We start from the raw sequence: 55,629 nt of genomic DNA on the forward strand, positions 1-55,629 counted from the left end.
AGCCGACCAGATACTGCTTGGCGATGGCCTCGCCCACCCTGTTGTTCTCGGCGATGAACGCCTCGACGAACTCGTGCAGGCCGGAGGCGAAGACCCGGTCGATATCCTCGGCCTCGAGCTTGGCCAGCATGTTGCCGGCGAACCGCTGGCTCGGTCCGCGCCGGCCATAGGCGTCGGCGATCAGGTCGAGATACTCGACGATCACCCCGTAGCAATTCGCGAATGACCGGGGCATCTGCTTGTTGAGGATCAGCAGATCGGCCACCAGGAGTGGCTTCACGCTCTCCCGGTACACCCAGTGGTAGGCGTTGAAGGCTGAGACTTCGCGCAGGATCGTGGTCCACTGGAAGTAGTCGAGGCTGCCGCCCACCGTCTCGTCGTGGGGCAGAAGGATCTGGTACTTCACGTCGAGGATGCGGGCCGTGTTGTCAGCCCGCTCGATCGCGGTGCCGAGCCGGGTGAACCAGAAGGAGTCGTTGCGCAGCATCGTGCGGAAGGCCGAACCGTCGAAGGTGAGCGAGACGGTCTTCACCCAGTCGAGGAAGCGGCCGAACTCGTCGCGGTTGAGGTCCTTGCCGGCATAGTTGCGCAGTTCGAGCCAGGCGCCGTTGATCGCGTCCCACATCTCGGTGGTGAGCGCCGTGCGCACGGAGCGGGCGTTCTCCCGGGCCGCCTCGATGCAGGAGCGGATCGAGGAGGGGTTGTGCGGGCTGAAGGCCAGGAAGTCGCAGACCGTGTCGGCGTTGACCGCGCTGTAATGCGTCTTGAACGCGTCCGGGTCTCCGGCCGAGGCGAGGGCGGAGTCCCACTCGTTGCCCTCGCCGCCGCCGTAGCTCGTCGGCAGCGACGCGAAGCGGTGCGCCGCGTCGAGGATGCGCGCGACGAAGTCGGCGCGCTCGACGTAGCGCGAGAGCCAGAAAAGGTTGTCGGCAGTCCTGGAAAGCATTCTTTTTCAGCCACGTCGAGCGGACCGGGGAGCCCGCGCCTCGGGATGTCCGACCCCATGAAATCAGGCGTCCAGCACCCAGGTATCCTTCGTACCACCACCCTGGCTCGAATTGACCACCAGCGAGCCCTCTTTCAGCGCGACCCGGGTCAGGCCGCCCGGGACGATGCGGATCTGGTCGGCGCCGTTGAGCACGAAGGGCCGCAGGTCGACATGGCGCGGCGCGACCCCGGAGGCCACGAAGGTCGGGCAGGTGGAGAGCGACAGGGTCGGCTGCGCGATGAACCCGTCGGGGGCATGCTTGAGCTTCTTGGCGAAGTCGTCGATCTCGCGCTTGCTCGCGTGCGGCCCGACCAGCATGCCGTAGCCGCCCGAGCCGTTGACCTCCTTCACCACCAGCTCCGACAGGTTGTCCATCACGTAGGCGAACGAGTCCTTCTCGCGGCAGCGATAGGTCGGCACGTTGTGCAGGATCGGCTCCTCGCCGGTGAAGAACTTCACGATCTCCGGCATGTAGCTGTAGACCGCCTTGTCGTCGGAGATGCCGGTCCCGACCGCGTTGGCCAATGTTACCGATCCCCGCTCGTAGGCATTCATCAGGCCCGGCACGCCGAGGACTGAGTCGGGGCGGAAGACGAGCGGATCCAGAAAATCGTCGTCGAGGCGGCGGTAGATCACGTCGACCCGGCGCGGACCCTCGGTGGTGCGCATGTAGACCACGTCGTCCTTGGTGAAGAGGTCTGAGGCCTCCACCAGCTCGACGCCGAGCTTGTCGGCCAGGAACGAATGCTCGTAGAAGGCCGAGTTGTAGCGGCCGGGGGTCAGCAGGACGACCGTGGGGTCGCGGGTCGCCGAGACCGGGGCGAGGCTGCGCAGGGTGGCGAGCAGCGCGTCGGGATAGTTCTCCACCGGGGCGACCCGGTGCTTGGAGAACAGGTCCGGGAACAGACGCAGCATCACCTCCCGGTTCTCCAGCATGTAGGACACGCCGGACGGGATCCGGGCGTTGTCCTCCAGGACGAAGAAATCGTTCTCGCCCGTGCGCACGATGTCGATGCCGGCGACGTGGACGTAGAGGTCGTGCGGCACCCGGAACGAGCGCATCTCCATCCGGTAATGGGCGTTGCGATAGACGAGATCGGCCGGGATGATGCCCGCCTTGATGCATTCCTGGGCGCCGTACACGTCCTTCAGGAACAGGTTGATGGCGGTGACCCGCTGCTTCAGCCCGCGCTCCAGGAACGTCCATTCCGGCTTCGTGATCACCCGCGGGATGATGTCGAACGGAATCAGGCGTTCGGTCGATTCGTTGTCGCCGTACACCGCGAAGGTGATGCCGATCCGGCGGAACAGCAGCTCGGCCTGACTGCGGCGGGTGTTGAAATGCTCCGGGGGGGTCGTTTCGAGCCACGTCTTGAGCGTGCCGTAGGCGTCTCGAATCGCGGCCGGATCGGCCGTGCCGGTGCCGAGCCCGGTCATCTCGTCGAAGGCCGTCACCGCCATCTCGTTCCTCCCTAACGCTCCCGCTCTGAGGCAAGAGGCGCGCCATCTGCTCGTGGCTATATCTGCCCTCGATAACGCTCAAGGCGGCGAGAGGATCAGATCAGCTTGAGGCCTTTCAGGCTCGCGTGACCGTTTCGCCCGAGGATCACGTGATCGTGGACGACGATCTTCAGCGGCGCGAGCACGGCCACAATCTCGCGGGTCATCGCCACGTCGGCGGCGGACGGGGTCGGATCGCCGGATGGGTGGTTATGGGCGAGGATGATGGCGGTGGCCGAGAGTTCCAGCGCCCGCCGGGCGACCTCCCGGGGATAGACCGGCGTGTGGTCGACGGTGCCCCGCCCCTGCACCTCGTCGGCGATCAGGTGGTTGCGCTTGTCGAGGAACAGGATCCGAAACTCCTCGCGCGGCGCGAAGGCCATCGTGGCGCGCAGGTAATCCTGCAATGCGCCCCATGAATCCAAGAGCGCCCGCCCGCGGATCGCCCCCCGGGCGAGGCGCCGCCCGGCGGCCTCGATCACCTTGAGGTCGGCGGCGACGCCGGCGCTGACGCCCTGGACCTCCATCAGCCGGGCCGGCTCGGCGCTCAACACTTCGGCGAAGCTGCCGAACCGGGCGACCAGGGCCTTGGCCAGGGGCTTCACGTCGCGCCGCGGGATCGCGCGGAACAGGACCAACTCCAGCAATTCGTAATCCGGCAGCGCGTCGCCGCCCGCCGCGGCGAACTTCTCGCGGAGCCGGTCGCGATGGCCGTGATAATGCGGCGCGTCCTTGGCCAGCGACGACGCGCCGCCGGCGTCGGCGAAGAGCCCCGCCTCGGCATCGTCCGGCCGCGGCGCCATGGTCGGTCAGGATGCGGGATTGACGGGCTGGTGCAGCCCCTTCGGCGAGATCGTGAAGATCTCCACCCCCGTCTCCGTCACCGCCACGGTGTGCTCGAACTGGGCGGAGAGCGAGCGGTCGCGGGTCACCGCGGTCCAGCCGTCGCCCAGCACCTTCACGGCCGGCCGCCCGAGATTGATCATCGGCTCGACGGTGAAGAACTGGCCGGGCTTGAACGGCACGTCGTAGCTCGCCTCGACGTAGTGCAGGATCGTCGGCGCGTCGTGATAGGTGCGCCCGAGCCCGTGGCCGCAGAAATCCCGCACCACCGAGCAGCGCTCGCCCTCCGCGTAGGACTGGATCGCCCGGCCGATATCGTTGGTCGAGCCGCCCGGCTTCACCGCCGCGACGCCGCGCATCAGCGCCTCGTAGGTGATCTCGCACAGGCGCTGGGCCCGGCGCGAGACCTCGCCGACATAGGCCATCCGGCTCGAATCGCCGTGCCAGCCGTCGAGGATCAGGCAGATGTCCAGGTTGACGATGTCGCCCTCGCGCAGGGGCTTGTCGTTGGGGATGCCGTGGCAGACCACGTGATTGATCGAGGTGCAGATCGACTTCGGATAGCCGCGATAGAGCAGCGAGGCCGGATAGGCGCCGTGATCCATGGCGAACTCGTAGGCGAGCCGGTCGAGCGCCTCCGTGGTGACGCCGGGCAGGGTCGCCTCCATCAGCAGGTCCAGGGCCTCGGCGGTGAGCCGGCCGGCGCGGCGCATGCCTTCGAAGCCCTCGGGACCGTGGATCGGCGGCTCCGGGGCGCGGCGCGATCCCTGCGCGGTGGCCTGTTCCTGCTGCATGTCGGGACTTTTCGCGGCGTCATCAATCGGGCGTCCGACCTATGTACGGTGCGCGGCGCGGGAGGCCAAGCCGTGTCCGGCACGCGGACGGGCGTGGCTTGCGCCGGAAGCGGGGCTGGCGGCATAAGCGGCCGCATGGCGCCCGGTGCGCGCGGGTGGATTCGCCGCGCGATCGGTACGGGTCAGGCGAGGGCCGGATGGCAGGCAAGGCGGTACCCCACTTTCACAACGAGCCGGGTGTGCCGGTGGTCGCTGTCGGGGTGAAGGAGTTCATGTGCATCGGCGCGCTGCCGCCGTTCGACCACCCGCACGTCTTCCTCGACATGGGCGCCGACACCGAGATCATCTGCCAGTACTGCTCGACCCTGTACCGTTACCGCGCCGGCCTGAAGGCCGACGAGGCGGATCCGCAGGCCTGCGTCTGGCACGACGACGCCAAGCTCGCGGCGGAGTAGGCGCGCCGTCGCGGTGTCCACCGACCATCGACCATTGCGGATCGGGATCGTGGGGGCCGGGATCGGCGGCCTCACGGCGGCGCTGGCGCTGTCGGATGCCGGCCATGCCGTCACGGTGATCGAGCGCCGCACCGGCTTCAGCGAGGTCGGAGCCGGGATCCAGATCTCCCCCAACGCGAGCCGCGTGCTCGCGGGGCTCGGCCTTTCGCCCGCCCTGCGCCGGGCCGCGAGCGAGCCCCCGGGCGTCGAGGTGCGCGCCCTCGATAGCGGCCGCCGTCTCGGCGGCGTCGCCCTCGGGGCGGCGGCGCAGGCGGTGTTCGGCGCGCCCTACTACGTGATCCACCGGGCCGATCTGCAGACCCTCCTGCTCGATGCCCTGCGCGGACGGCCGGCGATCCGGCTGATGATGGGCCGCACCGTAACGCGCCTGGCCGAGACGGAGTCGGAAGTCCTCCTCGCCGCGGAGGGCGCCAGCGGCGTGCAGGATCTGGCCTTCGATCTGGCGATCGGGGCCGATGGGCTGCGCTCGCGCCTGCGCGGACATCTCGATGCGGCGCCGCACCGGCCCGGCCATGCGGCGGCGTGGCGGGCGCTCATCCCGATCGAGGCCGTGCCGGAACCCCTGCGCGGTGCGGCGACGGGGCTCTGGCTCGGCCGGAACCGGCACGTGGTGCATTACCCGGTCCGGGACAGCCAGTTCCTCAACGTCGTGGCGGTCGTCCCCGAGGCGGTGGGCGACGAGGGCTGGGGCCGGCTCGGGGAGCCGGCGGTGCTGCGCGCCTGCTTTCGCGGCTGTGCCGAGCCCCTGCGCGGATTGCTCGGCCTGCCGGATTCCTGGCTGGTCTGGTCGCTGGCCGACCGGGCCGTGGCGCGCCCGCTCGCCCGCGGCCGGATCGCGCTGATCGGCGACGCCGCCCATCCGGTGCTGCCCTATCTCGCGCAGGGCGCCGCCCTCGCTATCGAGGACGCCGCGGTACTGACGCGCGCGCTCTCCGACCAAGCCCAGGTGCCGGCCGCGCTCGCCTCCTTCGCGGCGGACCGGTCGACCCGCGTCCGGCGCGTCCAGAGGGCTGCCCGCGCCAACGGCCGGACCTATCACGCCAGGGGATTGGTGGCGTTCGCCCGCAACGCCGTGATGGCGCGGCTCGGCCCCGACGGCATGCGCGACCGCTACGCGTGGCTGTACGGCTGGACGCCCCCGGCTTGATCGCGGGGCCGGCCGCGGCTACCGAAGGCCCGATGCGGACGTGGCGGAACCGGTAGACGCACGAGACTTAAAATCTTGCGGCCGCAAGGCCGTGCGGGTTCGAGTCCCGCCGTCCGCACCACCCCGTTCCCGCGCGCGCAGGATAGCCTTCGGATAAGGCAGTGATCCCTCAAATGCGCGCGATCTCCGCAACGGTCCCGCAGCGTTCGCCTGGCAGGATCGGCGCAGGGAGATTGCGCATGATCGACGCCCTTCAGACCGCCACGACCGGCATGACCCGGGCCTCCGACCGTTTCGGGAATGTGGCCCAGACCATCGCGTCCGCCGGGGCGCCCGTCGCCGAGACGGCCTTGCAACCCGCCGCGCAGGTGGACCTGTCCAGCGCCGCCGCCGAACTCGTCGGCTCCAAGTCTGCCTTCGCGCTGAACGCCGCCGTGGCGCGGACCGCCGACCGGATGACCGGTCGGCTCCTCGACATCAACGCCTGAGCGCCGGCAGCGCCAGCGACGCCAGGATCGCGGCCACCGCGAACAGCAGGGCCACGCCGACGGCGCGATAGGCGACGACGCCCACGAGCCCGCCCGCGAGGAACGCCCCGACCGTCAGCACGTGAAGGCGCAGCCGCGTGGGGTCGTGGCGCTTCAGCGGGACCCGATCGGGCGCGGCGCGATCCAGCCAGCGCGCCAGCTCGATGCCGATATCGGTGATCGTGCCGGTGACATGCGTCGTCCGCACGCGCGCTTCGGAGATTTTCGTCGCCGCGGCGTTCTGCACACCCAGGGCGAAGCTCAGGCCGAGCACCAGGGCATGGCCCCGCGCCGGCTCCGCGAGGGGAAGCGCCACGAGGCCGATGGCGACGAGGAGCACCGCTTCCGCACAGACGCTGTAGGCGTAGGCCCCGTGCTCGGCGCTCCGGCGGCGGTAGCGGATCAGCAGCGTCGACACCGCCGCACCGAGCACGAATAGGAGGACGAGGAGCAGCGCCTCCGCCGCCAGGACGAGGTCGCCGGTTCCCGTGCGGTCGGAGATGGCCGAGACGTTCCCGGTCATGTTCGAGGCGTAGAGGCCGACCGCGTAGAACCCCGCGGTGTTCAGCGCCCCGGCCACCGCCGCGAGCGACAGGCCGAGCTTGCGGTCGGCTTCAGGGGTGCGCGTCGCGCCTTCGTGGACCAGCATCGAATCGTCTTACCGCCGCGACCTGAACACCCGGTTCACGCCACGTGCGAGTGGGCTGAATGGGGCGCTGCCGGAGCGGCGCCGCGCCATGTCGCTAGCGTATCGCCCCGGACACCGAAACCACGATGGAGGGCGGCCGCCGTCCGGGCCCAGGGTCGTCAGACCCAGGGAGCCATCTCACCAGCCGTAATGGCCGCGGTCGCCGTAGCCGCCGTAGCCGTCATCCCAGTCCCGGTGCCAGCGGCGGGCGGGACCGTAGCCGACCGGCACCCGTTCGTAGGTGACCGTCCGGCGGGTGGCGTAGACCGGTCCGTCCTCTTCGTACACCCGGTAGGCGGGGGCGGGCCGCACCACCACGGGCGTGTATCCGTAGGACTCACCGTACCCGTAAGCGGGCACCGCGTGGGCCTGGGTCGCGGCGCCGATCAGCGCGCCCGCCGCGAGGCCGCCGATGATGCCGGCCGCGATGGCCCCGCCGCCGCGGGCTTCCGCGGTCGAAGAGGCCAGGCTGCCCGCGCCGATCAGCGCGGCGGCCGAGAGCAGAGCGATGCGTGTCATGACCTGTCTCCATGGATGCCCGGATGCACGAGACGTCCGGGATCATGGGGCGGAGGATTCCACAGCCACGCTGCAGCCAGCCTGAATCGCGCGTGCAGCGTGCGTTCAGCTGGCGCGGCCGGCCGCCGGATCGAAGGCTTCCCGCACATAGCCCCGGGAGATCAGGCGGCTGCGTTCGCGGGTGCGCCGCTCGGCCTCCATCAGGTCGGACAGGGCATCGGCGATCGCGCAGCGCAGGGCGATCCCGGCATCGCCGCCGGCGAAGCCGAGATAGGCGGCGCTGATCGCCTCGACGGGACAGGCATGCGCGTCGCGCGCGGGACTGGCAGCGGTCAGCATCGTGTTCTCCTCGTTCGCGTTCGGGAACGAAAAGAGAACAGGCCATAAAGGTTAACGAATGGTCAACGCCGGCCCCGCGGCCCGATCTTCGGCCGCGGAACCCTGTGGACAACGGGGATGCAGATGCCCGGACCCTGCGGATAAGCGGGCTCACTCGGGCATGCGCGGCAGGGGTTTGCCATCCTCGGGAATCGGGTAGCGCGCGGCGTTCAGCTCCATGGCGAGCAGCGTGTAGTAGCCGGAGATCGCCGCAAGATCGACGATCGCCGGCTTACCGAACCGGGCCTCGGCGCGGGCGTAGGTCGTGTCTGACACGCGCTTGGTGTCCTGCAGTTCCGCGGTGAACTCGTAGACGATGGTCTCGTCATCGCTCATCCGCGCCGGCCGGCGCCCGTCGCGGATCGCCGCGACGATCTCCGGGGCGATCCCCGCCTTCTCGGCGATCGGCGCATGGACGTACCACTCGTAGTCCTGCGTCCAGCGCCGCGCCGTCATCAGGATCACCAGTTCCGACAGGGTTGTGCCGATCTTGGGCTTGAACCGCAGGTAGTCGCCCATCGACCGGGCGAGGGTCATGACCTCGGGCGAATACATCAGCGGCTCGAAGGGCCCGAAGGGCGGCTTGCCCCGGGCCTGCGCGAAGGCTTCGGCCGCCTGCTTCTGCTCGGACGTGTAATCCTGCGGCGGTATCGTCGGCAGCCGGTCCTGCGCAAACGCGGGCGCGAGCGCGAGCGGCAGCGCGGCCAGGGCCAGCGCCATTGGGCGGAATTTCATTGTTTCACTCCCAGGTCTTTTGAATGCGCCGCACGTTCGCGGCTCGGCGTGCCGGAGGCCAGGGCCGCAGAGTCGGATCGGTATCGAACGCCGCCCGGCGTCACCGGTCGGCCGCCGCGGTTGCGCCCGTCGCCGGTCCGCGCCATCAGCGGCATCGATGCCCGGTCTTCCCACCCCATTGCCGATCGAGGCGGCCCTGCCCGACCTGCGCGCCGCGCTCGGCGCGCGGAACGCCGCCGTGCTGGTGGCGCCGCCGGGCGCGGGCAAGACCACGCGCGTGCCCCTCGACCTGCTGGGGGCACCCTGGCTCGACGGGCGCAAGATCGTCCTGCTGGAGCCGCGCCGCCTCGCGGCCCGGGCGGCGGCGGCCCGGATGGCGCAGACGCTCGGCGAGCCGGTCGGCGGGACGGTCGGCCTGCGCGTCCGGCTCGGATCGAAGATCTCGGCCCGCACCCGGATCGAGGTGGTGACCGAGGGCGTGTTCACGCGGATGATCCTCGACGACCCGGAACTCGCCGGCATCGGCGCGGTGCTGTTCGACGAGTTCCACGAACGCTCCCTAGATGCCGATCTGGGCCTCGCGCTCGCCCTCGACGCCCAGGGCGGCCTGCGCGAGGATCTGCGGATCCTGGTGATGTCGGCGACCCTCGACGGCGCCCGGGTCGCGCGGCTGATGGGCGATGCCCCGGTGGTCGCCTCGGAGGGTCGCGCCTTCCCGGTGGAGACACGCTATGTCGAGCGGGACCCGCACCGGCGGATCGAGGAGGCGGTGGCCGAGGTCACCCTCCGGGCCCTGCGCTCCGATCCGGGTTCGGTGCTGGTGTTCCTGCCCGGACAGGCGGAGATCCGCAGGACCGTCGCCCTCCTGGCGGATCGCATCGGGCCGGACGTGCAGCTCGCGCCGCTCTACGGCGCCCTCCCGCCGGCCGAGCAGGACCGCGCCGTCGCCCCGGCGCCCCCCGGAACCCGCAAGGTGGTGCTCGCCACCAGCATCGCCGAGACCTCGCTGACCATCGAGGGGGTCCGGATCGTGGTCGATTCCGGGCTCTCGCGGGTCCCCGTCTACGAGCCTGGGCTCGGCCTCACGCGGCTCGTGACCGCGCGCGCCTCCCGCGCCTCCGTGGATCAGCGGCGGGGCCGCGCCGGCCGGACCGAGCCCGGCCTGTGCTGGCGGCTCTGGTCGGAGGCCGGCACCAGCGCCCTTGAACCCTTCTCGCGGCCCGAAATCCTGTCGGCGGATCTGGCGAGCCTGCTCCTCGACTGCGCCGCCTGGGGGGTGGCCGATCCGTGCACGCTCGCCTTCCTCGATCCGCCCCCGGCGCCCGCCTTGACCGAGGCCCGGACCATGCTGTCGGACCTCGGGGCGCTCGACCCGAATGGACGGCTCACGGAGGCCGGCGCGTGGCTGCGCGCCCTGCCGCTTCCGCCGCGTCTCGCCCGTATGGTCACGGTCGCGGCCGGGTCCGGGCGGGCGCGTGCCGCCGCGGAACTCGCCGCGGTCCTGGTGGAACGCGGCCTCGGGGGGGACGAGGTCGATCTCGACGCGCGGGTCGAACGGTTCCGCCGCGACCGGGCCGGGCGGTCGGCGGACATGCGCCGGCTCGCCGAGGGCTGGGCGCGGATCGCCGGCGGCGGCCCGGATGCCGGACCGGCGCCGGCCGGCCCGCTCCTGGCCCTGGCCTATCCCGACCGCGTCGCGCGGGCGCGGGGCCGCGAGGGCGAGTTCGTCATGGCGAGCGGCCGCGCCGGCCGCCTCGATCCGGCCCATGCGCTCGCCCGGGAGACCCATCTGGTCGTCGCCGACCTCGTCGGCGCGGCGGGTAATGCCCGCATCCTGGCGGCGGCGGCGATCGACGCCGGGGCCATCGAGCAGCTCTTCGCCGACAGGATCGAGTCCCGCACCGAGACCACCTTCGATGCGGAAACGGCGTCCCTCCGGGCCCGGGCGGTCCGGCGGCTGGGGACGGTCAGCCTCGGCGCCCGGCCGCTGCCAGTCCCGGCCGATCTGGAAAGCGCCATGATCCTGGCCCGGGGCATCGCCGCGCTGGGGATCGAGCGGCTGCCCTGGACGCCGGCCCTGTCGCAATGGCGCGCCCGGGTGTGCTTCCTGCACGCGGCGGAAGGCGATGCCTGGCCAGACCTGTCGGACGATGCGCTCGCCGCGACCGTGGATGCGTGGCTCGCGCCGTCCCTCGTCGGGCGCACCGCCCTGGCCTCGATCACGGCCGACGACCTCGGCGGTGCCGTGCAGGGCCTGCTGCCCTGGACGTTGCGCACCCGCCTCGACGCCGAGGCGCCGACCCATGTGGAGGTGCCCACCGGCTCACGCATCGCGGTGGATTACGCTGCCGACGAGCCCGCCCTATCCGTGCGGGTGCAGGAGCTGTTCGGCCTCGACCGGCACCCGCGGGCCGGCGGACGGCCCCTGGTCCTGCACCTGCTGTCGCCCGCCCACCGCCCCATCCAGATCACCCGCGACCTCCCGGGTTTCTGGCGGGGATCCTGGGCGGCGGTGCGGGCCGAGATGCGTGGTCGCTATCCCCGCCATCCCTGGCCGGAGGACCCGCTCACCGAGGCTCCGACCCGGCGGGCCAAGCCACGGGGAACCTGACGGACGGTGCCGGTTTCCACCGCCGCGACAGCTACGGACGATGCACGATGACCGACAATACCGATCCCTTCGACCCATCCGACCCGGGCTGGACACCCATCGAGGATGCCGGCTTCATCGCCCATGTCGGGCCGGTGCATCGGCGCGAATCGGACGGCGCCTACGCGTTCCGGGCGGAGCAGAAGCACGCCAACCTCATCGGCGTGGTCCATGGCGGCATGCTGATGAGCTTCGCTGACCGGGCGCTCGGCGAGACGGCCATGCGGGCGGCCGACGGCGCCAATTGCGTGACGATCCAGCTCGAGATGAAGTTCATCGATGTGGGACGTCTCGGGAACTGGATCGGCATCCGCCCGCAGGTGGTGAAACGGACCGGCTCGCTCGTCTTCATGCGCGGCGACGTGCGGGACGGGAGCCGCCTGTTGGCCTCGGCGGATGGGGTGTGGAAGATCCTGCGGCGCAGGCCCGGTTGACGCGAACAGGATTTTGGTCCCAGTCTTCGGACGCAGCGCGCCACCGATGCGCGCAGACGCGAACCGGGGGGATCGCATGCGGAACGGGGAGACAGGCCGATCCGGAGGTGGGGCGCATCGCGGGCCCGTTCCGCCCTCGCGCCGTTCGGTCCTAGCAGGGTTGGGCGCCGTCCTGGCCTCGGCCGATCCGGCGTCCGCCGAGCCGGCGCCGCCCAGCACGGTGACGAACCCGCCGCGCGACTTCCGCCCCGGCGCAGCCCCCACCACCTATTTCACCGATCCCGACGTGCTCGCAGTGGATCCCGCTTTCGAGGCCTACATCGTCCCGAACAGCGCGATCCGCCGCCTCTGGACCGGCGCCCTCTGGGCGGAGGGGCCGGCCTGGAATGCGGTCGGCCGGTATCTGGTCTGGAGCGATATCCCAAACAACCGCCAGATGCGGTGGCTCGAGGAGGACGGGCACGTCTCCGCCTTCCGCGCGCCGAGCAACAATTCCAACGGCAACAGCTTCGATCGGCAGGGGCGGCAGCTCAGCTGCGAGCACACCGGCCGGCGCGTGGTCCGCTACGAACTCGACGGCTCGGCGACGGTGCTGGCCGACAGCTTCGCGGGCAAGCCGCTCACCTCGCCCAACGACGTGGTCCAGCACGTCGACGGATCGTATTGGTTCACCGATCCGCCCTATGGCGGCCTGCTCTACGAGGGTTTGCCGGACGAGCCGGGCGGTCCCTCGAACCCCCAGGGCCATCTCAACCCGCGCCTCGGTCAGCCCGCCGGGGTCGCACCGGGACGGCGGGCGCTGCCGAACGCGGTCTACCGCATCGACCCGTCCGGCCGGGTCGACCGGGTTCTGACCGACGATGCGGTTCCGGACCCCAACGGCCTCTGTTTCTCCCCCGACCATCGGACCCTCTATGTCTGTTCCACCGGCAAGGGACCGGGCGATACCGGCCCCGGGGGCAAAGGCGAGATCTACGCCTTCGACGTCGGGGACGGCGGCAGGCTCTCCGGACAACGGCTGTTCGCCGATTGCGTGGTCGATGGCGTCAAATGCGGACCGGACGGCGTGCGGACCGACGTCGACGGCAATGTCTGGGCGTCGAGCAACGCCGGCCGGACTGTGGGCTATAACGGTGTGACGATCTGGAACCCGGCGGGGAGACTGATCGGGCGGATCCGCCTGCCGGAGGTCTGCGGCAACCTCACCTTCGGCGGCCCCAAGCGGAACCGCCTGTTCATGACGGCTAGCCAGTCGCTCTACGCCCTGACGGTGAACACCCAGGGCGCCGGACCGGCCTGACGGCCGCGACCCGGGATCCGCCATGGCTGTCCGGGCGCCGGAGCGCTATCTGTCACGGGCATGAGTGAGGATTCCGCCGACCCAACCCTGGCCCGCCTCAGCGCGGCCCTCGGGGATCTGCCGACCCGGGGGCTTCCGCCGGTGGAGCGCTGGAGCCCGCCCTATTGCGGCGAGATCGACATCCGCATCGCCGCGGACGGGACCTGGTACCACAACGGCACGCCGATCCGCCGGGCGAAGCTGGTCCGCCTGTTCTCCACCATCCTGCGGCGCGAGGCAGACGGGCGGACCGTGCTGGTGACGCCGGTGGAGAGCGTCGGCATCACGGTCGAGGACGCCGCCTTCGCGGCGGTCGAGATGGCGGTCGACGGTTTCGGGCCGAACCGGCGCCTCTCCTTCCGGACCAATGTCGACGACCTCGTGCCCGTCGACGCCGAACACGCCCTGCGCTTCGAGGAAGAGCCGGACGGGGCCCTGAAACCCTATCTGCATGTCCGCGGCGGCCTCTGGGCGCTCGTCACCCGGGCGCTGACCTACGACCTCGTGGATCTCGCCGAGGAGCATCCCGTCGATGGACGGTCCTGGCTCGGGCTATGGGCCGGGGGCACCTTCTATCCCATCGCACCGGCCGCTGCGTGAGCGATCCCCGCGCCGCATTCCTCGCCCGCGCCGCGTCGGGCCTGTCGCCGCATCCCCCCGGGCCGGACGATCCGACCTCCAACCCGCGCGGCGACCATAGCCTCGATCCGGACGGCTCGGCCGTGATCCCGCCGCCGCCGCACCGGCGGGCCGCCGTGCTCGTGCCGGTGGTGTTCCGCCCGGAGGGGCCGAACCTCATCCTGACGCAGCGCGCCGCCAACCTCCGCGACCATTCCGGACAGGTCGCCCTGCCGGGGGGCAAGATCGACCCGTCCGATTCCACCCCCGCCGCCGCGGCCCTGCGGGAGGCCGAGGAGGAGATCGGCCTGCACCCCACCGCGGTGCAGCTCGTCGGCTATATCGACCCCTACCTGTCGGGAACGGGATTCCTCGTCACCCCGGTGATCGGCCTCGTCGCGCCTGAGGCAACCTACCGGCCCAATCCCGCCGAGGTGGCCGACGTGTTCGAGGTACCGCTGCCGGTGCTGATGGACCGGGAGCGCTATCGGCTGCGGTCGCGGGACTGGCAGGGCCGCACCCGCTGGTTCTACGCCGTCAACTTCGGCGAGCGGTTGATTTGGGGTGTCACCGCCGGGATTCTGAACAACCTCCGCGAACGGCTCTATCCGGAATCCGAACCGGGCGGGATCCGTCGCCCGGCCGTTTAGGCAACGAACATCCATGCTGCGTCGCGTCCTCGAAGAGTTCGGCCTCTTCCTCACCCCCTTCGGGTTATTCCTGGTCTACCTCCTGCTGGCGGGCCGCAACCCGCTGCGCCGGGTCCACTGGGATCCGCATCTCTTCCGCCTCGTGCTCGCCGGGTTGGCCGTTGTGATCGGCACGCTCGTCTACGAGGGCCTGTTCTCCGAGCGCCGGGCCGGCGGCTACGTGCCCACGCACATGGAGAACGGCCGATTGGTCCCCGGCGGCTTCCGGTGAGGCAGATCCTCGACCGCGCCGGCCTCTCGGCCCTCCTCGACCGGCCGGGCGTACGCCGGGCGCTCGCCGCCCTGGACGATCCGGGTGCCGAGACCCGTCTGGTCGGCGGATGCGTCCGCGATGCCCTTCTCGGCGTGTCGGCCGCCGATATCGACCTCGCGACGACGCTTCGGCCGGACGCCGTGATGACGCGTGCCCGCGCGGCCCCGGGCCTGAAGGCGGTGCCGACCGGGATCGAGCACGGCACCGTCACGCTGATCACCGAGGACGGGCCGATCGAGGTCACCACCCTGCGCGAAGATATCGAGACCGACGGGCGCCACGCGGTCGTCCGGTTCGGCAGCGACTTCGCGCGGGACGCGGAACGGCGCGACTTCACGGTCAACGCCCTGTCGCTCGGCATCGACGGGCAACTGCACGACACCGTCGGCGGGTTGGCGGATCTGGCGGGCGGACGGGTGCGCTTCATCGGCGATCCCACGACCCGGATCCGTGAGGATGCCCTGCGGATCCTGCGCTTCTTCCGCTTCCACGCACGCTTCGGCCGCGGGGCGCCCGACGCCGCGGCCCTCGCCGCCTGCGTGTCCGCGCGCGACAGCCTGGACCGGCTGTCGCGGGAGCGAGTCCGCGACGAGTTTTTGAAACTTCTGGCGGCAACCGGAGGCCCGACGATGGTCGTGACTCTGAGCGGCACCGGCCTGCTGCAGCGGATCACGGGCGGCGTCGGCGAGCTCGGGCGGCTGGAGCGCGCCGCCGGGGCGGGTCTGCCGCCGGTGATGCGGCTCGCGGCGCTGGCGGTCGCCGGCCGGCACGACGCGGATCGGCTGCGCGATCGGTTGCGGCTCTCGAACCAGGCGCACGCGCAGCTCACCGGCTATGCCGACACCCTGGCGGATCTGCACGGTCGGGCGCTGATCGGCACGATCGAGGCGCGGATCCTCGCGGCCGCACACGGCCTCCCGCTCCTGACCGCGACACTGGCGATTCTGGCCAGCGAGCCGAGGCCGGACATCACCGAGGATGCGTGGCAGACGCTGCGGATGATGGACGGGGCAGGGGGCGCGCCAACCTTTCCGCTGGCCGGGGCGGATCTGGTGGCGGCGGGCGTGGCGCCCGGTCCGGCGATTGGCCGGGGATTGTCCGCGGCCCGCAGGCTCTGGCTCGAACGCGGCTGTCCCAGCGGACCGGACGCCCGGGCCGAACTCCTGGCCCAGGCGCTGGCCGGCGCCGGCAAAGCGTAGCACCGTAATCCGTCAGCCTGGCGCTGTGATTGGGACGATCCGATCGGCCATCAGAGCTTGAGCAGCGCCTTGGTCTCCCGGAGCTGGACGATCTGGCCGTTCAGCTCCTCGCGCTTCTGCAGATCCTCGGTGGAGTCGCGCAGCAATTCGGCCGCCTCGATATCCTTGTCGAGCGATTCGGGCGTGAGTTCCTCGATCGGCGCGGCACGCTCGGCCAGCACGGTCACGGCGGTGGGACCGATATCGGCGAACCCGCCGCGGACATAGATGCGCTTGCCGCTGCCCTGGCTCTCGGTGACCACGATCACCCCGACCCGCAGGGAGGTCAGGACGGGGGCGTGGCCCGGCATCACGGTCATCTCGCCCTCGGTACCGGGCAACTGAACGGCGGTCACCTCGCCGGAATACAGCGTCCGCTCGGGGCCGACGAAATCGAAGTGGAAGGTGGCCATCTCAGGACAATCCCGGATCCGCGACAAGCTCTCCTCCCCCTTGCGGGGAGGAGGTGGAGGTGGGGGTGGTGCAGGATCGAGCGCAGCGGTTCCTTCTGCACCACCCCCACCCCCCGGGCCCCTCCCACCTAGATCGGGCATGCCCGATCCGGGCAAGTCCGATCCTGATCTCAGGCATGCCTGAGATCAGGGGGAGGGGAGGGTGCAGCCTTACGCGGCCTTCAGCTTCTTGGCCTTCTCCTGGGCCTGCTCGATCGTGCCGACCATATAGAAGGCCGCCTCAGGCAGGTCGTCGTAATCGCCGTTCACGAGGCCCTTGAAGCCCTTGATCGTGTCCTCCAGCGGCACCTGCACGCCGGGCGAGCCGGTGAACACCTCGGCCACCGTGAAGGGCTGCGAGAAGAAGCGCTCGATCTTGCGGGCGCGGGCCACGGTGAGCTTATCCTCCTCGGACAGCTCGTCCATGCCCAGGATCGCGATGATGTCCTGGAGCGCCTTGTAGCGCTGCAGGGTCTGCTGCACGCGGCGGGCGACGTCGTAATGCTCCTCGCCGAGGATCGCCGGCGACAGCATGCGCGAGGTCGAGTCGAGCGGATCCACCGCCGGGTAGATGCCCTTCTCGGCGATCGAGCGCGACAGCACGGTCGTGGCGTCGAGGTGGGCGAAGGAGGCGGCGGGCGCCGGATCGGTCAGATCGTCAGCCGGCACGTAGATCGCCTGCACCGAGGTGATCGAGCCCTTGTTGGTGGTGGTGATGCGCTCCTGGAGGGCACCCATGTCGGTGGCGAGCGTCGGCTGATAGCCCACCGCCGAGGGGATGCGGCCGAGCAGCGCCGACACTTCGGAGCCGGCCTGCGTGAAGCGGAAGATGTTGTCCACGAAGAACAGCACGTCCTGGCCCTCGTCGCGGAACTGCTCCGCGATGGTCAGGCCGGTGAGCGCCACCCGCGAGCGGGCGCCGGGGGACTCGTTCATCTGCCCGTAGACCAGGGCGCACTTGGAGCCCTCGGCCGAGCCGCCATGCTCCTTCGGGTCGACGTTCACCTTGGACTCGATCATCTCGTGATAGAGATCGTTGCCCTCGCGGGTCCGCTCACCGACGCCGGCGAACACCGAATAGCCGGAGTGCACCTTGGCGATGTTGTTGATCAGCTCCATGATCAGCACGGTCTTGCCGACGCCCGCGCCGCCGAATAGGCCGACCTTGCCGCCCTTCGAGTAGGGGGCCAGCAGATCCACCACCTTGATGCCGGTGACGAGGATCTGCGCCTCGGTCGACTGGTCGGCGTAGGACGGGGCAGGCTGGTGGATGGCGCGGTAGGTGTCGCACACCACCGGGCCGAGCTCGTCGATCGGCTCACCGATGACGTTCATGATCCGGCCGAGGGTGTTCATGCCCACCGGAACCTTGATCGGCTCGCCGGTATCCGTGCATTCCTGGCCCCGGGTCAGGCCCTCGGACGTGTCCATGGCGATGCAGCGGACGGTCTGCTCGCCGAGTTGCTGGGCGACCTCGAGGACGAGGCGGGCGCCGTTATTCTTGGTCTCCAGGGCGTTCAGGATCTCGGGCAGATGCCCGTCGAACTGCACGTCGACCACGGGGCCGATGACCTGGGTGATCTTGCCGACCTTGTTGGAGCCGGCGCCGGGGAGTGCGGTGTTGGCCATGATATCCTCGTTGTCCGTGCCGGCGCACGAATCGCGCCGGCCATATCTTCGATCGACCAGATCCGGCTCAAGCGTCCGTCAGCTCGAGTCGTACTTCGACACGGGCCATACGCTCGTCGAAACGGTCCATGCGCCCATTCATGGTCGCAACCTGCATCTCGATGGCGGTCAGCCGCGACTTCACGTCCTTGAGGTCGAGGCGCGCTTCGGAGACGTCACGCCGAAGGGCGCGCAGGTGCTCCGAAACCAGGTTCTCGACCTCGCTCGTCATCGTGTAACGCCTTCGGCATGCCCTCTTATCACAACGCCTCGGCGCCGGAGATGATCTCGATGAGTTCCTTGGTGATCATGGCCTGACGCGTGCGGTTGTAGATGAGCGTCTGCTTCTTGATCATCTCGCCCGCGTTGCGGGTGGCCGAGTCCATGGCGCTCATGCGGGCGCCCTGTTCGGAGGCGGCGTTCTCGAGGAGCGCCCGGTAGATCTGCACCGTCAGGTTCTTCGGCAGCAGCGTCTCCAGGATCGCCTCCTCGGAGGGCTCGAATTCCAGGGCGGCGTCGCCTCCGACCACCTTCGCGCTGGTGTCGACCTCGGGCAGTTCGGCCGGGATCAGCCGCTGGGCGGTGGGGACCTGCGAGATGACCGACCGGAATTCGGAGAAGAACAGGGTCGCCACGTCGAACTCGCCGGCCTCGAAGCGGGCCAGGATCCGGTCGGCGATCTCGGCGGCGAACGGGTAATCCACCGGACGGTTGCCGCGGATATCCATGCTCTCGACGATCTGGTCGCGGTACAGGCGCCGCAGCTGGTCGTAGCCCTTCTTGCCGACGGTCATGATCTTGACGGTCTTGCCCGCGGCGGTGAGCTTCTGGGCGTGCTCGCGGACCGCGAGACGGACGATCGAGGAGTTGAAGGCACCGCACAGGCCACGATCGCCGGTGCAGACCACCAGGAGATGGGTCTGCTCCGAGCCGGTACCGGACAGAAGCCTCGGCGCGCCGACGCCGCCGATCAGATTACCGGCGAGGTTGCCCAGAACCATGGCCATCTTCTCGGCATAGGGACGGCCCGCCTCGGCGGCCAACTGCGCCCGGCGCAGCTTGGCGGCGGCGACCATCTGCATGGCCTTGGTGATCTTCTGCGTCGCCTTCACCGAGGTGATGCGGTTACGCAGGTCCTTCAAACTCGCCATCGGGTGAGGTCCAGGTCCGTTCCAAAGGGCCTCTCCTCCCCGTAGCGGGGAGGAGCCGGAGGTGGGGTGATTCAGGATGGAGCGGCGCCGGTGCCTCCTGCACCACCCCCACCCCTACCCCTCTCCGCAAGGAGGAGGGGCCGGTGCCTCAGCGGATCGGGATGCCTTACCCGATCGACTTGGCGACGCTCTCGATCACGCCCTTCAGCTTGCCGGCGCTCTCGTCCGACAGGTCCTTCGAGGTGGCGATCGCGTCGAGCAGATCCTTGTGCTTCGTGCGCAGGGTGCTCAGCAGCGCAACCTCGAAGGGACGGACCTTGCTGACCGGCATCTTGTCGAGATAGCCGTTCACGCCGGCGTAGATAACCGCGACCTGCTCCTCCATCTTCAGCGGCGAGAATTGCGGCTGCTTCAGGAGTTCGGTGAGCCGCGACCCGCGGTTCAGAAGCTGCTGGGTCGAAGCATCGAGATCGGAGCCGAACTGCGCGAAGGCCGCCATCTCGCGGTACTGCGCCAGCTCGCCCTTGATCTTGCCGGCGACCTTCTTCATCGCCTTGGTCTGGGCCGAGGAGCCCACCCGCGAGACCGAGAGGCCGACGTTCACCGCCGGGCGGATGCCCTGGTAGAACAGGTCGGTCTCGAGGAAGATCTGGCCGTCGGTGATCGAGATCACGTTGGTCGGGATATAGGCCGAGACGTCGTTGGCCTGGGTCTCGATGACCGGCAGCGCGGTCAGCGAGCCGTTGCCGGCCGCGTCGCCCATCTTGGCGGCGCGCTCGAGCAGGCGGCTATGCAGGTAGAACACGTCGCCCGGGTAGGCCTCGCGGCCAGGCGGGCGGCGCAGCAGCAGCGACATCTGGCGGTAGGCCACCGCCTGCTTCGAGAGATCGTCGTACACGATCACGGCGTGCATGCCGTTATCGCGAAAATACTCGCCCATGGCGCAGCCGGCGAAGGGCGCGATGAACTGCATCGGCGCGGCGTCCGAGGCAGTCGCGGCGATGACGATGGAGTATTCCAGGGCGCCCTGGTCCTCGAGCACCTTCACGAACTGGGCCACCGTCGAGCGCTTCTGGCCGATGGCGACGTAGATGCAGTAGAGCTTGGACTTCTCGTCCCCGCCCGCAGCGTGGCCGGGCTTCTGGTTGAGGATCGTATCGAGGGCGATGGCGGTCTTGCCGGTCTGGCGGTCGCCGATGATCAGCTCGCGCTGGCCGCGGCCCACCGGGATCAGGGCGTCGATCGCCTTCAGACCCGTGGCCATCGGCTCGTGCACCGACTTGCGCGGGATGATACCCGGGGCCTTCACGTCGACCCGGCGACGCTCGGTCGAGGTGATCGGGCCCTTGCCGTCGATCGGGTTGCCCAGCGCGTCGACGACGCGGCCGAGCAGGCCCTTGCCCACCGGCACGTCCACGATGGCGCCGGTCCGCTTGACGGTCTGGCCTTCCTTGATCTCGCGGTCGGAGCCGAAGATCACGATGCCGACGTTGTCCTGCTCGAGGTTCAGGGCCATGCCGCGCACGCCCGATTCGAACTCGACCATCTCGCCGGCCTGGACGTTGTCGAGGCCGTAGGCGCGGGCGATGCCGTCGCCGACGGACAGGACCTGCCCGACCTCGGAGACCTCGGCCTCCTCGCCGAAGTTCTTGATCTGCTCTTTCAGGATCGCGGAGATCTCGGCGGCGCGGATGTCCATACTCGGGCCTCTGTCGCTGATGCGTTCTGTGCGTGTTCGGATCGGATGGGGGCGCTTACGGCGCGGCCCGCATCGCGAGGCGGATACCGTTGAGCTTGGTCCTGAGGGACGCGTCGACCATGCGCGATCCCATCTTCACGATCAGGCCGCCGATCAGGCTCGGATCGACGATCAGGTCGAGGTCGATATCGGCCTTGGCGATGTCGCGCAGCGACGCCTTGATCTCCTCGATCACGGTGTCGGAGGGCTTCTCGGCCACCCGCACCTGAGCGCGCACGATCCCCTTCGAATCCTGCACCAGGGCCCGGAACGCGGTGATCATGTCGGGAAGGGCGAAGAGCCGGCGGTTGGAGGCCGCCAGGCGGATGAAGTTGGCGGCGAGCCCGCCGATCTCGGCCTTGTCGAGCACCGCGCCGATGGCGGCCGCCTGCTCCTCGGCGCCGAAGACGGGGCTGCGGACCAAGCGGCGCAGATCCGCGCTCTCCCGCAACATTGCCTCGAACCGACCGAGCGCCTCGGCGACGGCGTCGACCTGGCGCTCGTCGCGCGCCAAGTCGAACAGGGCGGAAGCGTACCGGCCCGCCACGCCTGCGACCAGGGGACCAGCCTCGGAACCGTTCTGCGCCACCCGTCGCTCTCTTCTCTGGTTGCCCGCCCGCTCCGTGCGCTCCGGCGGGGAGCGCGGTGCGAGACCGTTCGGGACGTGGGGTCGCGCCGACAGCGGGCAGGGTCGAAGACCGCCCTTTGTGGCGCGGCGACCGCCTAGCATGCCGGCATGGCCGCGCGCAACACGGACGCGGCTGTCGCTGCGCGGTAGGACGGCGGAAGTGTGACGCCGGGCGGCCCTCAGCAGGCGAGCCGGTCGCAGCGCCGCATGCTCGCGATCATCTTCGCCATCGCGCGGGCCCCCGGATGGCCGAGGATGCCGCTGTTGCCGAGAACGTAGGACGGCGTGGCGTAGAGCCCGAGATCCGCGGCCATCCGCATCTGGCTCTTGAGTGCGACGCGCACCTCGTCGCTGTCGGCGATCTCCTCGATCTCCGCCTGCGGAACGCCCAGGGCTGTGGCCGCATTCAGCGCGCCGGGCCCATCGATCCGGCCCGGCTTGCCGAGAACGGTCCGATAGAAGCCCCAGGCCGCCTCCGATCCGAGCCTGCGCTGCACGGCCAGCATGACCTTGGCGGCCTGGGCCGATTGCGGGGACAGAATCGGATTGTGGACAAGCCCGATGCGCAGTTCGGCGTCGCCGTCGTGCAGTGCCACCACGTCGGCCGCGGCCTTCCGACAATACGGACAGTTGAAGTCGAAGAACTCGTAGAGCGTGGTCCCGGGATCGCGCGGCCCGACATAGGTAACGCCGTGCAGGGTGGGGATCTGGCCCGTGATCTCGCCGGGCAGGATCGCGTTGGCAACCGGCTTCCCGTCGTCGCCGTTGACCGCCACCCGCTGTCCGTAGGATTGCGCGGCCGCGCGGCCGAGTCCTGAGCCCAGCACGGAGCCGGCGGCGGCGAGGAGGTGACGTCGGGAAACGGGCATGAGTCTCGTCCGGGGCATCGCGGGTCCGCTCGGGCCGCACCGGGGCGGTGGCGGATCGGAACGACGGGGTCGCGTCGGATTGATGGCCGGGCCGGGTGAACGTGGCCCTACCGGAGGCCCTTCGGCCGCTCGCCCACGGCCCAGGCCAGTGCCTGCTCCAGCCGGTCGTTGCCCCAGAACAGCTCGCCGTCATCCGCCAGGAAGGTCGGGGCCCCGTAGATTCCGCGGGAGCGCGCCTCCTCGACGCTCACTCGCAGCTTGGTCTTGTTGGCCTCGGCGGCGGCGGCCCGCACGGTCTGCGTCCCGTCGAGGCCCAGCGTGTCGAGGATCTCGGCGACGGAAGCGGGCTCCGCGATGGAGCGGCCCTCGGCGAAGCTCGCGGCAAAGACGGCCTTCGAGAACGGCACCAGCCAATCCTGGTCCTGGCCCAGGATGGCGACCCGCACGGCGCTGAGGCTGTTCTGCGGGAATTGCGCCGGGCGGGTCAGCGGTGGCAGGCCGAGGCGCGCGGCCTCGCGCTCGACGTCCCGCCACATATTCTTGCCCTTGGCCGGGTAGAGGTTGAACGGTGAGGACGTCCAGCCCTGCGAGGCGAAGAGCGGCCCGACCAGGAAGGGCCGCCACCGCACCGCGACCCCGGCCTCCGCGGCGGCGTCCTCGACGCGCATCGCCGCGAGATACGAATACGTGGAGGCGAATTCGTACCAGAACTCCAGAATCGGCTGGCGCGCCATAGACTTCGCTTCTCCGATGCACTCACGCGGCGATGACGACAGGCAACGCCCGCGCCGTTTCTTGCACAGCCGCAAGGCCGCCGTGAGGCGAAACGCGGCCGATCCTCCGGCATCGGGCCTACGCGCGAGACGGCACGCCGGTTGCAGGCCGATGACACCCGCGATAAGCCGCGGATGCCCCGCCTCAGTTCCGGAAGCCGCATGTCCGTCCCCGCGAAGAGCCCCGTGAAGAAGGTCGTGCTGGCCTATTCCGGCGGCCTCGATACCTCGATCATCCTGAAGTGGCTGCAGACCACCTACGGCTGCGAAGTGGTGACCTTCACGGCCGATCTCGGCCAGGGGGAGGAGCTGGAGCCGGCGCGCCGCAAGGCCGAGCTGCTCGGGATCAAGCCCGAGAACATCTTCATCGAGGACCTGCGCGAGGAATTCGTCCGCGACTACGTCTTCCCGATGTTCCGGGCGAACGCCGTCTACGAGGGCGTCTACCTGCTGGGCACCTCGATCGCCCGGCCGCTGATCGCCAAGAAACAGATCGAGATCGCCGAACGGGTCGGGGCTGACGCGGTCTGCCACGGCGCCACCGGCAAGGGCAACGACCAGGTCCGATTCGAGCTCGGCTACTACGCCCTGAAGCCGGACGTGACGGTGATCGCGCCGTGGCGCGAATGGGACCTGCGCTCCCGCGAGCAGCTGATCGCCTTCGCCGAGCAGCACCAGATCCCGATCGCCAAGGACAAGCGCGGCGAGAGCCCGTTCTCGGTGGACGCCAACCTCCTGCACGCCTCCTCGGAGGGCAAGGTGCTGGAGGATCCGGCCGTCGAGGTGCCCGATTACGTCTTTTCGCGGACGATCTCGCCCGAGCAGGCGCCGGACACGCCGACCGTCATCACCATCGGGTTCGAAAAGGGCGACGCGGTCTCGATCGACGGCGAGAAACTCTCGCCCGCGAGCCTGCTGGCCAAGCTCAACCAGCTCGGCCACGACAACGGCATCGGGCGGCTCGACCTCGTCGAGAATCGCTTCGTCGGCATGAAGAGCCGCGGTATGTACGAGACGCCCGGCGGCACGATCCTGCTGCCGGCCCACAGGGCGATCGAGTCGATCACGCTAGACCGCGGCGCCGCGCATCTCAAGGATCAGCTGATGCCGCAATACGCGGAGCTGATCTACAACGGCTTCTGGTTCTCGCCGGAGCGCGAGATGATCCAGGCGCTGATCGATCGGAGCCAGGAGAAGGTCACCGGCACGGTGCGGTTGAAGCTCTACAAGGGCGGCGTTTACGTGATCGGCCGCGAGAGCCCGTACTCCCTCTACGACCAGGATCTCGTGACCTTCGAAGAAGGCGCCGTCGCCTATGACCATCGCGACGCGGCGGGCTTCATCAAGCTCAACGCGCTCCGGCTGCGGACGCTGGCGCAGCGCGGGAAGCGCGGGGGCTGAGCCGCCCGCCGCTCAGGCGGGTTCCCACGCCGGGGACCCGCCGGTCCGACGGAACGTACCGGGCCCGAGATCGGCGTAGCGCAGGAAGATCTGCAGGGCCGGCTGCATCTCGCGGTGGAGGCGGACGAGATGCGTCTGCGCATCTTCGTCGTCATTGGCGGCCGCTCCGGGGACCGCAGCCAAGTGGCGGGCCATATCGGCGGTGTAGGGACCCGGTCCGCCGTAAGGCTGGGCGGGATCGACATAGGGCACGCCCCGGGCGGTATCCCAGGCGTAGCCGAGCCTTGGAATCAGCGCCAGATGCTCCGGGGTCACCGCGAAGGTGATGTGCTCGGGCGTCTCGCCGGTCTGCGCATCCCGGAACACGTCGCCGACCGTGCTGTGGTCCAGCTTGGCCAGCGCATTGTGATACTGGTAGCGGCCGGGCTTCAGCTGCGCATTCTGTGCGAAGACCGCGAGGCCGTCCTCCAGGGCCCGGTGCTCCTCCTCGGCGCCCTCGTCGTCACCGGTGACGTTGGCGATATCGCCGTCCCGGTCGAGGCTGCCATAGGGCGCCTCCGGGTGGACGGTGGGCGCCCCCGGCTCGACACCGCCCCAGGCGACGACCATCCGGCGGATCAGCGCGATGCGCTCCAGGGTGAGGTCGTAGACGGCGTCGGTCATTGGAGGTCGGCCCCGGGTGTCACGTTTCGAAGGCACGTCTTACAGAGACGGATGGGCGCCTGCTACCGCCGCAGGCACCCCGTCAGCCCCTCGACCTGACCCATCATCGCCTGGATCCGCGCGGCGCGGCGGCGCACCCCAGGGGAGGGGTGGCCGGCGCTGCGGGTGATCGGATTCGGCAGGACGGCGGCCAGGAGCGCCGCCTCGCCGCGGGTCAGCCGGCTCGCATCCTTGCCGAACCAGTGCCGGCTTGCGGCCTGCGCGCCGTAGATCCCGTCGCCCCATTCGGCGACGTTCAGGTAGATCTCCATCATCCGCCGCTTGCCCCAGAGGGCGTCGAGCGCGAGCGCCAGCGGGATCTCCAGGCCCTTCCGGATGTAGGATCGGCCGGGCCACAGGAAGACGTTCTTCACCGTCTGCATGGCGATCGTCGAGGCGCCGCGGCTCGGCGAATCCTCGTCCTCCACAACCTCGCGGATCGCCCCGAGATCGACGCCGTTGTCGAGGCAGAAGCGCTGGTCCTCCGAGGCGATCACCGCCTGCGGCAGCACCGGCGCGATCGCCGAGAGCGGGACCGGATCCCGACTGACCGGCTGAAGCGTCAACCACCGTCCGAGCATCAGGGTCGACGGCGGCATCATCGCGCTATAGACGAGCGCCAAGACGAGCACGAGACCGAAACCGGTGGCGGGGAGCAGCAGCAGCATCCCCACGACCTGGCGGACACGGCGGGGGCGTCGCGGGCGGGCGCGCGGGAGATCGCGTTCCGCCGCATCACCCCTGCCTTCGACCCCGCCCACCGTGATTTCGTTCCCGTGCAACAGACACGCGATTGGTTTTCGCAAGGCTAGGACCGGACGCAGCGCTCGATGACCCCGACCTCCTCAACGCAGGCTCAGACTGGTTCGGTCAAGACTGGTCCGCAAGCCGTCGACTTTACCCACAGGCTGACCGAGGTCGCCGGGACGGTCGAGACCTTCCTGGTGGAACGGCTCGGACCGGAGGTGGGCACCGGCGAGATCACCCGGCCGCCCCGACTCATGGCGGCGATGCGGCACGCGGTGCTGGGCGGCGGCAAGCGCCTGCGGCCGTTCCTCGCCATCGAGACCGCCCGGATGCTCGGCGGGTCCGAGGCGCCGGCGCTGGCCGCCGGCGCCGGGGTCGAGCTGGTGCATTGCTACAGCCTCGTCCACGACGATCTGCCCGCCATGGACGACGACGACATGCGCCGCGGCAAGCCGACGGTCCACAAGGCCTACGACGAGGCCACCGCGATCCTGGTCGGCGACGCCCTGCAGACGCTGGCTTTCGAGATCGTGGCCGACCCGACCTGGCAGCCGGACGCACGGATCCGGGCCGACCTCGTGCTCGGCCTCGCCCGGGCCTCGGGCCTCGGCGGCATGGTCGGCGGGCAGCTCCTCGACCTCACCGCCGAAGGCCGCTTCGGCACGGCCACCCTGGACGTGGACGACACCCTGCGGATGCAGGCGATGAAGACCGGCGCGATCCTGGCCTTCTCGGTGGAGGCCGGCGCGATCGTCGGCGGCGCCGACGAGGGCCAGAAGGCAGCCCTGCTGCGCTACGGTCTGGCCCTGGGCCAGGCCTTCCAGATCGCCGACGACATCCTCGATCGGGAAGCCTCGCCCGAAGCCATGGGCAAGGCCACCGGCAAGGACAAGGAGGCCGGGAAAGCGACCCTGGTCGACCGCCTCGGCCTCGACGGGGCCCGGGCCGAGTGCGACCGCCTCGTCGGCGTCTGCGAGGATGCGGTCGGCCCCTGGGGCGAGAGCGCCCGGATCCTCCGGGACGCCGCCCGCTTCACGGTGGCGCGCAAGACCTGAGGGCCGGAACCTCGACATTTGAGCGGATCGGTTTGACCGGGCCGCAACCGGGCTGCGCCGATGGAGAGGCGTGCCGTCCCGCGATCCGACATACCGTCTCCTGGCCGCCGGCTTCGGCCTCGGCGGCCTCGGTTATCTGATGAGCCCGTCCGAGCCCGACCTGGACGACATCCTCATCGGCCTCGGCTGCCTGGTCCTCTGCGGCGGTTTCTCGGCCATCGCACCCGCCAAGCGGCCTGGGCAGGTCGAGACCCTGCCACCGGAACCCGCCGGTCGCGCGATCGCGAGCGCGGAGGTTCCGAAATCCCATCGGCTGCTCCGGATGGAGGTCCCGCAATCGGCCTCGCGCCTGCCGGAGGCACCCGCCCACCGGCGGCGCGACGGCGATCGGCGGCCGCCGGGGCAGTCGTGAGCGGCGCCGGCTCGGTCAGGCCCGGTTGTTCTTGTTGTAGACGTCGAGGCAGACGGCGGCGAGCAGGACCACGCCCTTGATCACCAGCTGCCAGTCGCTGCCGATGCCCATCATCGACATGCCGTTGTTCATGATTCCGATGATGAAAGCGCCGATCACGACACCCGACACCTTGCCGATGCCGCCGGCCGCTGAGGCGCCGCCGATGAAGCAGGCGGCGATCGCGTCGAGTTCGAACCCAACGCCGCCCTTCGAATTCGCGGTGTTGAGACGGGCGACCAGGATCAAGCCCGCGAGGCCCGCGAGCGCGCCCATGTTGGCGAAGGTCAGAAAGGTCAGCCGCTCGGTCTTGATGCCGGACAGGCGGGCGGCCTTGACATTGCCGCCGAGCGCGTAGATCCGCCGCCCGATCGTCGTCCGCGTGGTGACGAACTGGTACAGCATAACCAGGGCGAACATCACGAGCAGCACGTTGGGCAAGCCGCGATAGTCGCTCATCTGGTAAGCGAAGGCGAGGATCACGATCGTCGTCACACCGTTGCGGGCGAGGAACGCCGCCGGAGAATCGGCCGGGCCGCCGTTTCTGACCCGCACCTGCCGGCGGCGCCAGTTCAGGCCAACGAGCGACGTCGTGAGTCCGAGAGCGATCAGAACTGCGGTCCAAGGCCCGGCGAAATTGGCGAGGAAGCCCTTGGAGAGCGCCTGAAAGACTTCCGGGAACGGCCCGACAGAGGCGCCCTGCAGGAGCGCCTGCGTCAGACCGCGGAACACCAGCATGCCGGCCAGGGTGACGATGAAACTCGGGATACCGAGATAGGCCACGAAGTAGCCCTGCAGCCCGCCGATCGCGGCGCCCACCACCAGGCACAGGACGGTGGCCGTCAGCGGATCGACGCCGAACCGGACCATCAGCAGCGCCGCGAGCGCCCCGACGAAGGCGACCACCGAGCCGATCGACAGATCGATATGCCCGGCCACGATGACGAGCAGCATCCCCAGCGCCATCACCACGACGTAGCTGTTCTGCAGAACCAGGTAGGTCAGGTTCAGCGGCTGAAACAGCACGCCGCCGGTCGTGTACTCGAAGAACAGGGTGATGACGGCCAGGGCGAAGACCAGCCCGTATTCGTGCAGCTGGGCCGTCGGGAGGAAGCCGCGCCAGGATCGAGGCGCGCTGCGGGGCTCACTGGCAGCCATGGGGCCTGATAGTCCTTCGCTCACGGGGATCATGGGGTTGCGCACAGTGGAGTCGGTCATCCGTTCAGGTCCTTGGAGCGCATGATCGCGCGCATGATCGCTTCCTGGCTGGCCTCGGCGCGGGGGAACTCGCCGACGAAGCGCCCCTCGTTCATGACGTAGATCCGGTCGCACAGGCCGAGGAGCTCGGGCATCTCGGACGAGATCATCACGACGCCCCGGCCCTCGTCGGCCAGTGCGTTGACGATGCTGTAGATCTCGTACTTGGCGCCGACATCGATGCCGCGGGTCGGCTCGTCCAGGATCAGCACCTTGGGCTCGGTGAACAGCCACTTGCTGAGCACCACCTTTTGCTGGTTGCCGCCCGACAGGTTCACCGTCTGCTGGGACACGCCGAAGGAGCGGATCCGCATCTTGCTCCGATAGGCGCTCGCGACCCGGTGCTCCACCGCCTCGTCGATCACCGCGGCGGTGGAGACCCCCGGCAGGTTCGCCAGGGTGGTGTTCTTGGTGATGTCTTCACCCAGGACGAGGCCGAGCTGCTTGCGGTCCTCGGTGACGTAGGCGATCCCCGCCGCGATCGCCCGGTCGATGGTTGAGACGTCCACCGTCGCGCCGTCGATCCGGACGGTGCCGCTGATGCCCTGTCCATAGGACCGCCCGAAGATGCTCATGGCGAGCTCGGTCCGACCCGAGCCCATCAGGCCGGCGATCCCGACGATCTCGCCCCGGCGCACGGTCAGGCCGACCCTGCGCACCACCGCCCGGTCGGGATGGATCGGGTGGTGGACCGTCCAGTCGCGCACCTCCATCAGGAGGTCGCCGATCTTCGGTTCGCGCACCGGATAGCGGTTCGCCATCGTGCGCCCGACCATGCCCCGGATGATGCGATCCTCGTCCACCGCCTCGCTCCGGCAGTCGAGGGTCTCGATGGTGGTGCCGTCGCGCAGGACGGTGATCCGGTCGGCGACCTTCGAGATCTCATTGAGCTTGTGCGAGATCAGGATCGACGCGATGCCCTGGTCCTTGAAGTTCAGCAGCAGCTGCAGCAGCGCCGCGCTGTCCGTCTCGCTCAGGCTGGCGGTCGGCTCGTCGAGGATGAGCAGCTTGACCTTCTTGGACAGGGCCTTGGCGATCTCGACGAGTTGCTGCTTGCCGACGCCGAGATGGGTCACCAGGGTGTCGGGGCTCTCGTGGAGCCCCACGGTGGCCATGAGCGCGCGCGCCCGCGCGTAGACCTGCTCCCGGTCGATGATGCCGAACCGAGCCGGCTCGTTGCCGAGGAAGATGTTCTCGGCGATCGACAGGAACGGCACCAGGGCCAGTTCCTGGTGGATGATCACGATGCCCAGGCGCTCGCTGTCGGAGATGTCCCGGAAGCGGCCCGGATGCCCCTCGTAGACGATCTCACCCGCATAGGAGCCGTGCGGATAGACTCCGCTCAGCACCTTCATGAGCGTCGACTTGCCGGCGCCGTTCTCGCCGACCAGGGCGTGGATCTCGGCGGGCGCGACCGTGAGGTTGACGTCGTTGAGGGCCTTGACGCCGGGGAACGTCTTGGAGATCCCCCGCATTTCGAGGACGGGCTGCATGCGACCCCTTCAGGCTCGGCCTGCACAGATGTGGCTGCGCCGGTGGGATGCCGGCTCAGGATTCAGGGCACCGTCCCGAGAGGTGGCCTTCGGCTTTCGGAACGATACGGATCGGGAAGCGGGCGCAGCGTGCCGGTTCCGCGATCCGGCACGCTGCGCGAGGGGCCGGCGCCGGCCCAGCGGTCACTTCAGCTGTTCGAGGGTGTAGTAACCCGTATCGACCAGGGCCGACTTCCAGTTGTCCTTGGTGACGATCACCGGCGTCAGCAGGTAAGACGGAACGACCTTCTTGCCGTTGTTGTAGGTCTTGGAATCGTTGATCTCGGGTTGCCGGCCGGCCTCGATGGCGTCGATCATCGCCACCGTGACCCTCGCCAGCTCGCGGGTATCCTTGAAGACCGTCGCGGTCTGCTCGCCCGCGATGATCGACTTGATCGATTGCGACTCGGCGTCCTGGCCGCTGATCACCGGCAGCTTGAGCCCCCCGGATCCGTAGCCGAAGCCTTTCACCGACGAGATGATCGCCGTGGAGATGCCGTCGTAGGGGGAGAGCACCGCGTCGAGCCGGGCATTGCCGTAGAAGGCCGAGAGCAGGTTATCCATCCGGGCCTGGGCGGTGGCCGAGTCCCAGCGCAGGGTCGAGACCTTGTCCATGCCGAACTGGCCCGACCGCACCACGAGCTTCTTCGCGTCGAAGTACGGCTTCAGCACCGACATGGCGCCGTCGTAGAAGAAGTAGGCGTTGTTGTCGTCGGGCGATCCGCCGAACAGCTCGATGTTGAACGGTCCCTTGCCGTCCTTCAGGCCGAGCGCATCGACGATGGACGTCGCCTGCTGTACGCCGACCTTGAAGTTGTCGAAGGTGGCGTAATAGTCGACGTTCGGCGTGCCCCTGATGAGCCGATCGTAGGCGATGACCTTGACGCCGCGCTCACTGGCCTTCGACAGCACGTCGCCCAGGGTCGTTCCGTCGATCGAGGCGACCACGAGAACCTTCACCCCCTTGGTGAGCATGTTCTCGATCTGCGCGAGCTGGGTCGGGATGTCGTCGTCGGCGTATTGCAGGTCGGGCTTGTAGCCCTTGGTCTGCAGCAGCTTCACGATGTTGTTGCCGTCGTCGATCCAGCGCTGGGACGACTTGGTCGGCATGGCCACGCCGATGTTATCGCCGTTCGCGGCCTGCGCCGACGGCATAGACACGCCGCCCAGGAGCGCGGCACCGAGAACCAGCTTGAGAAACCTCTTCTTGGCGAACATGATTCCCCCCGTCCGTGTTGTCGTGCCGGTGACGGCGTGCAGGCTACCGAACCCGCCGCGTCATCCCTGTCTTTCGGCACTCTCAGATCGTGATCTTGGAACCTCACCTTCAGGCCCGCGCGTTTTGACAGACGAATATCAAAATTCTCCGCCCCATGTGCCGAGTGCGCGATCCAATAGTCTGTCAATGTCTTGAAACATCACGGCCGCACTGGGCGGTCCGTGGCGGCATGGCCGCTCAGTCGGCGTGGAGGTGGCGTGATCCCGCTCCCAACTCAGGCTGGGTTGGCCCCGCCCGCTCTTCGTTGTCGAATTTGTATGAGTTATAGATCGAGCCGTCAATCGCGTCGCCGCGCGTATGACGCGGATCGCTACGACAAATGCACAGCCGGCAACGACGCCGTGCGGCTTGGCGCCGGGTCGGCGCGGAACCGGCACACATTGTCGCCCGGCCGAAACCTCGGATCCGGGCGCGAGGACGTGGCGCGCGGCGGCGCTGACCGGCCGCCCTCTCAGCCGCGTCCGACGAACGGCATCTTGGTGGCCATGATCGTCATGAACTGGACATTGGCTTCGAGCGGCAGGCTCGCCATGGTCAGCACCGCCTGGCCGACATGGTCGGGATCCATCACCGCCTCGGCGCGCAGCGACCCGTCCGCCTGCGGGACGCCGGCCTTCATCTTGCCGCCCATCGGCGTGTCGGCGTTGCCGATGTCGATCTGGCCGCAGGCGATGTCGTAGGCGCGCCCATCGAGGGACGTGGCTTTTGTCAGACCCGTGACGGCGTGCTTGGTCGCGGTGTAGGCGATCGAGTTGGGTCGCGGGGCATGCGCCGAGATCGAGCCGTTGTTGATGATGCGTCCGCCCTGGGGATCCTGGTCGCGCATGATCCGGAAGGCGTGCTGCGTGCACAGGAACAGCGCGGTCAGGTTGGTGTCGACCACCTGGCGCCAGGTCTCCAGCGGCAGGTCCTCCAGGGGCACCGCCGGAGCGCCGATCCCGGCATTGTTGAACAGCAGGTCCAGGCGCCCGAATCGATCCCGGGTGCGGGCGAACAGGCTGGCGATCGACTCGGGATCGGTGACGTCGGTGGGGACTGCGAGGGCGCGGTCGTCCCCGATCTCGGCCGCCGTCTCTTCGAGGGGGGCCGGACGACGCCCGGACAGCACCACGCGCCACCCGGCACCGGCGAGCGCCAGGGCGGCGGCCTTGCCGACTCCCGTGCCCGCCCCGGTCACGATCGCGATCCGCTCCGACATCGGTTCCTCCCGGCTGTTCTCCGGTCCGCCTGTACCGGATGGCGGCCACCGCGCGAAGGGATCGGCGTTTCAGAAGCCCCGCGCGGTCACGGAGAAGGCCTGGCGGAGCCGCTGCGCTATGTTGGCATAAGGCTCGCGAATGGGGGGACCGAGACGATGCGCCTGCGCCCGGCGGCAGGACCGCCCGCGACCGTGGATCCGGCGGTGCGGCGGTGAACGCGCCCGAAATCCCGTTCCTGGCCGGCCTCGATGCGGAGGCCGGCGCGGCCGTGCGCGCCCGCATGGTACCGGTCGCGGTGCCGGCAGGCCGGATCCTGTTCGAGCAGGGTGCGACCGGCGACGCGCTCTACACGCTCGTCTCCGGTGCCGTCGGCGTCTCGGCCCGGGACCACAACGGGGTACCCACGCGGATCGCCCGCCTGCGGCCGCCGGCGATCTTCGGCGAGATGGCGTTCCTGTCCGACGCCCCCCGGGCGGCCACGGTGATCGCTTTGCGCGACACGCACCTGCTGCAGCTCACCCGCGGCGCCTTCGAGGCGGTGATCGCCGAGCATCCGCAGACGCTGCTCTACTTCGCCCGGATGCTCGCCGACCGGCTGCGCGCGCTCTACGACGGCTACTCGGTCCACCACGCACCGCGGATCTTCACGATCCTGGCGGTCACCGACGGGCCCGACCCCGAGATCCTGGCCCACCGGCTCGCCGCCGCCTTCGACGCGCTCCTGCCCGGGGAAACCGGCTGCCTGACCGACTGGCCCGGGGGCGCCGACGAGGCGTGGTTCCAGGCCTTCGAGGCGCGGCACGCGCGCACGATCCTCGCGGCGCGGAACATCGACTGCCCCTGGTGCCGACAGAGCCAGCGGCGGGGGGACCACGTGCTGCTGCTGGCCGAGCCGGGAGCGCCGCCGCGGCCGGGCGCGGCGGCCTATCTCGAGCGGGTGCGCTCCGACTGGATCCGCATGGATCTCGTCGTCCGGCAGGACGCCGCGGCGCGGCGCCCGAAGCCAGTGCATCCCGCCGTCGCCGCGCTGCCCGCGGCGCTGCGCATCCAGCTCCGGGACGGCCGGGCGGCGGATCTCGATCGCCTGGCCCGGCTCGCCTCCGGCGCCGCCCGGGGGCTCGTCCTCGGCGGCGGCGGCGCCCGGGGGCTCGCCCATCTCGGGGTGCTGAAGGCCCTCGACGAGGTGTCCTGCGCCCCCGACTTCGTCGGCGGCACCAGCATGGGTGCGATCATCGCGGCGAGCCTCGCCATGGGCTGGAGCATCGCGGAGATCCAGGCCCAGACCGAGGCCTTCTTCGCGACCAGCAACCCGATCAACGACTACACGCTGCCACTCCACGCCCTGACCCGGGGCGCCAAGGTCGATGCCGGACTCGCCGCGCGCTACGGCGGCGCGCGGATCGAGGATCTGTGGCTGCCGTTCTTCTGCGTCTCGTCCAATCTCACCACCGGCAGCACGATGGTGCATCGCGCGGGGGCGCTGACGCAGGCCCTGCGCGCCAGCATCGCCATCCCGGGGCTGCTGCCGCCGGTGATCTGCGACGAAGGCGTGCTGGTCGATGGCGGCATGATGAACAACCTCCCGGCCGACGTCGCCGCCGACTTGGAGCGCGGGCCGGTGCTGGCCGTCGACGTCGGCAGCGACCGGGCCTTCCAGGACATGCCCCGGCGCGGCTGGACCGGACGCCTCGTGCGCAGGCTGATCGGCTCGCCGCCGGCCATGCCGGGGCTCGCACCGCTGCTGCTGCGCGCCGCCACGGTCTCAAGCGACGCACAGAGCCTGATGGCGGCCGCCCACGCCACGGTCGTCCTGAAGCCCCAGCTCTCCGGGATCGATCTGCGGGCCTGGTCGCGGTTCCAGGAAACGGCCGAGCTCGGCTACCAGGAGACCCGTGCGGGCATCGCCAGCGGCAGCCTCGCCCGGTGGTTGGACCCCCTGCGCTGATCCGTCCGCGTGCGGCAGCGCACCCGGACGCCGCGCGGCCCTGTAACCCGCGGGGCCGTGCGCCGATCTCCCGAGTACAGACGGCCCTTGGAGCTCGACGCCATGACCCAGCCCGACACGATCCGCACCGACGCCCCGCCCGCCGCCGATCCCGCCCGCGGTCTGCTGGAGGGAGCGGCCTTCGTCCTGCTCTGCCTGTGGACCCGAACCTCCCCGGTCCGCCTGCGCGACCAGCTCTCGCCGGAAGCCGGTGCCTGCGCCACGCTCGGCTTCTGACGGGACCGCCCCCGGACAGACGGAGCATCGACGCCGATGGATGTCGCAGGTGTCACCTTTCGCCGGGTCGCGCTACCCGGGCTTGGCCTGAACGTGGCCGAGGCCGGCCCCGCTTCGGGCGCGCCGACGATCCTGCTGCACGGTTTCCCGGAATTTTGGTACGGCTGGCGCCACCAGATCGGCCCGCTCGCCGAGGCGGGCCTGCGGGTCCTGGCGCCGGATCAGCGCGGCTACGGCCTCAGTGACAAGCCGTCCGGCATCGAAGCCTATCATCTGGACCGGCTGGCCGGCGACGTCCTCGCCCTGGCCGACGCCTACGGCTTCGCAGAAATCCGGTTGGTCGGCCACGATTGGGGTGGGATCGTCGCGTGGTGGCTGGCGAGCCGGCATCCCGACCGGATCGCGCGGCTCGCCATCCTGAACGCGCCGCATCCCGCCATCCTCGGCGACTACATGTGCCACCATCCCGGCCAGTGGCTGCGCAGCTCCTATGTCGGCCTGTTCCAGATCCCCGGCCTGCCCGAGCGCCTGCTCACCGCGGATCGGTGCCGGGCCCTGCGGCGCGCGCTGACCAACACAAGCCGGCCGGGGGCCTTCGCGGCCGCCGAACTCGACGGCTATGTCGAGGCCTGGCTCCGGCCCGGCGCGATGACATCCATGCTGAACTGGTATCGCGCTCTGGTTCGCCTGCCCCGGGCGACGCCACCGCGGGTCCGCGTCCCCACCGTGATCCTCTGGGGGCGCCAGGACACCGCGCTGCAGCCGGGCCTGGCGGAGGCGAGCCTGGCCTTCTGCGACGCCGGCCGGATCCGCTGGTACGACCGCGCCAGCCACTGGCTCGCGCACGAGGAGCCGGCCTCGGTCAACGCCGATCTCGCCGACTTCCTCGCTTGAACGCCGCTCCAGTAGAGGGGCAAAGGATCCGGCACAGTCAAAACGTGCCGTGCCTTGCAGGTCCTCTTCTAGTCTCGGAAGCGTCGAAGGATCGGGCGCGGTGTACGTGCAGGACGATCGATTAATCCTGCCTCCAGAATAAATTCAATCCTGCGTTCTCCGCGACATTCCGGAACCATTCGACCACTTTCCGTTTGGGTGGGTGCTCATGAGAGCGTTCCGGAGATACGCGACGATGTCTTTCCACACCCTGCTGACTGCGGGCTTCGTCTTCGGCGGCATCATGGCCGCCACGGCGACCGCCCAGGCCGCTCCGGCCGTGCCACAGACCGGCCTGGCCGGGCACGACATGGTCAAGACCATTGCGATGCATCACCATCACCGGATGCACCGCCATCATTCCACCCGCCACGAGCGGCGGATGCGCCGTCTCAACACGATGCGCCACGGCAATCCGAACGCGCGCAACCCGTCGCGGCCCGGCTATCAGCAGCAGCTCGGCAACACCACCGGCGGCCCGCGCTACTGAGCCCCAGGATACGGGTACGGCGCCACGCTCTTCCGGGAGCGGCAGCCTGCGATCATCCACCGCCGCGGCGGCTTCTCCCCAGCCGCGTCGGTGTACGCGTCCTGATTCGCGGACGCCGCTCTGCTAAGAGCTGTCATGGCTCGAACCGCCGTCCGCCCCGCCGCCGATATCACGCACGCCCCCGGCCTCGACCCGGCCGGCGCCACGCCGATGATGGCGCAGTACATCGAGATCAAGGCCGCCAATCCGGATTGCCTGCTGTTTTACCGGATGGGCGACTTCTACGAGCTGTTCTTCGAGGATGCCGAGATCGCCTCCCGGGCGCTCGGGATCGTCCTGACGAAGCGCGGCCGGCACGCGGGGACCGAGATCCCGATGTGCGGCGTGCCGGTCGAGCGCTCCGACGATTACCTGAATCGCCTGATCGCCCTTGGGCACCGGGTCGCCGTGTGCGAGCAGACCGAGGATCCCGCAGAGGCCAAGAAACGCGGCCCGAAATCGGTCGTGCGCCGGGAGGTGGTGCGCCTCGTCACACCGGGCACGATCACGGAGGACCGGCTCCTCGATCCGGCCCGGGCCAACCTTCTGCTGGCGATCGGACGCCGCAAGACCGGGGAGGGGGTGGTCGCCTACGGTCTGGCCGCCGTCGACATCTCCACCGGGCGCTTCGCCCTGAGCGAGGTCGCGGGTGGCGATCTCGCCGGCGCCATCGCCCGGCACGACCCGCGGGAGATCGTCCTGTCGGAGGCGATTCACGCGGATCCCGCCTTGGCGCGGCTGTGGCAGGAGAGCCGCGCCGCGATCGTGCCGCTCGCGCAGGCGGAACTGGAACCGCAGGCGGCCGAGCGGCGGCTGCGCGAGCAGTACGGCGTCTCGACCCTCGACGGCTTCGGCCAGTTCACCCGGGCCGAAATCACGGCCGCCGGTGCCGCGCTCCTCTACATCGCCCGGACGCAGCTCGCGGCCCGGCCGACCCTGGCGGTCCCGACCCGCGAGGATGCGGGCGGGACGCTGGCGATCGATGCGGCGACCCGGCTCAATCTCGAACTCACCCGCACCCTGTCCGGGGAGCGCGCCGGCAGCCTCCTCGCCACCATTGACCGCACCGTGACGGCCAACGGGGCACGTCTCCTGGCCGAGCACCTCGCCGGACCGCTGACCCAGCTCGAGGCCATCGCCCGGCGCCATGCCGCCGTGGCGCATCTCGTGGACGATGCCGCCCTGCGCGGCGGCCTGCGCGACGCCCTGGCCCGGGCCCCCGACCTCGCCCGCGCCCTGTCGCGGACCGGACTCGGCCGGGCGGGACCGCGCGATCTCGCGGCGATCCGGGACGGCCTGGCCGTGGCGGCGGAACTCGGGGGGCGCCTGTCCGCCATCCCGGCCCTGCCGGAGGATCTCGCCCGGCTGGCCGGCCACCTCGCCGCGGCCGATCCGGAGCTGATCGCGACGCTGACGGCGGCGCTCGCCGACGACCTTCCCCTGAGCCGGAGGGACGGCGGCTTCGTGCGGGCCGGCTACCATGCGGAGATCGACGAGGCTCGCATCCTCGGCCAGGATTCCCGCAAGGTCGTCGCCGCCCTGCAGGCGCGCTACGCCGAGCAGACCGGCTGCCGGACGCTGCGCATCAAGCACAACAACCTTCTCGGGTACTTCATCGAGGTTCCGCAATCCGTCGGCGAAGCCTGTCTGAAGGGACTCCAGAGCGACTTCGTCCATCGCCAGACCATGGTGGACGCGATGCGCTTCACCAGCGTCGAACTGGGCGCGCTCGAATCCAAGATCTCAGGGGCCTCCGACCGGGCGCTGGCCCTGGAGGCGGCGGTGTTCGACGACCTCTCTGCCCGCGTCCTCGCCCGGGCCGACGCCGTCGCCGAGGTTGCCGAGGCGCTGGCCGGCCTCGACGTGGCGGCGAGCCACGCCGAACTCGCGGTCGAGCTCGACTGGCGCCGGCCCGTGGTCGACGATTCGCTGAGCTTCGTCGTGGCGGGCGGGCGGCACCCGGTGGTCGAGGCGGCCCTGCGCCGGGCGGGGGAGCCGTTCATCGCCAACGATTGCGACCTCTCGGGCGAGACCCGCGGCCGGATCCGGCTGATCACCGGCCCCAACATGGGCGGCAAGTCCACGTTCCTGCGCCAGAACGCGCTGATCGCCGTGCTCGCCCAGATCGGCGCCTTCGTGCCGGCCGCCGAGGCGCGGATCGGGCGGGTCGACCGGCTGTTCTCCCGGGTCGGCGCCGCCGACGACCTCGCCCGGGGGCAATCGACCTTCATGGTCGAGATGGTCGAGACCGCCGCGATCCTCAATCAGGCGAGCCGCCGCTCGCTGGTGATCCTGGACGAGATCGGCCGCGGCACCGCGACCTTCGACGGCCTGTCCATCGCCTGGGCCTGTCTGGAGCATCTGCACGAGGTGAACGCCTGCCGGGCGCTCTTCGCCACGCATTTCCACGAGCTGACCGCTTTGGGCGACCGCCTCGCCCGGCTCGAGAACGCCACCCTGAAGGTGGCCGAGCACCGGGACGGCGTCGTGTTCCTGCACGAGGTCGTGCCGGGGGTGGCCGAGCGCAGCTACGGCCTGCAGGTGGCCCGCCTCGCCGGGCTGCCCGGCAGCGTCGTGACCCGGGCCGGGGCGATCCTCAAGAGTCTGGAGAAGGCCGAGCGCGGCCGCCCCGCCCGAGCCCGGATCGACGACCTGCCACTCTTCGCCGCCCTGGCGCCGCCTCCGCCCCCGGAGGCGCCCCCCGAGGATCCCCTCGGGGCGATGCTCGACACCATCGATCCGGATGCGCTGACGCCCCGGGAGGCGCTGGATGCCCTCTACCGGCTGAAGCGCGAGCGGGTGGGGCGGGGCTGAGCGGTTCGCCTCTGGCACGTCGTAGTTGGAGAGCGGGACCGGCCGATAGCGCGCTCCCACTCGCCCCTGCGGACCCACCGGATTTACATATCGCTGCCGGATAGGGGCAATGATCGGACCCACGCGCGGGTCTCCGCTCCCGTCCAAGGGAAGGGAAGTGGTTTGGCAGTCCCGGGCTGCGCGTTTTCTCGATCAGCCCAAGAATCGCGCCTCCGCGGGCGACCCTCCGCCGCCGCACCGGTTCGACCCAGCCCTCAGACCGGTGCGGGCCAGAACCCGTCCGGACAGGCCGGCTCGCCGCGGCCGGCGCGCCGGTCGGCCAGGTAGTCGAGGGTGCTGGCCACCACGCGCTCGGAATAGGGCTTGGCGATCACCCCGATGGCGCCGGCGAAATCCTTGGGGATGCGCTTCGCGTTGGCGGTCATGAACACCACGGTGGTGCGCCGGTCCTGTGAGAGCGCCCGGGCGACCTCGATGCCGGTCGGGCCGTCGATGAGATGAATATCCACCAGCGCGACGTCGGGTGCGGTCGAACGGCCCATGGCGATGGCCTCGGTGGAATTTCCGGCGATGCCCACCGTGATATGGCCAAGCTCGTCCAGCAGGCATTCGAGTTCGAGGGCGATCAGCGCCTCGTCCTCCACCACGAGGACGCGGAGCGCGGCTTCCAACGCGGCGTTCCCGGTGCCCATGCGTTCTCCGTGTCACCGTGCCGTGGACGCCGCCGCAAGCTTGGAGCGTTCACACGCAAGACTCAAGACACGGACTTCAGCGGGATATCGATCTCCACGACGGTACCCGGTCCGGCATCCGCCCAGGCTATGGTTCCGCGCATCTGCCGAACAACCATCTCCACGAGATTGCGCCCGAAACCCGCCGGATTGGGCGACACGGCCGCCAGCCCGACCCCGTCATCGCGGATCGTCAGGTGCATGCCGCTCTCCGTCCGCCGGGCGGCGATCGAGACCCGCCCCTCGCGGGCGTCCGGGAAGGCGTGGCGCAACGCATTGGCGGTCAGTTCGTGGATGAGCAGGGCCAGCGGCGCCGCCATGGCGGCCGCCACCGCGATCGGCTCAACGTCGGCCTCGATCCGCCGCACTTCCGGATCGAGGCCGGCATTCATGTCGGCCAGGAACTCGGCCGCGAAGTCGCCGAGGTTAAAATGCGCACAATCCCCCTCGGAATAGAGCAGCCGGTGCGCCGTCGACAAGGCACCGATGCGCTCGGCCATGTTCTGAAGCGCGTCGCGCGCCTCGCCCTCGGGCGTCCGGCGGGCCTTGAGCAGCATCAGCGATGAGATCACCTGCAGGTTGTTCTTCACCCGGTGATCGACTTCGTGCAGCAGGGCGGTCTTCTGCTCCAGGGCTGCGCTCAGGGCATGCGTGCGTGCCTCGACCAGGCGTTCCAGCTCGCCGGTGGTGTCACGCATGGTGTCTTCGAGCTGATGGACATAGGTCATGTCCGCCTGAGCGGCGTAGTAGAACGCTACGCCCTCCGTATCGCTCACCGGCGTGATGGTCATCGCGTTCCAGAACGGCGTACCGTCCTTGCGATAGTTCAGCAGTTCCACCGAGATCGGTTCCGCCACCTGAATCGCAGCGCGGATCCGCTCGACGGCGGTTCGGTCGGTCGCAGGGCCCTGAAGCATGCGGCAATTGCGCCCAACGACTTCCTGCAGGCCGTACCCGGTAACCTGCAGGAACGCATCGTTGGCCCAGGCAACAGGATTGTCCGGCGCGCGCGCGTCGGTGATCACCATGGGCGACGGGCTTCGAGCGAAGGCATCGACCAGCGTCGCCGGCGGCAGGGCGGGCTCGGACCGGGCACTCAACGCATCATTCCATACTCTGTGCAGCGACGTGGGGGTCCGCCGGCGTCTCCTGCACGCCGCGATCCCCCGGTGGTGGACATCGCGTTAAGCGGCGTTCGATCAAGCCTCCGGCAGGTAGCATCACAATCCGGCGAGACACTCCGCGGCGCAAGGTTGCCACGATTTCGCGAGATCAAGGCCATGAGGGCTCAGGAGTTCCATGCCATGGGCAACCCACCACAGGCGATGCGCCGCTTCCGCCTCCGCGACATCGTCGAGGATCGGCGCATCGCGCTGATGCTCGCGCTCGGATTCTCGTCCGGCCTGCCGCTGCTGCTGGTGCTGGGGACCTTCACGCTCCGCCTCGCCTTCTCGGATATCGACGTGCGGGCCATCGGGCTGTTCAGCTATGTGGCACTGCCCTACTCGCTGAAGTTCCTGTGGGCCTCGGCGATCGACCGCCTGGACGTGCCGGTCCTGAGCGCCCGGCTCGGACGCCGCCGGGCCTGGATGGTCACGACCCAGGCGGCGGTCGCCCTGTGCCTCGTCCTGATGGCCTTCGCCGACCCGAAGACGAACCTGGCGCTGCTGGGGCTCGCGGCCTTCCTGATGGCGTTCTGCGCGGCGAGCCAGGACGTGGTCATCGACGGCTGGCGCATCGACGCGGCGGGCAGCGACTTCCAGGGCATCCTGGCGGCGACCTCGAACCTCGGCTACCGCCTCGGCCTGATCGCTGCGGGCGCGGGCGCGCTGTTCATCGCCGCGGCCGGGGGCTGGACGCTGGCCTACCTGATCATGGCCGCGCTCATGCTGGTGGGGATGGTCGCGGCCCTGCTGGCGCCGGCCTTCGACGTCGCCCGCGCAGCCCCGGCGGAGACCATAGGCGGCTCGCGAATCCACTCGATGCGCCGCGCGATCCTGGAGCCCCTGACCGAGCTCCACGCTCGCTTCGGGAACGCCCTCTGGGGCATCCTCCTGCTCGTGGCCCTCTTCCGCCTGCCGGACTTCCTGTCCGGGGTGATGGCGAGCCCGCTCTATCGGACCCTGGGCTTCGATCTCCGGGAGATCGCCACCGTCACAAAGCTCTACGGGATCTGGGTGGGGATCGCGGGCGGTTTCGCCGGCGGTTGGGCGCTCGCCCGACTCGGGCTGTTCCCGACATTGCTCCTCGGCGCGTTCCTGGCCGCGGCCTCGCACCTCGCCTTCGCGTGGCTGTCGGCCGGCGGGCCGGAGGTCTGGCGCCTGACCGTGGCGATCTCCGTCGAGAATTTCTGCGGCTCCTTTGCGGGCATCGTGCTGATCGCCTACATGTCGAGCCTCACCAGCACGGCCTACGCGGCGACGCAGTATGCGCTGTTCTCGTCGCTCTACGCCCTGCCGGGCAAGCTGATCGCGGGGGCGTCGGGCTTCGTGGTCGCGGCGATCGGGTATCCGGCCTTCTTCGTGATAACATCGCTGGTCGGCATCCCGGTGCTGGTCCTCTGCCTCGCCGTCGGGCGCCGCGGCACCCGGCCGGCCGCCGAGGCGGCGCGGGCCGCCGACATGGCGGGGAACCGCATGCCGGGCGCCGAGCTTCCTTCCACGGCGCGGGCCCCGGGCACCGCGTGACCGGAACAGATCCAGGGATCTACGGATGAGCACGACCGACCTCACCCGCGCCGGCGATATCCTGCCGACGGTGACCCGAGAGACCGTGCTGAGCGACGCGGATCTCGCCGCCCTGCGCCGGGCGGTGGCGGCACTGGAGCGCCCGAGCCTCGCCGCGCGCCTCTCCGCGGCGGCGGGAGCCCCCCTCGACATCATCGGCCGCTCGCTGCCCGCCCCCGTGACCGAGGCGGTCAGCCGCAGCACCGAGGCTGCGATGCGCGTGGCGCTGCGGGTCGCCCTGGCAACGCTGCCGCGCAAGGCCTTGGCGCCCACGTCGGACGATGCCCTGGGTGCGGCCACCGCGAAGGCCGCGAGCCGGATGACGCGGCTCCTCGGTTCGGGCGATGCCAAGCACAAGGCCTTGGCGGCGCTCTCCGGAGCGGTGGGAGGCGCGTTCGGCCTCACGACCCTGGCCGTCGAACTCCCGGTCTCCACGACGCTGATGCTGCGCTCAATCGCCGAGATCGCCCGCGAGGAGGGCGAGGATCTGGAAACGCCCGAAGGCGCGCTCGCCTGCGTTCAGGTCTTCGCCCTGAGCGGCCGGACGTCGGCCGCGACGGAGGCGGGCTCCGCCCTGACGGAGAGCGGCTACTTCGCCGTGCGGGCCGCCCTGGCCAAGACCCTGGCGGAGGCCGCCCGCTATGCCGGCAGCAAGACGCTCCTCGACCAGTCTGCCCCGGCCCTGATCCGGTTCACCGCGCAGATCGCGGCACGTTTCGGCCTCGTGGTGTCGCAGAAGGTCGCCGCGCAGACCGTACCGATCCTGGGCGCGTTCGGGGGCGCGGCGGTCAACACCGCCTTCATGAACCACTTCCAGGCGACGGCGCACGCCCATTTCACGGTCCGGCGCCTGGAACGGACCTATGGGGAACCGGCCATCCGGGCCGCCTACGAGGTCGAGAAGGCCGCCCTCGGCACCGCTTGATCGGCCGGCGCTCCATCCTCCAGGATAGGCCGCTTCCCTGCGGAGCGGCGGAGCGGAGGCGGCATTGATCGGCAACGGGGAGATGGTGGCGCGGCTGGCGCTGGCGGCGCTGTCCGGCAGCGTGATCGGGCTGGAGCGCGAGCGCTTGCTCTGGGCGGCGGGCCTGCGCACGCACATGCTGGTCTGCGTCGGGTCCTGCCTGATCATGATCGTCTCGGCCTACGGCTTCGGCGACGTGCTCGGCGCGGACCATGTCGTCCTCGATCCCTCGCGGATCGCCGCGCAGGTGGTGTCGGGCATCGGCTTCCTGGGTGCGGGCACGATCCTGCTGCGCGGCGAGGTGGTGAAGGGGCTGACGACGGCGGCGAGCCTTTGGGGCGTCGCGGCGATCGGCCTGGCCGTGGGCAGCGGGCTCTACGTGCCGGCGCTGACGACGACTGCGCTCGTCGTCGGCATCCTAGCGGGCGTGAAACCCTTCGAGGAGCGTTGGCGCGCGCGGATGCGCACGCAGACCCTGCGGCTCACCGTGCGGAAGGACGCACTGTCGATCGACACCCTCCAGGCGGCGACCGGCGAGCGCGCCTCACGGGTGCGGACCTTCACGGTCCGGCCGAGCGCCGACCCGGACTACGACGAGGTCGCCATCACCTTCGTGCGGCTGTCCCGGACGAGCGTCGCGGCGATCGCCGCCAAGCTGCGGGCGCTGCCGGACGTCGTCACGGTGGAGGAGGCGGAGGCGTGATCCGCCTCCGCCGTCAAGCCGCACCGGGACTTTCGCCGTCGAGGAACAGCCGATAGGCCGGGTTCTCGGTCTCGTCGGTGGCCGGGAAGCCCAGGGCCTCGATCACGGCATCGAACCTGGCCCGCTCGGCCGGCGGGACCGCGATGCCGGCGAGCACGCGGCCGTAATCCGCCCCGTGGTTGCGGTAGTGGAACAGCGTGATGTCGAAGTCCGGACCCAGCGCGTCCAGGAACTTCATCAGCGCGCCCGGCCGCTCCGGGAACTGGAATCGGAACAGGCGCTCGTGCGCCACGCCCACGGCCCGCCCGCCGACCATGTAGCGGACATGGACCTTGGCCATCTCGTTGTCGCTCATGTCGAGGGCCCGGTAGCCGGCCTCGTGCAGGGCGGCGAGCAGCGCCTGCTTCTCGCGCCTGCCGCCGGCGACGTTGATGCCCACGAAGATCTGCGCCTCGGCGCCCGGGGCGTGGCGGTAGTTGAACTCGGTGATCGCCCGCGGCCCGAGGGCGTTGATGAAGGCCCGGTAGGCGCCGGGCCGCTCCGGGATGGTCACGCCGATCAGGACCTCCCGCTGCTCGCCGATCTCGGCCCGCTCGGCGATGTGGCGCAGGCGGTCGAAATTGAGGTTCGCCCCCGACGAGATGGCGATCAGCGTGCCGGTGCCGCCCTCGCGCTCGGCGTAAACCTTGGCGCCCGCGACGCTCAGCGCGCCGGAGGGTTCCGACACCGCGCGGGTATCGTCGAAGATGTCCTTGACGGCGGCGCACATGGCGTCCGTGTCGACGGTGATGACCTCGTCGAGGTGCTCCCGGCAGAGCCGGAACGTCTCCTCGCCGGCCTGGCGCACGGCGACGCCATCGGCGAACAGGCCGACCGAGGGGAGGCTGACCCGGGTGTTGGCCGCCAGCGCCGCGGCCATGCAGGCGGCATCCTCCGGCTCGACACCGATCACCTTGGTGCCGGGCCGCAGGTACTTTACGAAGGTGGCGATGCCGGCGGCGAGCCCGCCGCCGCCCACGGGCACGAAGATCGCCTCGATCGGGCCGGTATGTTGCTCCAGGATCTCCTTGCCGATCGTGCCCTGGCCGGCGATCACGTCGGGATCGTCGAACGGGTGCAGGAAGGTCAGGCCCTCCTCGGCCTCGCGGATCTTCGCCTCGGCGAGCGCCTCGTCGAAGGCGTCGCCGTGCAGCACGACCTCGGCCCCGCGCGCCCGGCAGGCATCGACCTTGATCGACGGGGTGGTGCGCGGCATCACGATCACCGCCCGGGCGCCGAGCTTGGCGGCGGCCAGGGCCACGCCCTGAGCGTGGTTGCCCGCGGAGGCGCAGACCACGCCGCGGGCGATCTGGTCCGCGCTGAGGGCCGACATCTTGTTGTAGGCGCCGCGCAGCTTGAACGAGAACACCGGCTGCAGATCCTCGCGCTTCAGCAGCACCGGCCGGCCGAGCCGCTTTGTCATCCGCGGCATCGGATCGAGCGGGCTCTCGATCGCCACGTCATAGACGCGGGCGGTGAGGATCTTGCGGATGTAGTCCGTCACGGTGCGGGGTCTCGAGCGGGTGCGATTGAAGGTGCCCGCCAGATAGACCCTCCCGGCCAGGGATGCGAGCGCCCGGCCGGCGGGGCAGATCAGCCCAGCCGCTCCACGAGTGCCGCCACCCAGACCAGCAGCGCCGCCGCCTGGGCCATGAAGGTGCCGGCGGAGGCGAGATCCTTCACGGTGCCGATCATCGGGTGGTGGCTGGGGTGGACGTGATCGCAGAGCTTCTCGACGGCGGTGTTGAGGAATTCGGCGGCCAGCATCAGCAGCAGGCTGACCATCAGGGCGACGCGCACCCATAAGGTCGCGCCGAGAAACAGCGCGAGCGGCACGCCCAGCGCCAGCAGCGCCAATTCCTGGCGCACCGCCCGCTCGGTGCGCGCGCCGTGGCGCAGGCCGCGCCAGGAATTCAGGAAGGCGAGGACCAGGGCGTTCATCGCGCCGCGCCTTCGGGCACGGACCGGCTGATCCACTTGGCGAGCAGCGGACCGGTGAGCAGCACCACGAACAGGCGCAGCGTCTGGACCGCCAGGACGAAGGACACATCGGCCTTCGAGCCCACCGCGATGATCGCCACCGAGTCGAGGCCGCCGGGGCTCGTGGCGAGGACGGCGGTGAGCAGGTCGATCGGCAGCAGCAGGGTCAGCCCCCAGCCCCAGGCGGCGCAGAGGGCGATGACCGAGAAGGTCGCCACCAGGATGCCCGGCAGGGCCGACACGGTCAGGCGCAGGGTCTCCCGGGTGAAGCGCAGGCCGACATAGATGCCGATGCAGGCATAGGCGAGTTCCAGGATCGGCACCGGCAGCGCCATGCGGACGAGCCCGGTGGCGTGGAGCAGGCTGCCGAGCACCATCGGTCCGACCTGCGCGCCGGCCGGGACCCGGAGAGCCAGGGCCGCGCCGGCGCCCACCACGGCGACCGCCAGCGTCGCCAGGAGCGAGAGCGGCCCGGTCACCTCGCCGGCCCCCGCCGAAGCCCCCGGGACCGGCGTCTCCATCAGGAAGCGGGCGGCGAGGGAGGCCGAGAACACCACCGCCGCCACGCGGACATATTGCATGAAGGCCACCAGGCGCGGGTCCGCGCCGAAATCCTCCGCCATCGCCACCATCGCGGAGGCGCCACCCGGCGACGAGCCCCAGGCGGCCGTGGTGCCGGGCAGCACGCGCAGGCGGGTCAGGACCCAGCCGACGACGCCGCTGACCGCCACCGTCACCAGCACGACGGCGACGATGAGCGGGCCGTCCTCCAGCAGGGTCTGGGCGATCTGCCCGGTCACCGCATGCGCCACGAGGCAACCGATCATCGCCTGCGCGGCCTGGAAGGCGGAGCGCGGCACGTGCAGCCCGGATCCGCCGACTCCGAAGGCGATCGCCCCGATCATCGGCCCGAGCAGCAGCGCAGCCGGGAACTGCGCGGACATCAGGCCGAACGAGATGGCCGCGGAGGCGGCAGCGAGGGCGGCCCAGAGGCCGAGGGTGCGGAAGGAGGGCAAGGCGACCGACGGAGGCTACCCGCGCGGAACGTCGGGCGTGAGGCGCGCTATAGCGCAATATTGGCCCTCTTACGGCGACGTTTTGGCACGGTGGCCCCGCGCCGAGATCAGGGCTCCCGGGCCAAGTCAGAGAAGGCCGCGTCGCGTTTCCCCCGGGCGGAAGCGAGGCCCGCACGGTGTCCGGCGAGCCAGTCGCGATCGGCCTCCAGGCGCGCCCGGGCACCGGAGAGCATGCGCCGGACCTCCGCGGGCTGCGGGCCGCCGAGCCCCTTCGCCGCATCGATCATGCCCCGGGCCGACAGCGACGCCCTGAAACGGGCCTCGTCCAGGGGCAGGTCCGGCTTCAACCCCGTCCCGGCGGCCGCCTCGGCGTAGATCCGTCGGACCTCCGGGAAGGGCAGATCGGCCGGGCGCAGGTCGTGGCTGCGCCCGTAGCTCACGAGCTCTGACGCGAAATGGTGGCCGAGGCGGAACGGCACGTCGGCCTCGCGCTGGAGCGTGTCGGCGAGTTCGGTGGTGGTCGCGTAATCGGCCGCGACCTCGTCGGCAGCCCGCGCGCGGTCGACGACGAGACCGTCGAGGACGCTGGTCCAGCGCCGGCACATCGTGGCGGCCTCGGCGAGGGTCCGGCCCGGCGGTTCGGCCTGGTTGCGCTTGTAGTCCGGCATGCCGGAATCGACGTTGTGGGCCATGACCGCGAAAGCCTGCGCGGCGCCCACGACGTCGCTGGCCTTCATCCGCAGGGCGTAGAGCGCCACGGGATTGCGCTTCTGCGGCATGATGCTGCTCGGGCCGGTCAGCGCCCCCTCCCGCAGCAGGATCCACGGCCGGGTCTGGTGATACTGCGCGTAGAGATCCTGCGCGAAGCTGCCCGCGGTGGTGGCGAGGTTCGCGGCGAGCGCCGTCAACTCCAGGCCCATATCCAACGGGGCGAGCTGGCCCGCGTCGTAGCTGTTCTCCACGGGCGCGTCGAAGCCGAGGAGCGCCGCCAGGCGCGCACGGTCCACCGGAAAGCTCGACGTCCCGAGAGCCGCGGCGCCGAGGGGCGACAGGTTCAGGCGGCCCCAGGCCTCGTGCAGTCGATCCGCATCGCGGGCGAGCACCTCCGCGTAGCCCAACAGGTAGTGGCCCAGCGTCGTCGGCTGGGCCTGGACCCCGTTGGTGTAGGCGGGGACGATCGTGTCGGCCTCGCCCTCGGCCCGTGTCAGCAGGGCGGCCCGCGTTTCGTCCAAGGCCTCGGCGAGGGCGAGGAGGCGGTCGCGCTGTTCGAGCTTGAGCACCGTCGGGATGATGTCCTGGCGGCTGCGGCCGGAATGCAGGCGCGTGGCGTCCGGACCGGCCTTGGCCACGATCAGGGGCTCGATCCGGAGATAATCGTCCGGCCGGTCGGCGCCGGGCTTGGCGGCCTCCGCGGCGACCTGATCGAGGGCCCGCGCGATACGGGCTCCGAGGGCGCGCGGGACGATGCCGGTCTCGACAGTCATCACCAGGGAGGCGCGGTTGATCGCGTCGACGCGGGCGAAGCTGTCCTCGGGCTCGGCCCGGGCCGCCGCGGGGGCCACCATCGCGAGAACCGCCCAGAGTGCCGTGCGCCGCATCGACCCGTTCCCGCCCCTCGCCGAGATCTCGGACGATCCACCTATCCCATCCCCGCCCGCATCCCGCGGTCAAGGCCCACGGATTCGGTGCGTCGGGCGCCGGGTCCGAACGGTCGGTCCGGGCGGGCCTTGACGACCCGCGCGGGGCTTCGACGCGCCGTCAGACCACCGGTTCCCCGTCGCGGCAGGCGGCGGTGCCGGGCGGCGCGTGGGCCCGGAAAAAGGCGGCGAGGTTCGTGAGCCCCACGGCGCGCGGGTCGCTCGCCCGCCAGACCAGCGCGATGGTCCGCCCCGGCCCATCGACGTCGAAGGCCCGGGTGACCGTCAGCCCGGTCGGATCGGGGCCGGCGGGCACCGCGAGGGCCGGAAGCAACGTGTATCCCGCACCGGCCGCCACCATCGAGCGCAGGGTCTCCAGGCTCGTGGCGTGCCGCCCGACCGACGAGCCGGCGCCGCAGGCCGCGATCGCCTGGTCGCGCAGGCAATTGCCCTCGTCGAGCAGCAGCAGGTCCGGCCCGGCGATCTCGGTCGCCGAGAGCGCGCCGCCCCGGGCCAGGGCGTGCTCGGCCGGACAGGCGAGCCAGAACGGCTCCACGAAGAGCGGCGAGACGGCGAGCCCGTGCAAAGGCAGCGGCAGGGAGACCAGGGCCGCGTCGATGCGGCCATCGCGCAGGCCATCCACGATCTCGGCGGTGCGCGTCTCCGACAGCGAGAGCATCAGCGACGGGTACTGCTCGCGTAGCGGCCGCAGCACCAGCGGGAAGAAGTACGGACCCAGCGTCTGGATCGCCGCCAGCACCAGACGTCCCGTCAGCGGGGAGCCGCGCCCCTCGCTGGCGAGCGCCAGCAGGCGCTGCGCCTCCGCCAGCACGACCCGCGCCTGCCGGACGATCGCCTGACCGGCCTCGGTGAGCAGGACCCGCCGGTTCGAGCGCTCGAACAAGGTCAGGCCGAGGGCGGTTTCCAGCTTGCGGACCTGCACGCTGAGGGTCGGCTGGCTGACATTGCAGCGCTCGGCCGCCCGGCCGAAATGCCCCTCGTCGGCGACGGCCACGACATATTCGAGATCGCGGAGCGAGAGGCCGGCGAGATTCATAGACTGCGCCTATCACGCTCTTTGCAACGATGCATTTGCCTCCGGGTCATGCCGGGGTCATAACGTTTCACCAGAACACTTCCAGGTTGGCTTCGCGCACATGAGCGAGCCTTCGCCCCATGGAGAGATGCTGCGCATGAGCGATCAACGCCCGATCCTGACCACCCGCCAGGGCCATCCGGTCCGCGACAACCAGAGCACCCGCACGGTCGGTGAGCGCGGCCCGGCGACCCTTGAGAACTACCAGTTCATCGAGAAGATCACCCATTTCGATCGCGAGCGGATCCCGGAGCGCGTCGTTCATGCCCGCGGCGCCGGCGCCCACGGCTATTTCGAGGCCTACGGCAAGATCGGCAACGAGCCGGCCTCCAAGTACACCCGCGCCCGCGTGCTGACCGAGACCGGCGTGAAGACGCCGATGTTCGTGCGCTTCTCGACCGTGGCCGGCGCCAAGGAGAGCCCCGAGACCGAGCGCGACCCGCGCGGATTCGCGGTGAAGTTCAAGACCGTCGACGGCAATTGGGACCTGGTTGGCAACAACCTCAAGGTGTTCTTCATCCGCGACGCGATCAAGTTCCCCGACATGATCCACGCGTTCAAGCCGGACCCGGTGACCAACCGCCAGGAGGCGTGGCGCTTCTTCGACTTCGTGTCCCAGCACCCCGAGTCGATCCACATGGTGACGCATCTGAAGTCGCCCTGGGGCATCCCGGCCAATTACCGTGAGATGGAAGGCTCGGGCGTCAACACCTACAAGCTGGTCAACGACCAGGGCGAGGCCGTGCTCTGCAAGTTCCACTGGATCCCGAAGCAGGGCGTCCGCAACCTGACCTCGGCCCAGGCCGCCGAGATCCAGGGCAAGGACGTGGGCCACGCGACCCGCGACCTCTACGACAACATCAAGGCCGGCAATTTCCCCGAGTGGGAATTCGCCGTGCAGATCATGCCGGACGGCCCGAACGACCATCTCTCGTTCGATCCGCTGGACGATACGAAGCTGTGGCCGGTGGACCAGTTCCCGCTTCTGCCGTGCGGCCGCATGGTGCTGGACCGGGTGCCGGACAACTTCTTCGCCGAGGTCGAGCAGTCGGCCTTCGGCACCGGCGTCCTGGTCGACGGTGTCGACTTCTCGGACGACAAGATGCTGCAGGGCCGGACGCTGTCCTACTCGGACACCCAGCGCTACCGGGTCGGCGCCAACTACCTGCAACTGCCGATCAACGCGCCGCAGCCCGGTGTGAAGGTCTATTCGAACCAGCGGGACGGCCAGATGACCTATTCGGTCGACGGGACCGGTCCGAACAAGCACATCAACTACGAGCCCTCGACGCTCGCCGAGGGCCTGCGCGAGGCCCCGAAGCCGGCCCGGGACTACCACCAGCCGGTGGAGGGCAATCTCGGCCGCTACCAGACCTCGCGCACCGAGGACGACTACACCCAGGCCGGCGTCCGCTACCGCTCGTTCCAGGATTGGGAGCGGGACGACCTGATTGCCAACCTGGTCGGTGACATGAAGCAGTGCCCGGAGCCGATCCAGCTGCGGATGGTCTGGCACTTCTGGCACGCCGACGCGGATTACGGCCGTCGCGTGGCCGAGGGCGCGGGCATCGATCTGGAGAAGGCCAAGGCCCTGCCGCCGCTGCCGGGCCGCGCTGCCCCGGGCAAGCGTCTGCAGGCCGAGACCTACACGGACGGCTCTCAGGCCCACCGGGTTGCCGCGGAGTAGGTTTTTGTCCGCGCCTCACTCGGCCGACAGATGAGAGGCCCCGCGGATGCAAATCCGCGGGGCCTTTTCCTTGGACCGGGCGTCATCGCGAGGGGCGGTCGCCAGAAGTCTCGAGTCGATGCGCGAGGCCCATTCAAGGGCAGTGGCGGCGCACGTAGCCCTTGCCGACATAGGTCCGGCTCGCCGGATCGTAGGTCTTGAACCGGTGCGCGCAGGCCGCAATTGCGGCAGGCTCATCCGGCGCGGGTTCTTCGGTCTCGACGATCACCTCGACCGGACGACGGTCGATGGGCGGCCTGTAGACGTAGACATCGTCGTACCAGGGATAGCCGTACCCGCCGAACAGGCCGCCGTAGCCGAGGCCCAGGCCCAAGCCTCCAAGCCCGTACACGTAGCCCCAGGGGCCATGACGCCACGGATGAGAGACGTGGGGCCGGAAGGCGAAGCCGGGGCGGATTGGCCCAACCGGCCGACCCCAGGCGCCGACCCGGGGCCCGATCATGCCGCCGTGGAACCCGCGCGCCTCCGCCTTGGCCGTCATCAGAGCCAGCGCGACCAGCGCCGCAGATATCCGTGCGATCCTCGCCGTGTCGATGCCCGTCATTCCGATCCTCCGATGCCAGACCAGTCACGCCGACCGGCGGACGGCGCGAAATACTCGGAGTAATCGAATGCCGCGGGGAACTCTCGTCAAGGGCGTTATTACGCGTCGCTGAGGGGCACGCTGGGTGTCTCACCTCTCGACGGCACCGGCACCGCATGGTTGGCGGCCTGCCGTGGCACCAATGCGCTGAGTATTGCGAGGCGGCTCAGCGTCTCTCGGAATGCTGCACCGCCATGGCATGTCCGGGAGCGGGAGCTCGCCCCTCGGATCGCGCCACGAGCAGGGCCGTCAGGGTGCCCGACGATCAGGACCCGCTCGCCGGGCCTGACGTCTGGAACGCGCCCAGCGGCTCAGCGGCAGGTCCGCGCGGATCCGGCGCTACGGCGCTGACCTTGCGGTCGCGGCCGGCGGCGAGGCCGAACAGGATCGCGGCGGTCGCGATGCCCACGAACAGGGTACCGGGCACCGCCCAGCCCCCCGTGGCCTCGTGGGCGAGGCCGAACGCCAGCGGGCCGAGGCAGGCGCCAGCGTAACCGATGCCCTGCGCCATGGCCGACAGGCCCGCGGCGCTCGCGGCATCCGCCGCGCGGAGCACGATCAGCGTGAGCCCGAGGCCGAAACAGCCGCCGATGCCGAAGCCGAGCGCGCAGGCAGCCGGGATCCGCAGGGAAGCCGACCCGAAGGCCAGGGCCAGGAAGGCGGCCGCGGTCAGTCCTGCGATCGCGACGATCCACCCCCGCTGGTCGCGGGCGCGGGCGGCCAGCATCGCCGTCAGCAGGGCGCCGGGCGCCTGGACCAGCGTGGTGAGCGACGCATAGAGGCCGGCCTCCAGCGGTGACAGGCCCCGTCCCTGGAGCAGCAGCGGCAGCCAGCCGAACAGGATGTAGGCGAGCGACGATTGCAGGCCCATGAAGCCCGTCACCCACCAGGCCAGGGGGTTGCGCAGCAGCCGCCCGGCCGAGGGCGCCGCGCTCGCATGGGTCCGGCGGGCGAACGGGATCCAGAGGAAGGCGGAAACCAGCGCCGGCAGCGCCCAGACCGCCAGGGCCGACGGCCATCCGCCCCCGAGGGCATGCTCGACCGGCACCGACGCGCCGGCCCCGGCGGCGGCGCCGAGGCAGAGCGTCATGGTGTAGAGCCCGGTCATCAGACCGCCGCTGGCGGCGAAATCGCGCTTCACCAGGGCGGGCAACAGGACGTTGTCGAGCCCGATGCCGATGGCGGCGAGCGCCGTCCCGGCGAAGAGCGGGACGAGGCCGCCGAGGCCGCGCAGCGCCAGGCCGGCCGCCAGGATGGTGGACCCTAGAAGCACGGCCAGATCGGGTCCGATCCGGCGGATCAGCGGGGCGGCCAGGGCGCAGGCGATGCCGAGGCACAGGACCGGCAGGGTCGTGAGGATCGCGGCCCCGCCGGCGCCGAGGCCGGTCCCGTCCCGGATGGTCGCCAGCAGGGGACCGACCGAACTCAGGGCCGGCCGCAGGTTGAACGCGACCAGCATCAGCGCCAGGGCGAGCAGGACCCGGCGGGGGGCGGCGGGGTCCGCGCTCATGTCCGGCGTCCCGCGCGCAGGGCCCCGCCGAGACAGGCGGCGAGCATCAGCGCGAAGGCGGCGTCGCCGAAACGGCCGTACAGGGTGCCGCCGACGATGCGGGCGGGCAGGTCGGCATCGAGCCAGGTCTCCTGGTCGAGCGGCGTGCGGGCGACGATCCGGCCATGCGGATCGATCACCGCGGAGATCCCGGTATTGGCGTCCCGGACCATGGGCAGCCCCTCCTCGACGGCGCGCAGGCGCGCCTGCGCCAAATGCTGGCGCGGGCCAGGGGTGTCGCCGAACCACGCGTCGTTGGTGACGTTCAGGATCAGCCCGGGCGGCCGATCCGACGGCGCGACGTGGCCCGCCGGCAGGATGGCGCCGGGGAAGATCGCCTCGTAGCAGATCGTGGCCACCACCGGCGGCAGACCCGGGACCGCCAGGATCCGCTGGGCCGCGCGCGCCCCCGCCGAGAAGCCGCCCGGGATCGCCACGAACTGGCGCAGGCCCAGCGCCCGCAACGCGGCGTCGAGGGGTGCGGGCAGGTACTCGCCGAACGGGACGAGATGAACCTTGTCGTAGCTGTCGGAGATCGTCCCGTCGGGACCGATCACCAGGACAGCGTTGAAGTAGCGCAGGCGCTCGCCGGGCAGCGGCTCCTCGGCCCGGGCCGCGCCGGTGATCAGGTGTTGCCCCGGCTTGAGGCCGGCCGCCACCTTCGCCAGGGCGTCGGGATCGCGCTGGATCAGGAACGGGAAGGCGGATTCGGGCCAGACGATGTGGGTCGGCTCCGGCTCGCCGGCCTCCGCCGGGCGCTGGCTCAGCTCGATGTAACGGTCGACGATATCGGTACGGTTCTCGGGCCTGAACTTGGCATCCTGCGGCAGGTTCGGCTGAACGAGGCGCAGCCGGACGCCCGCCACCACCGGATCGGGCGGCCCGAGACGGACGGCGCCGTAGAGGGCCATGCCGATCAGGACGATCGCGGCCGCGGCGCTCGGACCGAAGCGGCTGCGCGGGCGGGTACCGGTGGCCAGCGTCGCCGGGGCCGCGCAGATCAGCACCGCCAGCACGGTGAGGCCATAGAGGCCGATCGCGGCGCCCCATTGCATCAGCCAGAGGTTCTGGGCGAGCGCCATGCCCAGCGTGTTCCACGGGAAGCCGGTGAACAGGTGGCCGCGCAGCCATTCCGCGGCCCCGATCCCGAAGGCGAGGGCGGCGATCCGCCCCGGCCCGCGGCGCCACATCAGGCCGGCGGCGCCGAAGCCGGCCCCATAGAACAGGCCGAGCCCGAAGGGCAGGCCGATGACGCCGAGCGGCAGCGCCCACAGGAACGCGTCGGCCTCCACCAGGAAGGCCTGGCCCAGCCACCACAGGCCGGCGGTGAGATAACCGAAGCCCCAGGCCCAGCCGATCAGGAAGCAGGGCCAGAACCGTCGCAGGGTGGTCCGGTCGGAAGCGGCCCCGTCCAGAAGCCACGTTGCCGCCGACAGGGACACGGCGAGCGCCGGAAGCATACCGAAGGGCGGCATCGCCAAAGCCGCGACGGCGCCCACGAGCCAAGCCAGCCCGAGGCGGCGCCAGCCGGTCAGGCGCCTGATCGCCCGGACGAATCCGGGCGCCGGGACGTTCAGTTCGGT

The 55,629-nt window shown here is 70.3% G+C and carries 54 protein-coding genes and 1 tRNA gene (1 of these 55 cut by a window edge); 23 read left to right on the top strand and 32 right to left on the bottom strand.

The window, feature by feature from the left end; all coding sequences use genetic code 11:
- The 4 genes from MKK69_RS28180 to map all read right to left on the bottom strand — a co-directional run.
- A protein-coding gene (locus MKK69_RS28180) for an alpha-E domain-containing protein (protein ID WP_243973469.1) crosses the window boundary here: on the bottom strand, positions 1-946 show its 5' portion. It extends 2 nt beyond the left edge of the window; 946 of the gene's 948 nt are visible here — the first part of the coding sequence; its start codon is at positions 944-946; the stop codon is cut by the window's left edge — 1 of its three bases falls inside, at position 1.
- A gap of 63 nt (positions 947-1,009) precedes the next feature.
- Positions 1,010-2,449, bottom strand: a complete 1,440-nt coding sequence (locus MKK69_RS28185; protein ID WP_243973470.1) for a circularly permuted type 2 ATP-grasp protein — start codon at positions 2,447-2,449, stop codon at positions 1,010-1,012.
- 95 nt (positions 2,450-2,544) lie between these two features.
- Entirely contained in the window at positions 2,545-3,291 is a 747-nt protein-coding gene (gene radC, locus MKK69_RS28190) for a RadC family protein (RefSeq protein ID WP_243973471.1), read from the bottom strand.
- 6 nt (positions 3,292-3,297) lie between these two features.
- Positions 3,298-4,125, bottom strand: a complete 828-nt coding sequence (gene map / locus MKK69_RS28195; RefSeq protein ID WP_243973472.1) for a type I methionyl aminopeptidase — start codon at positions 4,123-4,125, stop codon at positions 3,298-3,300.
- Between the two features lie 197 nt (positions 4,126-4,322).
- On the opposite strand from map, the gene MKK69_RS28200 reads away from it, so the two are divergent.
- The 4 genes from MKK69_RS28200 (at position 4,323) to MKK69_RS28215 (ending at position 6,275) form a co-directional block, all read left to right on the top strand.
- A complete protein-coding gene (locus MKK69_RS28200) occupies positions 4,323-4,580 on the top strand; it encodes a zinc-finger domain-containing protein (RefSeq protein WP_091713381.1) in 258 nt (85 codons plus the stop codon).
- A 13-nt stretch (positions 4,581-4,593) separates the two neighbouring features.
- A complete protein-coding gene (locus MKK69_RS28205) occupies positions 4,594-5,787 on the top strand; it encodes an FAD-dependent monooxygenase (RefSeq protein ID WP_243973473.1) in 1,194 nt (397 codons plus the stop codon).
- A gap of 34 nt (positions 5,788-5,821) precedes the next feature.
- Positions 5,822-5,908, top strand: a tRNA-Leu gene (locus MKK69_RS28210).
- A 118-nt stretch (positions 5,909-6,026) separates the two neighbouring features.
- On the top strand, positions 6,027-6,275 hold the full coding sequence (locus MKK69_RS28215) for a flagellar protein (protein WP_243973474.1): 249 nt from the start codon (positions 6,027-6,029) through the stop codon (positions 6,273-6,275).
- Here the strand turns inward: MKK69_RS28215 and MKK69_RS28220 are convergent.
- The 4 genes from MKK69_RS28220 to MKK69_RS28235 all read right to left on the bottom strand — a co-directional run bounded on the left by MKK69_RS28220 (position 6,265) and on the right by MKK69_RS28235 (position 8,634).
- Positions 6,265-6,963: a YoaK family protein gene (locus MKK69_RS28220; protein ID WP_243973475.1), complete on the bottom strand. Its 699-nt coding sequence runs from the start codon at positions 6,961-6,963 to the stop codon at positions 6,265-6,267. The genes MKK69_RS28215 and MKK69_RS28220 overlap by 11 nt on opposite strands.
- Before the next feature lie 177 nt (positions 6,964-7,140).
- Entirely contained in the window at positions 7,141-7,521 is a 381-nt protein-coding gene (locus tag MKK69_RS28225) for a hypothetical protein (RefSeq protein WP_243973476.1), read from the bottom strand.
- A 105-nt stretch (positions 7,522-7,626) separates the two neighbouring features.
- Positions 7,627-7,860, bottom strand: a complete 234-nt coding sequence (locus MKK69_RS28230) for a hypothetical protein (RefSeq protein WP_243973477.1) — start codon at positions 7,858-7,860, stop codon at positions 7,627-7,629.
- A gap of 150 nt (positions 7,861-8,010) precedes the next feature.
- Positions 8,011-8,634 carry a carboxymuconolactone decarboxylase family protein gene (locus tag MKK69_RS28235; protein ID WP_243973478.1) on the bottom strand — a complete coding sequence of 208 codons (624 nt, stop codon included), beginning with the start codon at positions 8,632-8,634 and terminating at the stop codon, positions 8,011-8,013.
- A 157-nt stretch (positions 8,635-8,791) separates the two neighbouring features.
- On the opposite strand from MKK69_RS28235, the gene hrpB reads away from it, so the two are divergent.
- The 7 genes from hrpB to MKK69_RS28270 all read left to right on the top strand — a co-directional run bounded on the left by hrpB (position 8,792) and on the right by MKK69_RS28270 (position 15,837).
- Positions 8,792-11,245: an ATP-dependent helicase HrpB gene (gene hrpB / locus MKK69_RS28240; RefSeq protein WP_243973479.1), complete on the top strand. Its 2,454-nt coding sequence runs from the start codon at positions 8,792-8,794 to the stop codon at positions 11,243-11,245.
- A gap of 47 nt (positions 11,246-11,292) precedes the next feature.
- Positions 11,293-11,718, top strand: a complete 426-nt coding sequence (locus MKK69_RS28245; RefSeq protein ID WP_243973480.1) for a PaaI family thioesterase — start codon at positions 11,293-11,295, stop codon at positions 11,716-11,718.
- A 76-nt stretch (positions 11,719-11,794) separates the two neighbouring features.
- The gene (locus MKK69_RS28250; RefSeq protein ID WP_243973481.1) at positions 11,795-13,018 is read left to right on the top strand and encodes an SMP-30/gluconolactonase/LRE family protein; all 1,224 of its coding nucleotides are present in this window, start codon (positions 11,795-11,797) and stop codon (positions 13,016-13,018) included.
- Between the two features lie 60 nt (positions 13,019-13,078).
- The gene (locus MKK69_RS28255) at positions 13,079-13,657 is read left to right on the top strand and encodes a DUF1285 domain-containing protein (RefSeq protein WP_243973482.1); all 579 of its coding nucleotides are present in this window, start codon (positions 13,079-13,081) and stop codon (positions 13,655-13,657) included.
- Entirely contained in the window at positions 13,612-14,325 is a 714-nt protein-coding gene (locus MKK69_RS28260; protein ID WP_409564904.1) for a CoA pyrophosphatase, read from the top strand. Before MKK69_RS28255 ends, MKK69_RS28260 begins: the two co-directional genes overlap by 46 nt.
- Before the next feature lie 13 nt (positions 14,326-14,338).
- Complete coding sequence (locus tag MKK69_RS28265) at positions 14,339-14,596, top strand: DUF6111 family protein (protein WP_243973484.1); 258 nt, start codon at positions 14,339-14,341, stop codon at positions 14,594-14,596.
- On the top strand, positions 14,593-15,837 hold the full coding sequence (locus MKK69_RS28270) for a CCA tRNA nucleotidyltransferase (protein ID WP_243973485.1): 1,245 nt from the start codon (positions 14,593-14,595) through the stop codon (positions 15,835-15,837). The genes MKK69_RS28265 and MKK69_RS28270 overlap by 4 nt, the downstream gene beginning before the upstream one ends.
- A gap of 50 nt (positions 15,838-15,887) precedes the next feature.
- Here the strand turns inward: MKK69_RS28270 and MKK69_RS28275 are convergent, their stop codons facing one another.
- The 8 genes from MKK69_RS28275 to MKK69_RS28310 form a co-directional block, all read right to left on the bottom strand.
- Positions 15,888-16,289, bottom strand: a complete 402-nt coding sequence (locus MKK69_RS28275; protein ID WP_243973486.1) for a F0F1 ATP synthase subunit epsilon — start codon at positions 16,287-16,289, stop codon at positions 15,888-15,890.
- Between the two features lie 210 nt (positions 16,290-16,499).
- Entirely contained in the window at positions 16,500-17,957 is a 1,458-nt protein-coding gene (atpD, locus tag MKK69_RS28280; protein WP_243973487.1) for a F0F1 ATP synthase subunit beta, read from the bottom strand.
- 67 nt (positions 17,958-18,024) lie between these two features.
- Positions 18,025-18,228 carry a hypothetical protein gene (locus tag MKK69_RS28285; protein ID WP_243973488.1) on the bottom strand — a complete coding sequence of 68 codons (204 nt, stop codon included), beginning with the start codon at positions 18,226-18,228 and terminating at the stop codon, positions 18,025-18,027.
- A 28-nt stretch (positions 18,229-18,256) separates the two neighbouring features.
- The gene (locus MKK69_RS28290; RefSeq protein WP_243973489.1) at positions 18,257-19,147 is read right to left on the bottom strand and encodes a F0F1 ATP synthase subunit gamma; all 891 of its coding nucleotides are present in this window, start codon (positions 19,145-19,147) and stop codon (positions 18,257-18,259) included.
- 166 nt (positions 19,148-19,313) lie between these two features.
- On the bottom strand, positions 19,314-20,846 hold the full coding sequence (gene atpA, locus MKK69_RS28295) for a F0F1 ATP synthase subunit alpha (protein ID WP_243973490.1): 1,533 nt from the start codon (positions 20,844-20,846) through the stop codon (positions 19,314-19,316).
- Between the two features lie 55 nt (positions 20,847-20,901).
- Complete coding sequence (locus MKK69_RS28300; protein ID WP_243973491.1) at positions 20,902-21,474, bottom strand: F0F1 ATP synthase subunit delta; 573 nt, start codon at positions 21,472-21,474, stop codon at positions 20,902-20,904.
- Positions 21,475-21,692: 218 nt separating this feature from the next.
- Positions 21,693-22,382, bottom strand: a complete 690-nt coding sequence (locus MKK69_RS28305; RefSeq protein WP_243973492.1) for a DsbA family protein — start codon at positions 22,380-22,382, stop codon at positions 21,693-21,695.
- A gap of 107 nt (positions 22,383-22,489) precedes the next feature.
- Entirely contained in the window at positions 22,490-23,116 is a 627-nt protein-coding gene (locus tag MKK69_RS28310; RefSeq protein WP_243973493.1) for a 2-hydroxychromene-2-carboxylate isomerase, read from the bottom strand.
- A gap of 201 nt (positions 23,117-23,317) precedes the next feature.
- On the opposite strand from MKK69_RS28310, the gene MKK69_RS28315 reads away from it, so the two are divergent.
- Positions 23,318-24,556 (top strand): argininosuccinate synthase, encoded by a 1,239-nt coding sequence (locus MKK69_RS28315; RefSeq protein ID WP_243973494.1) that lies wholly within the window; start codon positions 23,318-23,320, stop codon positions 24,554-24,556.
- A gap of 12 nt (positions 24,557-24,568) precedes the next feature.
- Here MKK69_RS28315 and MKK69_RS28320 read toward each other — a convergent pair whose 3' ends face one another.
- On the bottom strand, positions 24,569-25,219 hold the full coding sequence (locus MKK69_RS28320) for a hypothetical protein (RefSeq protein WP_243973495.1): 651 nt from the start codon (positions 25,217-25,219) through the stop codon (positions 24,569-24,571).
- Positions 25,220-25,281: 62 nt separating this feature from the next.
- On the bottom strand, positions 25,282-25,926 hold the full coding sequence (gene mtgA / locus MKK69_RS28325) for a monofunctional biosynthetic peptidoglycan transglycosylase (protein WP_243973496.1): 645 nt from the start codon (positions 25,924-25,926) through the stop codon (positions 25,282-25,284).
- Between the two features lie 162 nt (positions 25,927-26,088).
- Between mtgA and MKK69_RS28330 the strand changes: the two genes are divergently transcribed.
- Both MKK69_RS28330 and MKK69_RS28335 read left to right on the top strand, forming a co-directional pair.
- Positions 26,089-27,060 carry a polyprenyl synthetase family protein gene (locus MKK69_RS28330; RefSeq protein WP_243973497.1) on the top strand — a complete coding sequence of 324 codons (972 nt, stop codon included), beginning with the start codon at positions 26,089-26,091 and terminating at the stop codon, positions 27,058-27,060.
- 70 nt (positions 27,061-27,130) lie between these two features.
- The gene (locus tag MKK69_RS28335; RefSeq protein ID WP_243973498.1) at positions 27,131-27,472 is read left to right on the top strand and encodes an energy transducer TonB; all 342 of its coding nucleotides are present in this window, start codon (positions 27,131-27,133) and stop codon (positions 27,470-27,472) included.
- A 15-nt stretch (positions 27,473-27,487) separates the two neighbouring features.
- Here MKK69_RS28335 and mmsB read toward each other — a convergent pair whose 3' ends face one another.
- The 4 genes from mmsB to MKK69_RS28355 all read right to left on the bottom strand — a co-directional run bounded on the left by mmsB (position 27,488) and on the right by MKK69_RS28355 (position 32,777).
- A complete protein-coding gene (gene mmsB, locus MKK69_RS28340; protein ID WP_243973499.1) occupies positions 27,488-28,669 on the bottom strand; it encodes a multiple monosaccharide ABC transporter permease in 1,182 nt (393 codons plus the stop codon).
- 56 nt (positions 28,670-28,725) lie between these two features.
- Positions 28,726-30,261 carry a multiple monosaccharide ABC transporter ATP-binding protein gene (gene mmsA, locus MKK69_RS28345; protein ID WP_243973500.1) on the bottom strand — a complete coding sequence of 512 codons (1,536 nt, stop codon included), beginning with the start codon at positions 30,259-30,261 and terminating at the stop codon, positions 28,726-28,728.
- 183 nt (positions 30,262-30,444) lie between these two features.
- On the bottom strand, positions 30,445-31,455 hold the full coding sequence (gene chvE, locus MKK69_RS28350; RefSeq protein WP_243973598.1) for a multiple monosaccharide ABC transporter substrate-binding protein: 1,011 nt from the start codon (positions 31,453-31,455) through the stop codon (positions 30,445-30,447).
- A 575-nt stretch (positions 31,456-32,030) separates the two neighbouring features.
- Positions 32,031-32,777 carry an SDR family oxidoreductase gene (locus MKK69_RS28355; protein ID WP_243973501.1) on the bottom strand — a complete coding sequence of 249 codons (747 nt, stop codon included), beginning with the start codon at positions 32,775-32,777 and terminating at the stop codon, positions 32,031-32,033.
- A gap of 212 nt (positions 32,778-32,989) precedes the next feature.
- On the opposite strand from MKK69_RS28355, the gene MKK69_RS28360 reads away from it, so the two are divergent.
- The 5 genes from MKK69_RS28360 (at position 32,990) to mutS (ending at position 39,275) form a co-directional block, all read left to right on the top strand.
- A complete protein-coding gene (locus MKK69_RS28360; protein ID WP_243973502.1) occupies positions 32,990-34,723 on the top strand; it encodes a patatin-like phospholipase family protein in 1,734 nt (577 codons plus the stop codon).
- Positions 34,724-34,825: 102 nt separating this feature from the next.
- Positions 34,826-34,999 carry a hypothetical protein gene (locus MKK69_RS28365; protein ID WP_243973503.1) on the top strand — a complete coding sequence of 58 codons (174 nt, stop codon included), beginning with the start codon at positions 34,826-34,828 and terminating at the stop codon, positions 34,997-34,999.
- A 36-nt stretch (positions 35,000-35,035) separates the two neighbouring features.
- Complete coding sequence (locus MKK69_RS28370) at positions 35,036-35,893, top strand: alpha/beta fold hydrolase (protein WP_243973504.1); 858 nt, start codon at positions 35,036-35,038, stop codon at positions 35,891-35,893.
- Between the two features lie 235 nt (positions 35,894-36,128).
- On the top strand, positions 36,129-36,422 hold the full coding sequence (locus MKK69_RS28375) for a hypothetical protein (RefSeq protein WP_243973505.1): 294 nt from the start codon (positions 36,129-36,131) through the stop codon (positions 36,420-36,422).
- Positions 36,423-36,557: 135 nt separating this feature from the next.
- Complete coding sequence (gene mutS, locus MKK69_RS28380; protein ID WP_243973506.1) at positions 36,558-39,275, top strand: DNA mismatch repair protein MutS; 2,718 nt, start codon at positions 36,558-36,560, stop codon at positions 39,273-39,275.
- A gap of 254 nt (positions 39,276-39,529) precedes the next feature.
- On the opposite strand, the gene MKK69_RS28385 is transcribed toward mutS, so the two are convergent.
- Both MKK69_RS28385 and MKK69_RS28390 read right to left on the bottom strand, forming a co-directional pair.
- Positions 39,530-39,967, bottom strand: coding sequence for a response regulator (locus tag MKK69_RS28385; RefSeq protein WP_243973507.1), 438 nt, complete (start codon positions 39,965-39,967; stop codon positions 39,530-39,532).
- 62 nt (positions 39,968-40,029) lie between these two features.
- On the bottom strand, positions 40,030-41,106 hold the full coding sequence (locus MKK69_RS28390) for a histidine kinase dimerization/phosphoacceptor domain -containing protein (RefSeq protein WP_279598663.1): 1,077 nt from the start codon (positions 41,104-41,106) through the stop codon (positions 40,030-40,032).
- A gap of 204 nt (positions 41,107-41,310) precedes the next feature.
- On the opposite strand from MKK69_RS28390, the gene MKK69_RS28395 reads away from it, so the two are divergent.
- The 3 genes from MKK69_RS28395 (at position 41,311) to MKK69_RS28405 (ending at position 44,399) form a co-directional block, all read left to right on the top strand.
- Positions 41,311-42,693, top strand: a complete 1,383-nt coding sequence (locus tag MKK69_RS28395) for an AmpG family muropeptide MFS transporter (protein ID WP_243973508.1) — start codon at positions 41,311-41,313, stop codon at positions 42,691-42,693.
- 25 nt (positions 42,694-42,718) lie between these two features.
- Positions 42,719-43,657 carry an EcsC family protein gene (locus MKK69_RS28400; protein ID WP_243973509.1) on the top strand — a complete coding sequence of 313 codons (939 nt, stop codon included), beginning with the start codon at positions 42,719-42,721 and terminating at the stop codon, positions 43,655-43,657.
- 64 nt (positions 43,658-43,721) lie between these two features.
- A complete protein-coding gene (locus MKK69_RS28405) occupies positions 43,722-44,399 on the top strand; it encodes an MgtC/SapB family protein (RefSeq protein ID WP_243973510.1) in 678 nt (225 codons plus the stop codon).
- A 13-nt stretch (positions 44,400-44,412) separates the two neighbouring features.
- On the opposite strand, the gene ilvA is transcribed toward MKK69_RS28405, so the two are convergent.
- The 5 genes from ilvA to MKK69_RS28430 form a co-directional block, all read right to left on the bottom strand.
- A complete protein-coding gene (gene ilvA, locus MKK69_RS28410; protein ID WP_279598674.1) occupies positions 44,413-46,065 on the bottom strand; it encodes a threonine ammonia-lyase, biosynthetic in 1,653 nt (550 codons plus the stop codon).
- Positions 46,032-46,379 carry a diacylglycerol kinase gene (locus tag MKK69_RS28415; protein WP_243973512.1) on the bottom strand — a complete coding sequence of 116 codons (348 nt, stop codon included), beginning with the start codon at positions 46,377-46,379 and terminating at the stop codon, positions 46,032-46,034. The genes ilvA and MKK69_RS28415 overlap by 34 nt, the downstream gene beginning before the upstream one ends.
- Entirely contained in the window at positions 46,376-47,434 is a 1,059-nt protein-coding gene (locus MKK69_RS28420; RefSeq protein WP_243973513.1) for an AbrB family transcriptional regulator, read from the bottom strand. Before MKK69_RS28420 ends, MKK69_RS28415 begins: the two co-directional genes overlap by 4 nt.
- 107 nt (positions 47,435-47,541) lie before the next feature.
- Positions 47,542-49,032 (bottom strand): argininosuccinate lyase, encoded by a 1,491-nt coding sequence (locus MKK69_RS28425; RefSeq protein WP_243973514.1) that lies wholly within the window; start codon positions 49,030-49,032, stop codon positions 47,542-47,544.
- A gap of 160 nt (positions 49,033-49,192) precedes the next feature.
- The gene (locus tag MKK69_RS28430; RefSeq protein WP_243973515.1) at positions 49,193-50,128 is read right to left on the bottom strand and encodes a LysR substrate-binding domain-containing protein; all 936 of its coding nucleotides are present in this window, start codon (positions 50,126-50,128) and stop codon (positions 49,193-49,195) included.
- A 136-nt stretch (positions 50,129-50,264) separates the two neighbouring features.
- On the opposite strand from MKK69_RS28430, the gene MKK69_RS28435 reads away from it, so the two are divergent.
- Entirely contained in the window at positions 50,265-51,854 is a 1,590-nt protein-coding gene (locus tag MKK69_RS28435) for a catalase (RefSeq protein WP_243973516.1), read from the top strand.
- A gap of 133 nt (positions 51,855-51,987) precedes the next feature.
- Here the strand turns inward: MKK69_RS28435 and MKK69_RS28440 are convergent, their stop codons facing one another.
- The 3 genes from MKK69_RS28440 to lnt all read right to left on the bottom strand — a co-directional run bounded on the left by MKK69_RS28440 (position 51,988) and on the right by lnt (position 55,623).
- A complete protein-coding gene (locus MKK69_RS28440; RefSeq protein ID WP_243973517.1) occupies positions 51,988-52,458 on the bottom strand; it encodes a BA14K family protein in 471 nt (156 codons plus the stop codon).
- Between the two features lie 304 nt (positions 52,459-52,762).
- The gene (locus MKK69_RS28445) at positions 52,763-54,007 is read right to left on the bottom strand and encodes an MFS transporter (protein WP_243973518.1); all 1,245 of its coding nucleotides are present in this window, start codon (positions 54,005-54,007) and stop codon (positions 52,763-52,765) included.
- Positions 54,004-55,623 carry an apolipoprotein N-acyltransferase gene (gene lnt, locus MKK69_RS28450; protein WP_409564907.1) on the bottom strand — a complete coding sequence of 540 codons (1,620 nt, stop codon included), beginning with the start codon at positions 55,621-55,623 and terminating at the stop codon, positions 54,004-54,006. Before lnt ends, MKK69_RS28445 begins: the two co-directional genes overlap by 4 nt.
- Positions 55,624-55,629: the final 6 nt, after the last annotated feature.

Origin of the sequence: Methylobacterium sp. J-026 (genome assembly GCF_022829585.1) — a bacterium.
Lineage (GTDB): Bacteria > Pseudomonadota > Alphaproteobacteria > Rhizobiales > Beijerinckiaceae > Methylobacterium.

What these genes read in the sequence shown, in the direction of transcription:
- MKK69_RS28185 (WP_243973470.1), bottom strand. Translation starts at nt 2,449, where the DNA reads ATGGCGGTGACGGCCTTCGACGAGATGACCGGGCTCGGCACCGGCACG.
- radC (WP_243973471.1), bottom strand. Translation starts at nt 3,291, where the DNA reads ATGGCGCCGCGGCCGGACGATGCCGAGGCGGGGCTCTTCGCCGACGCC.
- map (WP_243973472.1), bottom strand. Translation starts at nt 4,125, where the DNA reads ATGCAGCAGGAACAGGCCACCGCGCAGGGATCGCGCCGCGCCCCGGAG.
- MKK69_RS28200 (WP_091713381.1), top strand. Translation starts at nt 4,323, where the DNA reads ATGGCAGGCAAGGCGGTACCCCACTTTCACAACGAGCCGGGTGTGCCG.
- MKK69_RS28215 (WP_243973474.1), top strand. Translation starts at nt 6,027, where the DNA reads ATGATCGACGCCCTTCAGACCGCCACGACCGGCATGACCCGGGCCTCC.
- MKK69_RS28220 (WP_243973475.1), bottom strand. Translation starts at nt 6,963, where the DNA reads ATGCTGGTCCACGAAGGCGCGACGCGCACCCCTGAAGCCGACCGCAAG.
- MKK69_RS28225 (WP_243973476.1), bottom strand. Translation starts at nt 7,521, where the DNA reads ATGACACGCATCGCTCTGCTCTCGGCCGCCGCGCTGATCGGCGCGGGC.
- MKK69_RS28230 (WP_243973477.1), bottom strand. Translation starts at nt 7,860, where the DNA reads ATGCTGACCGCTGCCAGTCCCGCGCGCGACGCGCATGCCTGTCCCGTC.
- MKK69_RS28235 (WP_243973478.1), bottom strand. Translation starts at nt 8,634, where the DNA reads ATGAAATTCCGCCCAATGGCGCTGGCCCTGGCCGCGCTGCCGCTCGCG.
- hrpB (WP_243973479.1), top strand. Translation starts at nt 8,792, where the DNA reads ATGCCCGGTCTTCCCACCCCATTGCCGATCGAGGCGGCCCTGCCCGAC.
- MKK69_RS28245 (WP_243973480.1), top strand. Translation starts at nt 11,293, where the DNA reads ATGACCGACAATACCGATCCCTTCGACCCATCCGACCCGGGCTGGACA.
- MKK69_RS28250 (WP_243973481.1), top strand. Translation starts at nt 11,795, where the DNA reads ATGCGGAACGGGGAGACAGGCCGATCCGGAGGTGGGGCGCATCGCGGG.
- MKK69_RS28255 (WP_243973482.1), top strand. Translation starts at nt 13,079, where the DNA reads ATGAGTGAGGATTCCGCCGACCCAACCCTGGCCCGCCTCAGCGCGGCC.
- MKK69_RS28260 (WP_409564904.1), top strand. Translation starts at nt 13,612, where the DNA reads ATGGGCCGGGGGCACCTTCTATCCCATCGCACCGGCCGCTGCGTGAGC.
- MKK69_RS28265 (WP_243973484.1), top strand. Translation starts at nt 14,339, where the DNA reads ATGCTGCGTCGCGTCCTCGAAGAGTTCGGCCTCTTCCTCACCCCCTTC.
- MKK69_RS28275 (WP_243973486.1), bottom strand. Translation starts at nt 16,289, where the DNA reads ATGGCCACCTTCCACTTCGATTTCGTCGGCCCCGAGCGGACGCTGTAT.
- atpD (WP_243973487.1), bottom strand. Translation starts at nt 17,957, where the DNA reads ATGGCCAACACCGCACTCCCCGGCGCCGGCTCCAACAAGGTCGGCAAG.
- MKK69_RS28285 (WP_243973488.1), bottom strand. Translation starts at nt 18,228, where the DNA reads ATGACGAGCGAGGTCGAGAACCTGGTTTCGGAGCACCTGCGCGCCCTT.
- MKK69_RS28290 (WP_243973489.1), bottom strand. Translation starts at nt 19,147, where the DNA reads ATGGCGAGTTTGAAGGACCTGCGTAACCGCATCACCTCGGTGAAGGCG.
- atpA (WP_243973490.1), bottom strand. Translation starts at nt 20,846, where the DNA reads ATGGACATCCGCGCCGCCGAGATCTCCGCGATCCTGAAAGAGCAGATC.
- MKK69_RS28305 (WP_243973492.1), bottom strand. Translation starts at nt 22,382, where the DNA reads ATGCCCGTTTCCCGACGTCACCTCCTCGCCGCCGCCGGCTCCGTGCTG.
- MKK69_RS28310 (WP_243973493.1), bottom strand. Translation starts at nt 23,116, where the DNA reads ATGGCGCGCCAGCCGATTCTGGAGTTCTGGTACGAATTCGCCTCCACG.
- MKK69_RS28315 (WP_243973494.1), top strand. Translation starts at nt 23,318, where the DNA reads ATGTCCGTCCCCGCGAAGAGCCCCGTGAAGAAGGTCGTGCTGGCCTAT.
- MKK69_RS28320 (WP_243973495.1), bottom strand. Translation starts at nt 25,219, where the DNA reads ATGACCGACGCCGTCTACGACCTCACCCTGGAGCGCATCGCGCTGATC.
- mtgA (WP_243973496.1), bottom strand. Translation starts at nt 25,926, where the DNA reads ATGCTGCTGCTGCTCCCCGCCACCGGTTTCGGTCTCGTGCTCGTCTTG.
- MKK69_RS28330 (WP_243973497.1), top strand. Translation starts at nt 26,089, where the DNA reads ATGACCCCGACCTCCTCAACGCAGGCTCAGACTGGTTCGGTCAAGACT.
- mmsB (WP_243973499.1), bottom strand. Translation starts at nt 28,669, where the DNA reads ATGGCTGCCAGTGAGCCCCGCAGCGCGCCTCGATCCTGGCGCGGCTTC.
- mmsA (WP_243973500.1), bottom strand. Translation starts at nt 30,261, where the DNA reads ATGCAGCCCGTCCTCGAAATGCGGGGGATCTCCAAGACGTTCCCCGGC.
- chvE (WP_243973598.1), bottom strand. Translation starts at nt 31,455, where the DNA reads ATGCCGTCGGCGCAGGCCGCGAACGGCGATAACATCGGCGTGGCCATG.
- MKK69_RS28355 (WP_243973501.1), bottom strand. Translation starts at nt 32,777, where the DNA reads ATGTCGGAGCGGATCGCGATCGTGACCGGGGCGGGCACGGGAGTCGGC.
- MKK69_RS28365 (WP_243973503.1), top strand. Translation starts at nt 34,826, where the DNA reads ATGACCCAGCCCGACACGATCCGCACCGACGCCCCGCCCGCCGCCGAT.
- MKK69_RS28370 (WP_243973504.1), top strand. Translation starts at nt 35,036, where the DNA reads ATGGATGTCGCAGGTGTCACCTTTCGCCGGGTCGCGCTACCCGGGCTT.
- MKK69_RS28375 (WP_243973505.1), top strand. Translation starts at nt 36,129, where the DNA reads ATGTCTTTCCACACCCTGCTGACTGCGGGCTTCGTCTTCGGCGGCATC.
- mutS (WP_243973506.1), top strand. Translation starts at nt 36,558, where the DNA reads ATGGCTCGAACCGCCGTCCGCCCCGCCGCCGATATCACGCACGCCCCC.
- MKK69_RS28385 (WP_243973507.1), bottom strand. Translation starts at nt 39,967, where the DNA reads ATGGGCACCGGGAACGCCGCGTTGGAAGCCGCGCTCCGCGTCCTCGTG.
- MKK69_RS28395 (WP_243973508.1), top strand. Translation starts at nt 41,311, where the DNA reads ATGGGCAACCCACCACAGGCGATGCGCCGCTTCCGCCTCCGCGACATC.
- MKK69_RS28400 (WP_243973509.1), top strand. Translation starts at nt 42,719, where the DNA reads ATGAGCACGACCGACCTCACCCGCGCCGGCGATATCCTGCCGACGGTG.
- MKK69_RS28415 (WP_243973512.1), bottom strand. Translation starts at nt 46,379, where the DNA reads ATGAACGCCCTGGTCCTCGCCTTCCTGAATTCCTGGCGCGGCCTGCGC.
- MKK69_RS28425 (WP_243973514.1), bottom strand. Translation starts at nt 49,032, where the DNA reads ATGCGGCGCACGGCACTCTGGGCGGTTCTCGCGATGGTGGCCCCCGCG.
- MKK69_RS28430 (WP_243973515.1), bottom strand. Translation starts at nt 50,128, where the DNA reads ATGAATCTCGCCGGCCTCTCGCTCCGCGATCTCGAATATGTCGTGGCC.
- MKK69_RS28435 (WP_243973516.1), top strand. Translation starts at nt 50,265, where the DNA reads ATGAGCGATCAACGCCCGATCCTGACCACCCGCCAGGGCCATCCGGTC.
- MKK69_RS28440 (WP_243973517.1), bottom strand. Translation starts at nt 52,458, where the DNA reads ATGACGGGCATCGACACGGCGAGGATCGCACGGATATCTGCGGCGCTG.
- MKK69_RS28445 (WP_243973518.1), bottom strand. Translation starts at nt 54,007, where the DNA reads ATGAGCGCGGACCCCGCCGCCCCCCGCCGGGTCCTGCTCGCCCTGGCG.